Source organism: Micromonospora sp. NPDC047620 (assembly GCF_043205005.1).
Classification (GTDB): Bacteria; Actinomycetota; Actinomycetes; order Mycobacteriales; family Micromonosporaceae; genus Micromonospora.
On the sequence record NZ_JBIDDG010000002.1, the window covers coordinates 167,857 to 224,519 of the forward strand.

Genomic DNA, 56,663 nt, shown 5'->3' on the forward strand with positions numbered 1-56,663 from the left:
GGAGGTCTGCGCCCGCGAGGAGCCGCACACGGTGCTCCGCGCTGCGGACCCGCACCCCTCGGCGTGCCACTTCGCCGAACTCCGCCCCACCCCCTAACCCACCCTCACACCCGCACCCGCACCCGCACCCGCACCCGCGATCTTGCACTTTGTGCCCGCGAAGCTTCGTCCCGTATGCCGGGGCACAAAGTGCAAGATCGCCGGGAAGCGAGGGGTAGAGGGGGCGAGGGGCGGGAGCTTGGGGTCAGTGGAAGAAGTGGCGGGTGGCGGTGAAGTACATGGTGACGCCGGCCTGCTTGGCGGCGGCGATCACCTCCTCGTCGCGGATCGAGCCGCCCGGCTGGACGATCGCGCGGACGCCCGCGTCGATGAGGATCTTCGGACCGTCGGCGAACGGGAAGAACGCGTCGGAGGCGCAGACCGCGCCGCGGGCGCGTTCCGCCCCGGCCCGGCTGACCGCGAGCTGCGCCGAGTCGACCCGGTTGACCTGGCCCATCCCCACGCCGACGGTCGCCCCGTCCTTCGCCAGCAGAATCGCGTTGCTCTTCACCGCGCGCACCGCCCGCCAGGCGAAGGCCAGGTCACGCAGGGTCGCCTCGTCGGCCGCCTCGCCCGCGGCCAGTCGCCAGTTGGCCGGGTCGTCGCCGTCGGCGTCGATCCGGTCCGCCATCTGCACCAGCACGCCCCCGGTGACCTGCCGCCACTCGGCCGGCAGCGGGTCGAAGGCCGGCGCACGCAGCAGCCGGATGTTCTTCTTGCCCTGGAGCACCTCCACGGCGCCCTCGTCGAAACCGGGCGCCACCAGCACCTCGGTGAAGATCTCCGAGACCTGCCGGGCCAGCTCGACCGAGACCGGCCGGTTGACCGCGATCACCCCGCCGTACGCGGACACCGGGTCGCAGGCGTGCGCCTTGCGGTGCGCGTCGGCCACGTCGGCGCCGACGGCGATGCCGCACGGGTTGGCGTGCTTGATGATCGCCACCGCCGGCTGGTCGGCGAAGTCGTTGGCCGCCCGCCACGCGGCGTCCGCGTCGACGTAGTTGTTGTACGACATCTCCTTGCCGTGCAGCTGCTCCGCTTGGGCGAGCCCGGCGGGGCTGGACGGGTCGACGTAGAGGGCCGCCGCCTGGTGCGGGTTCTCGCCGTAGCGCAGCACCGCCGAGCGGCGCAGCGACAGCCCGGCGAAGCCCGGCCAGCCGTCCTGCTCGGGCGCCAGCACGGCGGCGCACCACTCGGCCACCGCCACGTCGTACTCGGCGATGACCGCGAACGCCTGGGCGGCCAGCACGCGGCGCTGGGCCAGCGTGAAGCCGCCCGCGTCGAGCGCGGCGAGCAGGGCCGGGTACGCGGCCGGATCGGTCACCACGGCGACCGAGGCGTGGTTCTTGGCGGCCGCCCGGACCATCGCCGGCCCGCCGATGTCGATCTGCTCGACGCACTCCTCGACGCCCGCGCCGGAGGCGACCGTGGCCTGGAACGGGTAGAGGTTGGAGACCAGCAGGTCGATCCCCGCGATGCCGTGCTCGTCGAGCTGGGCGGCGTGCGAGTCCTTGCGCAGGTCGGCGAGGAGACCGCCGTGCACCTTCGGGTGCAGCGTCTTGACCCGGCCGTCGAGGATCTCCGGGAAGCCGGTCACCGCCTCCACCGGGGTCACCGGCACTCCGGCTTCGGCGATGGTCGAGGCCGTGCTGCCGGTCGAGACGATCTCCACCCCGGCCGCGTGCAGCGCCCGGGCCAGCTCGACCAGTCCGGTCTTGTCGTAGACGCTGACCAGCGCCCGCCTGATCGGGCGGCGTTCGTCCTGAGTGGAACTCACGGGACCGTGACCTTTCTTCCGGTGATCGTCCAACCTTCGCGGACCAGGCGGCCCACCTGCTCGACGAGCTGGTGCCGCTCGGCGTCCTTGATGCGCTCGGTGAGCGTCTCCACGTCGTCGTCGTCGCGCACCGGCACGGCGACCTGCGCGACGATCGGGCCGGTGTCCATACCGGCGTCGACGAAGAACAACGTCGCCCCGGTGACCTTCACGCCGTAGGCGAGGGCGTCGCGCGGACCGTGGATGCCGGGGAACGCCGGCAGCAGCGTGTTGTGCGTGTTCAGGTAGCGGTCGCCGAAGGCGGCCAGGAAGCGCGGGCCGACCAGCTTGAGGAAACCGGCGGAGATGACCAGGTCGGGCCGGTGCTCGGCGACGCGGGCGGTCAACGTGGCGTCCCAGTCCTCACGGGTGGGGTGGTCGGTGACCCGCTCGACGAAGGTCGGCACACCGGCCGCCGCGGCCCGGTCCAGCCCGGCGATGCCGTCGCGGTCGGCCCCGACGGCGACCACCCGGGCCCCGTACGCCGGATCGGCGCAGGCGTCGAGCAGGGCTTGGAGGTTGCTCCCGGAGCCGGAGACGAGGACGACGATGCGGGCGGCGGACGCGGGCTCGGTCACCTGACCAGCCTATCGGGCAGGCCGGCGGTTCCATCCGCTGGGCAGCGCGACATTCACCGACGACGTGATTGGGCAGAACCGGGTACGCTGCCGGTCGCTCGGGACCGGCGCGCGCGTCCGGCCCGCACCCGTCAGTGATCCGGCACCCCAGAGGTGTCGAGTGGAATGAGGAGTACGCCGATATGCAGCCCGGATACCAGCCGCAGCAGCAACCGCCGGTCAACAACAACATGGCGATGTCGATCGTCGCCATCTTCCTCTTCTGGCCGCTGGCCATTCCGGCCATCATCAACGCCTCGAAGGTGAACACCCTGCTGCAGCAGGGCGACTACGCCGGGGCCCAGGCCGCGGCCGCCGAGTCGAAAAAGTGGTCCAAGTGGGCGCTCATCGTCGGCATCAGCTGGTACGTGATCGTTCTGGTGTGCTGCCTGCTCGGTGGCCTCGCCGGATTGGCTGGCGGCGGCAGCTCGGCCAGCACCTACTGACAGAACTGCGAGGAGTTCGCATGCAGCCCGGTTACCCCGGTCAGGATCCCTACGGTCAGCAGCCGCACCAGGATCCGACCGCGCCGCACCACGACCCGTACGCCCCGCCGGCGGCGGCGCCGTACGGTCAGCAGCCCATTTCCGGGCAGCCGAACGACCCGTACGCCGCACCACAGAACCCCTACGGCCAACCGCCGACCTCCGGCCAGCCCTACGGCCAACCGCCGACCTCCGGCCAGCCGTACGGCCAGCCGCCGACCTCCGGCCAGCCGTACGGCCAGCCGCCGACCTCCGGCCAGCCCTACGGCCAACCGCCGACCTCCGGCCAGCCCTACGGCCAGCAGCCGTACCAGGATCCGTACGCCCAGCAGGCGTATCCGCCGCCGCCCATGTACCCGAACGCCGGGTTCGCCGGCAAGGGGCCGGGGCAGCAGCAGAACACCCTCGGCCTGGTGTCGATGATCCTCGGTATCGCGTCGATCCCGCTGGTCTGCTGCTACCTCGGCATCCCGCTGGGCATTGCCGCCGTGGTCACCGGCTGGATGGGCAAGCAGAAGGCCGCCCAGGGGCTGGCCGACAACCAGGGTCAGGCCCTCGCCGGCCTGATCTGCGGCGCCATCGGCGCCGTGCTGGGCCTGCTCCAGATCGTCCTGCTGTTCGTCGGATTCAGCATGGACGCCTACCAGCCCTGACCGGCACGGCACGAAAGGGGCGTCGCGGCTCGTCCGGGGCGCCCCTTCGGCGTACCGGAGGGTCGAGCCGGCCCGTGGGCGTGCGGCGGGTGTCAGCGGGGCGCGGAGCGGGAGAGAACACGGGTCGCGGCGGCGCCCAGCAGCGCGCCCACCGCGATGACCGCGGTCGCCACGCCGGCCACCTGCCAGGCGACGGGGCCCACCTCGGCCAGCCGGCCGCCGCCCAGCGACCCGGCGGATGCCGCCGCGGCGGCGCCCAGCAGCACGCCGGCCACCGGACCGGCGAGCGCCGCCGGCCCGAGCAGCGGGCCCCAGCGCAGCGGCGCCCGGTCGTCGGCGGCGATCCGGAGCAGCCGGCGGGCCAGCAGCCAGCCCGCCGCCATCCCGGCGAGGACCGGCACCGCGAGCAGGGCCGCCCCGATGCCGTCGACCGGACCGCGCGGCAGCCCCGCCAGCAGCGGGACGGCCGGCAGCGCGCCGACGGACACCTCGCTGGTGCGGACCGCCGTGTCCGTGCCGACGGCGAAACCCGGCCCGAGCAGGTAGCTGACCGACCAGATGGTGGCGTTGGGCGCGTAGGCGAGGCTGACCAGGGTGATCCCTGCCTGCCCGGCGACCCCGGTGCGATAGGCCCCGATGAGGTCGGCGGCGTCACCGCCCCCGGTGGCCACGGCGAGCCCCGCCGCCCCGCCGCCCGCGGCGAGCAGCAGCAGGCCGGCGACCAGCCCGGTGCGGATCCCGTCCCGCAGCGGCTCCGGGAACCGCGCGGCCAGCAGGCCGGCGACGCGGGTCGTCCGGGCCGAGCCGACCAGGGCGGCGAGCGTGCCCAGCACCGCGAGGGTGACCCCGGCGCGGACCGGTGACACCCCGGGGCCGCCCGCGCCGGCCAGCACCGCCGCGAGCACGCCGATCAGCGCGTACGCGATGCCGACCGCGCCGGCCGCGACGACCGCCTGCCGGGGCGACCCCCCACCGCGCGCGCCGATCGCCCGGCTGGTGTGCACGCCCGCCCGGGTCAGTCGCCAGACCACCAACGCGGTCAGCGCCAGCGGGGCAAGCCCGAGCGGGCCGGCACCGGTGTCGAGCGGGACGCCGTGCCCGAGCAGCCAACCGGCCAGCCCGGCGCGGAGCGCGCCCGGCACGGAGGCGGCGTCCTCGCTGAGCTGGAACAGCCAGAGCACGACCACCACCGGCAGCCACGAGGTGAGCGCCGCCCAGCCGGCGGCGACCGCCGCGGCGACGGCCAGCGGGGCGCGGCTGCGAGGAGGCTCGCCGCTGCGCGGCGCGGGCACCCGCCGGCCCCGCCCGGCGGGCGCGGCCGGCCGGGCGTCGGTGCCGGTCTCGACGCCGGGGCGGCTCGGCTGATCAGGGGTGACGGAGGACATCGGGTCTACTCTGGCATGCCGCGCGCGCGGTGGCAGTCCGATACCGCTCCCGAGCGGCGGCGAGTTCCGTGATCCACCGTCTCCCGCCCCCGATCCGGTCTAGCCTCGGCCCAGGGACGCGACCGAAGTCGCGGCACCGACGTCCGGAGGGAAGCCGTGAACGCTCCGTACCCGCCGCCACCGCCGCCACCGCCCGCGGCAGGCCAGGACCGCACCACGCTCTGGGGTGTGCTCGGCATCATCCTCGGCCTGCTCTGCTGCGGCATCCTGGGGATCGTCTTCGGCTACCTGTCGATCCGGGACGCCAAGCGCTTCGGCCAGTCGCCGGTGCTCGGCTGGCTGGCGATCGCGTTCGGCGTGCTCAACATCATCGGCAGCGGCATCCTCTGGGCCGGCGGCAACTACCCGCTCTACAACGACTGAGGGCCGACCGCGAACGGTCGGCCCCCTGGTCGTATACCAGCCTGGGTCAGCCGGCGGACATGATCTCCCGCATCAGCTTGGCGGTCTCGGTCGGCGTCTTGCCGACCTTGACGCCGACAGCCTCCAGCGCGCTCTTCTTGGCCTCGGCCGTGCCGGCGGAGCCGGAGATGATCGCGCCGGCGTGCCCCATGGTCTTGCCGGGGGGCGCGGTGAAGCCGGCGATGTAGCCGACCACCGGCTTGGTCACGTTCGCCTTGATGAACTCGGCGGCCCGCTCCTCGGCGTCGCCGCCGATCTCACCGATCATGACGATCGCGTCGGTCTCCGGGTCGGCCTCGAACGCGGCCAGCGCGTCGATGTGTGTGGTGCCGATGATCGGGTCGCCGCCGATGCCGACGCAGGTCGAGAAGCCGATGTCGCGCAGCTCGTACATCATCTGGTAGGTCAGCGTGCCGCTCTTGCTGACCAGGCCGATGCGGCCGGTGCCGGTGATGTCGGCCGGGATGATCCCGGCGTTGGAGGCGCCCGGCGAGGCGATGCCCGGGCAGTTCGGCCCGATGATCCGGGTCCGCTCGCCCTTGGCCACGTTGTACGCCCAGAACGCGGCGGTGTCGTGCACCGGCACGCCCTCGGTGATCACCACGGCCAGGTCGATCCCGGCGTCGATCGCCTCGACGACCGCGCCCTTGGTGAACTGCGGCGGCACGAAGATCACGGTCACGTCGGCACCGGTCTGCGCCATCGCGTCCGCGACGCTGGCGAAGACCGGCAGCTCGGTGCCGTCGAAGTCGACGGTCTGGCCCGCCTTGCGCGGGTTGACGCCGCCGACGACGTTGGTGCCCGCGGCGAGCATCCGCCGGGTGTGCTTGGAACCCTCGGAACCGGTCATCCCCTGGACGATGACCTTCGAGTCCTTGGTCAGCCAGATAGCCATTGTCAGACCCCCGCAGCCGCCAGCTCGGCGGCCCGCTCGGCCGCGCCATCCATCGTGTCCACCCGCTGGACCAGCGGGTTGTTCGCGCCGTCGAGGATCGCCCGGCCGGCCTCGGCGTTGTTGCCGTCGAGGCGGACGACCAGCGGCTTGGTGACCTTCTCGCCGCGCTGTTCGAGCAGGGCCAGCGCCTGCACGATGCCGTTGGCGACCTCGTCGCAGGCGGTGATGCCGCCGAAGACGTTGACGAAGACGCTCTTCACCGACGGGTCGGACAGGACGATCTCCAGCCCGTTCGCCATCACCGCGGCGCTCGCGCCGCCGCCGATGTCGAGGAAGTTGGCCGGCTTGACGCCGCCGTGCCGCTCGCCGGCGTACGCGACCACGTCGAGGGTCGACATGACCAGGCCCGCGCCGTTGCCGATGATGCCGACCTCGCCGTCGAGCTTGACGTAGTTGAGGTCCTTTTCCTTGGCGGCCTGCTCCAGCGGGTCCACCGCGGCCTGGTCGACGAGCGCCTCGTGGTCCGGGTGCCGGAAGCCGGCGTTCTCGTCCAGGGTGACCTTGGCGTCGAGCAGCAGCATCTTGCCCTCGCCGGTCTTGGCCAGCGGGTTCACCTCGACCAGCGTGGCGTCCTCGGCGACGAAGGCCTTCCACAGGCCCACGGCGACCTCGACGACCTGGTCGGCGACCTCGGCCGGGAAGCCGGCGGCGGCGACGATCTCACGCGCCTTCGCCTCGTCGACGCCGGTGTTGGCGTCGATCGGGGCCTTGACGACCTTCTCCGGGGTGTCGGCGGCGACCTGCTCGATGTCCATGCCGCCCGCGACGCTGGCGATGCAGAGGAAGGTGCGGTTCGCCCGGTCGAGCAGGTAGGAGAAGTAGTACTCCTCGGCCACGTCCGCGGTCACGGTGATCATGACCTTGTGGACCGTGTGACCCTTGATGTCCATGCCGAGGATGTCGGTGGCCCGGGCCACCGTCTCATCCGCGCCCTCGGCCAGCTTCACGCCGCCGGCCTTGCCCCGGCCGCCGACCTTCACCTGCGCCTTGACGACCACCCGACCGCCGAGGCGTTCGGCGATCGCGCGGGCCTCCTCCGGGGTCGTGGCGACGCCGCCGGCGAGCACGGGCAAGCCGTGCCGCTCGAACAGGTCCCGCCCCTGGTACTCGTACAGGTCCACGTTTGCGCGTCCCGTCCCGTCTCCGCGGCGCGCCGTCGCGCCGCCACCAGCGTTATGGAAAACAGTTTGACGCCTGTCATCAGTTGAAACAGGCCATTGGGCGCAGCCTAGCGAGGTGGACACCGGCCGCAACCGAGCGGGTGCGCGGTGTGCGGTAATGCACAGCCAGCGGCGTCGCGCCCGCCTTTCCGCGACTTCGGGCCCCGACGTCAGCCGTCCGGACGATGTTGTCCGGGCTGCGTAACCCCTCTGCGGGGGCGTCGTTGAGTCAGGTGTCGGAGCGCTGATGCAGCGCGGCGACGGGAGACGGCCGATGCCCTGTCGGTCGAGGGGTGGCGGCGGGGCATCGTGCATAGAGGGGCCGGACGTGTGAGGGGTGCGTCCGGCCCCTCCCCCTGTCCGGCGTCAGCCGTCGATCGGCCCGAGTCGTCTGTGCCCCGTCAACCACCCCGGGTCTGTGCACAGCACATCCTCGCCCTCCGGCGGGATGCTGACCGACGGTCAGGCGACCGGCTGCGCGACGTTCTCCCGGACCCACTCCACGATCGAGGCGGTGGTGGCGCCCGGCGTGAAGATCTTGGCGACGCCCAGCTTCTGCAACTCGGGGATGTCCGCGTCGGGGATGATGCCGCCGCCGAAGACGACGATGTCGCGGGCGTCCCGCTCGCCGAGCAGCTCCACCACCCGCCGGAAGAGCGTCATGTGCGCCCCGGACAGCACGGAGAGACCGACCGCGTCGGCGTCCTCCTGGATCGCGGTCTCCACGATCTGCTCCGGGGTCTGGTGCAGGCCGGTGTAGATGACCTCCATACCGGCGTCCCGGAGGGCACGCGCGACAACCTTGGCGCCACGGTCGTGGCCGTCCAGGCCCGGCTTGGCGACGACGACCCGAACACGAGAGCTCATCTGCGCATCCCTTTCACCGGCTCCGCGGCTTCACCTGAACGAACGGTAACCCGCCCCGCCCGGCCCGGGAAATCCGGGCGGCGAAGCGCACGGCACACCGGCCGGCGACACTCGGGGGAGGCTGCCGCCGCAGACGGTACGCCTGCCGTAGATGATCACCGCCGTCAAGCCGGACGACTCCGCCGTTCGGTCACGCTGCGCGACGAACGGGCAGTTACAGGGGCGCCGTTCGACGGGAACGAGGCATGACAATCACGGACGCAAAGGGACAGAACGCAGTAGCAATTCGGCGCTTCGGCTTGTGACAGGCCTGGTGGTTGGCTAACGTGTCCACGGTTGTCATCAGGTCCACGGACGGGTGACGACGCGGCCAGCCGACGTTCATCGGAGCTTCACGAGCGTCGAGGAAGCCGCATCGGATCCCCGACAACGGAGGGTGTGCGTGCGCCAGCGCCTGTCGTCTGAGCCCGATCGATATCGCGGCCGCCGCCGCGTACCCACCCCCCCGCGTAGCCGCTACGCCGCCGTCGTCACCACCGCGTTCGTCGGGGCCGGCATCGTCGCCCTCGGCGCGGGAGCCATGCCGGACGCCAAGAGCGTCAGCCCGTCGGTCCTCGACGAGCTCAAGGCCGCCTCGACCGTCAACCAGGACGCCGCGGCCCGCGCCGACTCCGCCGACCGCGCCTCTCGCGACAGCGACCGCGCCGGGGCCAAGGAGACCGCCGAGACCGAGGTCTGGCGGCTCCCCCTCCAGGACTACGAGTTCAACACCCCCTACGGCATGCGCTGGGGCAAGCTGCACACCGGCGTCGACCTGGTCGCCCCCGAGGGCACGCCCTACGTCGCCATCCACGCCGGCACGGTCACAAAGGCCGGCTGGTTCGGCGGCTACGGCTACGCCGTGATCGTCCAGCACGCCGACGGCAGCGAGGCGATCTACGGCCACTCCTCCGCACTGAGCGTGCAGCAGGGGCAGCAGGTCAAGGCGGGCGACCAGCTCGGCCTGGTCGGCAACACCGGCCACTCCTACGGCTCCCACCTGCACCTGGAGGTGCATGTCAAGGGCGAGCCGCTCGACCCGGTGCCGTGGCTCCAGGAGCGCAACGTGGACATCAAGCTACAAACCGAGGCATTCTAACGGCGAGGTTGGCCGCGTCCTGACGCTGCGTACCGACCGCTGACCGCCCGGATCTGTCGATCCGGGCGGTTTTTCGTGCGTCGGCGGCAGGCGAAAGTCTGCTGGATCACAGCCGCGAGTGTGACCGGCGCCACGGCCGACCATGATCACTTATCGCTACCAAAGCCCCAACTCGGGAGTTAACGGACAGCACCGGCCACCGTCGCTCCGTCCCGACCCGATCCCCCTACCCGCTGCCGACTCCACCGACACCAGTATTTCGAGGTCAAGTGCCCCTCGATCAGTGAAGGTCCGCCGTGCAGGAAGACACTCAGAACGAGAACACCCCCGATGCCCCCGCCCGGCACCGGAGGCGAGCCGGCGGCCGCACCCGAGTGATCGTCGCCGCGGCGGCCCTGGTCGGCCTCGGTCTCGGCGGCGCCGCCTTTGCGGCCACCGGCAACGACGAGCCCTCCGTCCCGGCCGCCGTCTCCCTCGACGCGCAGGCCCGCGCCGAGGCCGCCGACCGCGCCGACCGGTCCGCCCGCGAGTCGGCCGTCCCGGCCACCCCCTCGGCCAGCCCACCGCCGAGCCCCACGACGGCCAGCCCGTCGGCAAAGCCCAGCCCGAAGGCGACCACCGCCAAGCCGACGCCGAAGAAGACCAGCAAGCCGAAGCCGAGCTGGGTCGTCCCGATGAAGGGCGCCGCGATCACCTCCTGCTACGGCCCGCGCTGGGGCACCCTGCACGCCGGCATCGACTTCGCGCTGCCCGCCGGCACCCCGGTCCGCGCCGCCTTCGGCGGCACGGTCACCAAGGCCGGCGACGTCGGCGACGGGTACGGCATCTCCGTCGTCGTCGACCACGGCAACGGCTACCTGACCCACTACGCCCACCTCAGCACCGCCAAGGTGGGCGTGGGCGACAAGGTGGGCGCCGGCGAGACCATCGGCCTGGAGGGCTCCACCGGCGACTCCACCGGGCCGCACCTGCACTTCGAGGTCCACCAGGGCCAGATGTGGAACCAGATCGACCCGGCGCCGTTCCTGCGCGCCCGGGGCATCGACGTGGCCTGCTGACCCGTACCGACCGGGACGGCCCGGTCCGGCGCGCCGCCGGGCCGGGCCGTGGCCGTCTCAGAGCTTGTCGATCGGCGCGTGCCGCAGCACCAGCCACATCGTCTGGTCGCCGAAGTCGATCTGCGCCCGGGCGCCCGGGCCGTGCCCCTCCACCGCGAGCACCCGCCCCAGGCCGTAGCGCTGGTGGTTGACCCGGTCGCCGGCGGACACCTTCGGCCCCTGCGGCAGTTCGCTCGCCGTGGTCAGCCGGCTGGCGTCGACGCCGAGCCGCTTCGCCAACTGGGCGGCCTTGGGGGTGCCGCCGTTGAAGCCGCCGCGCCCGCCGGGCACCCGGTCCGCGCGGCCCCCGACGCCGCCGCCCCCGCCGGCCCACGAGGTGTACGACCCCTCGGTGCGCTCCCAGCGGACCAGCTCCGGCGGCAGCTCCTCAAGGAACCGGGACGGCGGGTTGTAGGACGGCTGCCCCCACGCCGAGCGGGTCACCGCCCGGGAGAGGTAGAGGCGCTGGCGGGCGCGGGTGATGCCCACGTACGCCAACCGGCGCTCCTCCTCCAGCTCCCGGGTGTCGCCGAGCGAGCGCAGGTGCGGGAAGACGCCGTCCTCCAGGCCGGTCAGGAAGACGACCGGGAACTCCAGCCCCTTGGCGGTGTGCAGCGTCATCAGGGTGACCACGCCCTGGTGGTCCGGGTCGTCGGTCGGCACCTGGTCGGCGTCGGCGACCAGCGCGACCTGCTCCAGGAAGCCGGCCACGGTGGCCCGCTCCCCCTCCTCGCCGGTCGCCTCGATCCGCTCCGTGTACTCCCGGGCGACGCTGACCAGCTCCTGGAGGTTGTCGACCCGACCGGCATCCTGCGGGTCGAGGCTCTCCTCCAGCTCGGTGAGGTAACCCGAGCGGGTCAGCAGCGCCTCCAGCACCTCCTCCGGGGTGCCGGTCTCGGCCAGCTCGCGGGCGCCGTCGAGCAGGTCGACGAAGTCCGCGATGCCGTTGGCCGCCCGGGTGGAGATGCCCGGCGCGTCCTTCGCCCGCCGCAGCGCCGCGCCGAACGAGATCCGGTCCCGGCTGGACAGGGCCTCCACGCACGCCTCGGCGCGGTCGCCGATGCCCCGTCGGGGGGTGTTGAGGATCCGGCGCAGGCTGACCGTGTCGTCGTCGTTGACCACCGCGCGCAGGTAGGCCAGCGCGTCGCGGACCTCCTTGCGCTCGTAGAAGCGCACCCCGCCGACCACCTTGTAGGGCAGGCCGACCCGGATGAACACCTCCTCGAAGACCCGGGACTGGGCGTTGGTGCGGTAGAAGACGGCCACGTCACCGGGGCGGGTCTCGTCGGCGTCGACCAGCCGGTCGATCTCCCGGGCCACCCAGTCGGCCTCGGCGTGCTCGGTGTCCGCCACGTAGCCGACGATCCGCTCGCCGGCGCCCGCCTCGCTCCACAGCCGCTTCGGCTTGCGGGAGGTGTTGCGGTCGATCACCGCGTTGGCGGCGTTAAGAATCGTCTGGGTCGAGCGGTAGTTCTGCTCCAGCAGGATCGTGCGGGCGTCGCTGAAGTCGCGCTCGAACTCAAGGATGTTGCGGATCGTCGCACCGCGGAACGCGTAGATGGACTGGTCGGCGTCGCCGACCACGCACAGCTCCGCCGGCTCGATCCCCTCCGTGCCCGAGACCAGCTCCTTGATCAGCACGTACTGGGCGTGGTTGGTGTCCTGGTATTCGTCGACCAGCACGTGCCGGAACCGCCGGCGGTAGCTCTCCGCGACGTGCGGGTGGGACTGGAGCAGGTGCACCGTCGTCATGATCAGGTCGTCGAAGTCGAGCGCGTGCGCCTCGCGCAGCCGCCGCTGGTAGAGCGTGTAGGCCTCCGCCAGCGCCCGCTCGTTGGGGCCCTTGGCGCGGCCCGCGAACTCCTCCGGGTCGACCAGCTCGTTCTTCAGGTTGGAGACCTGTGCGGCGAGCCCGCGCGCCGGGTAGCGCTTCGGGTCGAGGTCGAGCTCGCGGGCGACCATCTGCATCAGCCGGCGGGAGTCGTCCGCGTCGTAGATCGAGAAGGTCGACTTCAGCCCGGCGTGCTCGTGCTCGGCGCGCAGGATGCGCACGCACGCGGAGTGGAACGTCGACACCCACATCAGCCGGGCACGCGGGCCGACGAGGTGCGCGACGCGCTCCTTCATCTCGCCGGCGGCCTTGTTGGTGAAGGTGATCGCGATGATCTCGCCGGGGTGCACGTCCCGGGCGGCCAGCAGGTAGGCGATCCGGTGGGTGAGCACCCGGGTCTTGCCCGAACCGGCGCCGGCCACGATCAGCAGCGGCGAGCCGGCGTGGGTGACGGCGTCGCGCTGCGGCCCGTTGAGGCCCTCGACCAGGGCCTGCGGGTCGAGGCGGGCAGCGGCGGACCCCGGCCGGTGCGGCGGGGTCGGGGCAGGCGCCGGCGCGGGCGGGGACACGGGGATGTCGAAGAGAGGATGCATCGCACGGCGAGTCTATGCCGCCGGCCGGACACTTCCCCGCCGTGTGGACCCCGGCGCGACCGAGCCGTCATCGGCGGACCGGCCGCGCCGAGGGCCCCGACCCGCCCGAGCGCCCGCCCGAGCGACCGGACGGGCCCCCGGGCGGGCTGATCCGGCGGGGCGGGCCGGGTTGAGACGAAGATGTCACCCTGTCCCGTCTGGTGCCGCCGGCCCGAGTACAGAACGATGACGGTGAAAATCCGACTCCTTCCCCCGTACACGACTGGGAGAACGACCATGACTCAGCCGCGTTCGCGCGGTCGGGCGGCGCTGCGTCACCTCGCCGCGCCCGCCCTCGCGTTGGCCGTCGTCGCCACGCTGCCCACCGCTTCCCGGCCCGCCCCGGCCCCCGCCGACGACCCGTGGGCCGCCCTCGCCCCCGTCTCGGTCTCCTACGCCACCCCCACGGGCGGGGAGGTCAAGGGCAACTTCCTCAGCTACAACGACTTCCACGGCGCCATCGACCCGCCCGGCGGCAGCGGCGCGGTGGTCAACGGCACCCCGGCCGGCGGGGTGGAGTACCTCGCCACCTGGCTGAAGCGGCTGCGCGCCGAGGCCGCCGCCGAGGGGCGCGTCACCACCACCGTCGGGGCCGGCGACCTGATCGGCGCCACCCCGCTGGTCAGCGCCGCCTTCCACGACGAGCCGACCATCGAGCTGATGGACGAGATCGGGCTGGAGGTCAGCTCAGTCGGCAACCACGAGTTCGACGAGGGCGTCGACGAGCTGATCCGGATCAACAAGGGCGGCTGCCACCCGGTCGACGGCTGCCAGGACGGGGACGGCTTCGCCGGCGCGAAGTTCACGTACCTCGCCGCCAACACCGTCAGCAGGAAGACCGGGCTGCCGATCCTGCCCCCGGTCGACGTGAAGTTCGTCGGCGGCGTGCCGGTCGGCTTCGTCGGCGTGACCCTGGAGGGCACCCCGGACATCGTCAACCCGGCCGGCATCGCCTCGGTGCGGTTCACCGACGAGGTGGCGACCGCCAACAAGTGGGGCGGGCTGCTCAAGCTCTTCGGCGTCAAGGCGATGGTGCTGCTGGTGCACGAGGGCGGCGCGCAGTCGCCGCCGCCGGCCACCCCGGGCGTCTCGGACTGCGCGAACTTCTCGGGCCCGATCGTGGACATCGTCCGCGGCCTGCGGCCGGAGTTCGGGCTGGTCGTCTCCGGCCACACGCACCGCTTCTACTCCTGCTCCCTGCCGAACTCCTCCGGCGCGCGGAGCGTCGTCACCAGCGCCGGCAACAACGGCCAGCTGATCACCGACGTGGACTATTCGCTGGACCGGCGCACCGGCCGGTTCACCGGCATCTCCGCCCGCAACGTGGTCGTCGAGAACGGCGTCCGCAACCCGGACGGCACCTGGCAGCAGAGCGCGCCGGGCACGTACGTGCGCAACCCCGACCTGGTGGACCCGGCCGCCAAGACGCTGGCCGACAAGTACCGGGCGGCCGTGGCGCCCATCGCCAACCGGGTGGTGGGCCGGGTGTCGGCCGACATCGTCCGCGACGCCCGCCCCAACGGCGAGAGCCCGCTCGGTGACGTGATCGCCGACGCGCAGCTCGCGTACACCCGGTCGGCCGGGGCGCAGATCGCGCTGATGAACCCGGGTGGCATCCGGGCGTCGCTGCCGTACGCCACCTCCGCCGGCGGCGAGGCGCCGGGTGAGATCACGTACGGCGAGGCGTTCACCGTCCAGCCGTTCAACAACCTGGTGGTCACCCAGACCCTCACCGGCGCCCAGCTACGCAACGTGCTGGAGCAGCAGTTCGTCGGCTTCAACGGGCAGACCACCCAGCGCATCCTCCAGGTCTCCGCCGGGCTGACCTACTCCTACGACACCACCGCCCCGGCGGGCTCGCGGGTGAGCGCCCTGGCGCTCGACGGCGTGCCGGTCGACCCGGCGGCCAGCTACCGGGTCACCACGAACGACTTCCTGGCCAACGGCGGGGACGGCTTCACCGAGCTGCGCGCCGGCACCGGCCGCACCACGGCCCCCGGCTTCGACGTCGACGCGCTGATCGCGTACCTGGGCGCCGGCGAGCCGGTCGCCCCCGGGCCGGCCGACCGCATCACCCGCCTCGGCTGACCGGGCACGGTCCCGGCGTCGCCGCCGACGCCGGGACCGTGCCGCCGGCCACGTGTCCGGCCGAATCCTTGCGCGCGCCGGCCCTGGGTCGGCATACTCGACGGCGTGTTCGGCCAGCGCTTCTACTTTTACTACGGCACCGGGAGTCCGGCAGCCGTGGGTCGCGCCTGATCAACAGACCTACGAAAAGCCCCGGGCTCCTGGAGCCCGGGGCTTTCTCCGTCCCGGGATCCGGGCACCGGGCACCTGACGGCGAGGGGTACCCGATGATGACAGACGTGGTGGAGTCCAACGGCAGCCTGACGCGGCCCGGGGCGGGCCGGCCCGACCCGGGGGCATCCGGCCAGGTCGACGCGCCGGGCGGCGCCGACGACGCGAAGCCGGAGGCGCGCACCGGCACCGCGGAGCCGGGCGCGGCCGCCCGGATCGTGGAGATCCGGGAACGGATCGACGAGATCGACCGGGCGCTCATCGAGCTGTGGCAGGAGCGGGCCCGCCTCTCCCAGGAGGTCGGGGCGACCCGGATGGCCTCCGGCGGCACCCGGCTCGTGCTCTCCCGGGAACGGGAGATCCTGGAGCGTTTCCGGGTCGCCCTCGGCGCCGACGGCACGCAGCTCGCGCTGCTGCTGCTCCGCGCCGGCCGCGGCCCCCTGTGAGGCGTACGGGCCGGCGCGGCGGGCGGGCGGACCGTGCGGCGCGGTGGGGGCCGCGGCCTGGCCGCCGGCCGCCGCGCCCGCCCGGAAACGACGGAACCGCCTGCCGTCGTCGCGGTGACGTCGGCAGGCGGTTCCGTGGGTGTCACACCTCGTGCGTCTGCACGATCTCCCGCTTCTCGGCGAAGTGGCAGGCGCTCAGGTGGTCCGAGCCCGGCCGGATCTCCAGCAGCGGGACCTGCTCGGCGCAGACGTCCTGCGCCTTCCAGCAGCGGGTCCGGAACCGGCAGCCCGAGGGCGGGCTGATTGGCGACGGCACGTCACCGGTGAGGCGGATGATCGCCTTGTTCTCGCGGACGGTCGGGTCCGGCACCGGCACCGCCGACAGCAGCGCCTGGGTGTACGGGTGGGTCGGCCGCTCGTAGATCTCGTCCTCGGTGCCGATCTCCGCGATCTTGCCGAGGTACATCACCGCCACCCGGTCCGACAGGTGCCGGACCACCGACAGGTCGTGCGCGATGAACACGTACGACAGGCCGAACTCGCCCTGGAGCTGCTCCAGCAGGTTCATCACCTGGGCCTGGATCGACACGTCCAGCGCCGACACCGGCTCGTCGCAGACGATGATCTCGGGCCGCAGGGCGAGCGCCCGGGCGATGCCGATGCGCTGCCGCTGACCGCCGGAGAACTGGTGCGGGTACCGGTTGATGTGCTCCGGGTTCAGACCCACCAGGTCGAGCAGTTCCTTCACCTTGCCCCGGCGGCTGCCCTTCGGCGCCACCTCCGGGTGGATCTCGAACGGCTCGCCGATGAGGTCGCCGACCGTCATCCGCGGGTTCAGCGAGGTGTACGGGTCCTGCATCACCAGCTGGATCTGCCGGCGCAGCCGCCGCAGCGCCCCACCGGAGAACTTGGAGATGTCCTGGCCCTTGTAGAGCACGCTGCCGGAGGTCGGCCGCTCCAGGTTCATCAGCACCCGGGCCAGGGTCGACTTGCCGCAGCCGGACTCGCCGACCACACCCAGGGTCTCGCCGGCCTTGAGGTCGAAGGAGACCCCGTCCACCGCCTTGACCTGGCCGATGGTCTTCTTGAAGACCACACCCCGGGTCACCGGGTAGTGCTTGACCAGGTCACGGACCTCGAGGATGTTCTCAGTCACGGTTCACCAGCTCCTCGGCGAAGTGGCAGGCGCTGGCCCGGCCGGCACCCACCTGCAGCAGCGGCGGGACCTTCTCCCGGCAGACCGGCTGCGCCATGGGGCAGCGCGGGTTGAACGGGCAGCCCGGCGGGATGTTCATCAGGTTCGGCGGGAGGCCCTTGATGGTCCGGAGCTGCTGCCCCTTCTCGTCCAACCGGGGAATCGAGTTGATCAGGCCGATGGTGTACGGGTGCGCCGGCTTGGCGTACAGGTCGTAGACGTTGGCTTCCTCGACGATGCGACCCGCGTACATGACCGCGATCCGGTCCGCGACGTCGGCGACCACGCCGAGGTCGTGGGTGATCAGGATCATGCCCATCTGCCGCTCCCGCTGGAGCTCGGCGAGCAGGTCCATGATCTGGGCCTGCACCGTCACGTCCAGCGCGGTGGTCGGCTCGTCCGCGATCAGCACCTCCGGGTCCAGTGCCAGCGACATCGCGATCATGGCGCGCTGCCGCATACCACCGGAGAACTGGTGCGGGTAGTTGTTGAACCGGCCCTTGGCGTTCGGGATCTTGACCTGGTCGAGCATCTCGATCGCGCGCTTCTTGGCGTCGGCGCGGCTCATGCCGCGCCGCACCCGGAACTGCTCGGCGATCTGGAAGCCGACGGTGAAAACCGGGTTGAGCGCGGAGAGCGCGTCCTGGAAGATCATGGCGATGCCCTCACCGCGGATGCGGCGCCGCTCCTCGAAGGACATCTTCAGCATGTCCTTGCCGTGGAAGCGGACCTGACCGCCGGTGACGAAACCGGGCGGCGTGTCCAGGATGCCCATGATGGTCTGCGCGGTGACGCTCTTACCGGAGCCGGACTCGCCGAGCACGGCGAGGGTCTCCCCCGCGTCGACGTGGTACGTGACCCCGTTGATGACCTTCGCGACGCCGTCCCGGGTGCGGAACTCCACGCGGAGGTCGTCGACCTCGAGCAGACGGCCGGAGGGGCGACCGGAGGTACCCGCTGCGGACTGCTCGGACACGAGAATGTCGGACAACTGAATCGCCCCTAGCGGAGTTTCGGATCGAGGGCCTCGCGGACCGTCTCGCCGAGCACCACGAAGCTCAGCACGGCGGTGACGAGGAAGGCGGCCGGGAAGAAGAGCAGGTACGGCGCGACGCGGATCAGGGACTGGGCCTCGTTGATCATGATGCCCCAGGAGACCACCGGGCTCTTCAGGCCGACGCCCAGGAAGGACAGCGTCGCCTCGGCGCCGATGAACGAGCCGACCAGGATCGTCCCGTAGACCAGCAGCGGCGCGAGGCTGTTCGGCAGCAGGTGCTTGAGGATGATCCGGCCGGTGCCGGCGCCCAACGCCCGGGCCGCGACGATGTAGTCGGCCTCCTTGGTCGCCAGCACCGAGGAGCGCATCAGCCGCATCACGACCGGCCAGCCCAGCACGACCAGGGACATGCTCACCAGGGCCATGATCTCGGCCTTGCTGTTGCTCGTGCCCGACCCGTTGAAGGTGGTCAGGATGACGATGGCACCCAGCACGAAGGGCAGGCCGAAGAAGACGTCGGCGATCCGGGAGAGCAAAGCGTCCACCCAGCCGCCCCGGTAGCCGGAGATGATGCCTATCGCGCCACCGATCAGCAGCACGCCGACCACGGAGAGCACGGAGACAACGATGGAAGCACGAGCGCCGTAGATCACCCGGGCGTAGACGTCGCGCCCCTGGAAGTCGTAGCCGAACGGGGCTTCCGACGACGGGCCGACGAGGCTGTTCTGCAGGTTGCCGTTCGCCGGGTCGCCGGAGGTGAACAGTGACGGAAAGGCGGTCATCACGAGGAAGATGACGATGAACGACGCGGAGATCCAGAACAGCGGCTTGCGACGCAGGATGAGCCAGGCGTCGCCGAGGAGGCCGCGCGGCTTCTCCTTGCGGGCGTTCTCCGGCTGGCCCGCGTTGGTGGGCGCGCCCAGCTCGGTCGGCGCGGTGGCCGGGGGCGTACTGACGATCGACGCGGCACTGGGGTCGCTCATGCCGGCACCTCGCTCCGCTCGACCCGGGCGTGGGTGCCCGGGAACGCTGCTATGACCAGGTTTCGTTCGCTGCGCTCACTCATAGCGGATCCTCGGGTCCAGGGCGGCGTAGAGCAGGTCCACCACGAGGTTCATGAACAGGTAGACCAGCACCAGGACCACCACGATGGAGACGACCGTAGCGCTCTCCTTGGTGGTGATCGCGCGGAAGACCTGGCGGCCGATTCCGTTAATCTGGAAGATGCCCTCGGTCACGATCGCGCCGCCCATCAGGGCGCCGAGGTCGGTGCCGAGCAGCGTGACCACCGGGATGAGGGAGTTGCGCAGCAGGTGCACCCCGACCACCCGGCGCATCGGCAGGCCCTTGGCGATCGCGGTGCGGACGTAGTCGGCGCGCCGGTTCTCCGCGATGCTCGTCCGGGCGACCCGGGCGATGTACGCCATCGAGGCGCTACCCAGCACGAAGCCGGGCACGATCAACTCCGTGAGGCGCATCTCGCTGGAGACGGTGGGCTTGATGATGCCCCACTGCACGCCGAGCACCCACTGGAGCACGAAGCCGATGACGAAGATCGGCAGCGCGATCAAAAAGAGGGTGGAGACCAGGACCAGGTTGTCCAGGAAGCCGTTACGGCGCAGGCCGGTCAGCACACCCGCGGTGAGGCCGATGACCGCCTCGATAACGAGGGCCACCAGTGCCAGCTTCAGGGTGTTCGGGTACGACGTGGCGATGATGTCGCTGATTTCCCGGCCGGCGAAGTTCGTCCCGAAGTCGCCCTGGAACAGGTTCTGCATGTAGTTGCCGTACTGCACCCAGATGGACTGATCCAGCTTGAACTTCTCGGTCATCAGGTTGACGTAGCTGTCCGGACAGGCGCGGTCGCCGCACTTGCCGGCGAACGGGTCGCCGGGCACCGACCAGACCAGCCAGTAGATCAGGAACGTCGTTCCGATGAAGACCGGGATGAGTTGGAGCAGCCGTCTCAACAGATAACGGCCCATGGGGTGGTCCTCCAGACAGGGGGCGCGTCGGACGGCCGACACGGGGATGACGGGCGTGGCGAGGGACTGTTGTAACACTCCCTCACGGAACGGCCCGGGTCGGGCCCACCGGTAGGTGAGCCCGACCCGGGGTCAGGACCGTTCGGATCAGAGCTCGACCGAGGTGAGGTCCAGCTCGCCGACGTTGGTCAGCTCGAGCTTCTTGACCTTCTCCGAGTGGCCGGACTGCTGGCCCTGGAAGTAGACCGGGATCGTGGGAACGTCCTGGTCGATCAGGGCGACCGCCTGAGCGAACTTGTCGTGCGCGGCCTCCAGGCTCGGCGCGGAGCTGGCCTCCTTGGCCAGGGCGTCGACCTGCGGGTTGCTGTACAGACCGTCGTTCGAGGAGCCACCCTTCACGTAGAGCGGGTTGACCCAGTTCTCCACGTCCGGGTAGTCCTGCTGCCAGCCGGCGCGGTACATGCCCTTCATCTTGTGGGCGTTGATGTTCTGACGGAACACCGCGAAGGTCGGCATGCCCTCGGCGCGGGCGTTGAGGCCCAGGTTGGTCTTGACCTGCTGCGCGACGGCCTCCATCCACTCCTTGTGGCTGGCGTCGGCGTTGTAGTACATGACCAGCTCGCCGGTGAAGCCGCCGGCCTCGGCCAGGAGCTTCTTGGCCTCGTCGACGTTGAACTGGCAGGCGGTGCAGTTACCCGGCTTGGCGCCCGGGGTCAGCGGGTTGGCCCAGCTGTCGGCCGGCTTCCGGTTGCCGAAGAAGATCTTGTCGCTGATCTCCTGGCGGTTGATCGACATCGAGATCGCCCTGCGCAGCTTGGCGTTCTGGAAGCGCTTGTCGTAGATCGGGAAGGCGATGATGCCGGTCGACGGCGTGGTGGAGGAGACGGCCCGGTCGCCCAGGTCCTGCTTCCACTTGTCGCCCGCGAGCGAGGAGACCGGAACCTGCTGCATGAAGTCGATGTTGCCGGCGAGCAGGTCGTTGTAGGCCGCCGTGTCGTCCTGGTAGATCTTGAGGGTGACGTCCTTGATCTTCATCTTGTCACGCAGCGTGTAGTCGTCGAAGCGCGTCAGCTTGATCTGGACGTCGTCTTCCCACGACACGAACTTGACCGGGCCGTTACCGATCGGCTTCTTGCCGAACGCCTCGGCGCCCTGGGTGAAGAACGCGTCCGGCAGCGGCATGAAGGTGCTGTAGCCGAGCTTGGTCGGGAACACGGCGGTCGGCGCGGCGAGGGTGACCTCGAAGGTCCAGTCGTCGACGACCTTCAGGCCGGACATCTCCTTGGCCTTGGGCTCGGGGGCCTTCTGCGGGCCCTCGGCGCCGTCCGGGTCCTCGGTGTTGACGTCCCCGAAGCCCTGGATGTCGGCGAAGAAGCTGCCGTTCTGCGCGCCGTTCGGCGAGTAGGCGCCCCAGTTCCAGGCGTCCACGAAGTTCTTGGCCTTGACGGGGGTGCCGTCGTGGAACTTCGTGTCCTTCTTGATCTTGATGGTGTAGACCTTGGAGTCGGTCGTCTCGATCGACTCGGCGAGAGCGTTGCGCGGAGCGCTGCCGTCGTTCGGGTACTCGACCAGACCGGTCCACATCCAGTCGATGATCTTGCCGCCACCGGTCTCGGTGGTGTTCGACGGGACCAGGCCGTTCTCCGGCTGGGTGCCCTCGATGGTGATCGCGCCGTCGGCGCTGGCGCCGGCGTCGCCGCCGTCGCTGTCGCTGCTCGAGCAACCGGACGCGACGAGCGCGAACGCCGCGCCCAGCGCGACCGCGCTGCTTGCCCGCTTCGAGACTCTCATTCCGAGGGGCCTCCTCTTTCTAACCTGGTTCCGTCGTGGGTTTCACGCACGCAAGGGGGTGACACGTCCGCCGGCCCGCAGCGCGGGACGCCGGTTTCACCGCAGTGAGATCGGGACAAGGGGTGTGCCGATTCGCCGGGCCACCCCGCCCGCCGGGCTCGGCACCGCGCAGGCGAGACCACCACGGAGCACCGTTCACAGACGGCGGCCGTGGTCGTCAGGCCGTACGGAGTGCCTCGCTCGAGGGGTGAGGTGCTGCCACTGTGACACTTACCGGCCTGTTCCGTGAAGGTGCCGTTATCAAGCCGTTAGTTGGTCGCCACGTTGCCGATACTTGAAAAAAGATCATGATCGGTGCCGGTCGTACTGCTCTGAGCAGGAAAGACACGGTTCTGCGGGATCAACACCCCGGGCGTACGCTCAACGCTTGTGAGCTTCCCCGCGTCCGCTCCCGCACTTTCGGACGTCGTCCGGGCGCTGGCAGTTTTTGCCCATCCGGACGATATCGACTTCGGCTGTGCGGGCACAATGGCCAACTGGGTGGAGGAGGGTATCGACGTCGCCTACCTGATCGTCACCCGGGGCGAGGCGGGCGGCTGCGACGGCACCCCGCGCGGGTCGGTGACCCGGCTGCGGGAGGAGGAGCAGCGGGCGGCGGCCGCCGCGGTCGGCGTACGGCAGGTGGAATTCCTCGACGGGTACGTCGACGGCGCCCTCGCCCCGACGCTCGACCTGCGCCGGGACGTCACCGCGGCGATCCGCCGGCACCGGTCCGACCGGGTGCTGACCAGCTCGCCGCTGCGCCGATGGGAACACCTCGCCGGGCCAGGGCACCCCGACCACCTCGCCGTGGGCGAGGCCACGACCTGCGCGGTCTACCCGGACGCGCGCAATCCGTGTGCCCACCCCGAACTGCTGGCCGAGGGGCTCCAGCCGTGGGTGGTCCGGGAGATCTGGTACGCCGGCGGCCCGGCACCGGACCACACCGTCGACGTCACCGGGCAGTACGCGCGCAAGGTCGCCGCGATGCGCGCGCACCGCTCGCAGACCGCGCGGATGGACGTGGAGAACTGGGTTCGGGACCAGCTCACCACGGCGGCCGACGAGGCCGGGCTGCCGGCCGGCCGGCTGGCCGAGGCGTTCACCGTGCTGCGTACCGGGTGACCTGACCGCCGGAGATTCGCGCACCTCCTCCCCAGGGGGACCCGCCGAACGGCGGGTGAGCGAAACCGCCGTTCCCGCGGGTTCGCTCACCCGCGCGCGAGAACGCGACGAGGCATTATGGGACGGGAATTGATCGTTTGTCAGCCCCTGCAGGCCAGATTCATCGCTTCCGCCCGAAATGGTGGGGAAAGATGTGGATCACACGAGCCGGCGGTCGGCCGCCCAGCGGGACAATTCATACCTGTTGGACATCTGGAGCTTGCGCAGCACGTTCGACACGTGCGTCTCGACCGTCTTGATCGAAATGTAGAGCTCCTTGGCGATCTCCTTGTAGGCGTACCCCCGGGCGAGCAGCCGCAGCACCTCGCGCTCGCGGTTGGTGAGCTGGTCCAGCTCCGGATCGGCCACCGGCGCGTCCGGACGGGCCGCGAACGCGTCCAGCACGAACCCCGCCAGCCGGGGGCTGAACACGGCGTCGCCGTCGGCCACCCGGCGGATCGCGGCGGCCAGTTCCTCCGGGGAGATCGTCTTGGTGACGTAGCCCCGCGCGCCGGCCCGGATCAGCCCGATCACGTCCTCCGCCGCGTCCGAGACGCTCAACGCCAGGAACTTGACCTGCGGATGGGTACGCCGCATCGCCTCCAGCACCGCGCGGCCACCGCCGTCCGGCATGTGCACGTCGAGCAGCACCACGTCGGGCAGCGTGGCGGCGATCCGGGTGACCGCCTCGCCGACCGTGCTCGCCTCCCCCACCACCTCGACGTGCGCACCCAGCTCGGCGCGTACCCCCGCGCGGAACATGGCGTGGTCGTCGACGAGGAAGACCCGCAGCCGCTCCGCGCCGGCACCCGCTCCCTCGACCGGTTCCTTCGACTGCTCGGTCATCACTTGTCCCTTTCCGCCGTGGACGAGTCCCGGGAGATCGGCAGGATCAACCGGACCTCGGTCCCCTCCCCCGGCCCGGACCGGATCTCCGCCCGGCCGCCGTGCCGCTTCATCCGCCCGATGATCGAGCCCCGGACGCCGTGCCGGTGATCCTCCACCGTATCCGGGTCGAAGCCCTTCCCCCGGTCCCGGACGAAGACACTGACCTGGTCCGGCTCGACCTCGGCGTACAGCGAGACCGTCTGCACCCCGGCGTGCCGGGCGGCGTTCACCAACGCCTCACGCCCGGCCGCGACCAGCGCGCCGACCCGCTCGTCGGTCTCCCGGTCGCCGACCACCACCGCCTCGACGGTGATCGCGAAGGTGTCCTCGACCTCGGCGGCGGCCTGCTCCAGCGCGGCGGCGAAGCGCTCGGTCGGCGATCCGGTGGGCTTGTAGAGCCAGTTGCGCAGCGAGCGTTCCTGCCCCCGGGCGAGCCGCTGGACCGTCTTCACGTCGGCCGCGTTGCGCTGGATCAGGGCCAGGGTGTGCAGCACCTGGTCGTGCACCATCGCGGCCAACTCGGCCCGCTCCTGTTCGCGGATGCGCCCCTCGCGCTCCAAGCGGAGCTGGTTGAACGTCCGCCACAGCACCGGCGCGGCCACCACCCCGACCCCGGCGAGCCCGACCAGGGCGAAGATCACGCCGTTGAGCACCGCGTCGAAGTTCTGCGCCGGGGAGTAGACCGCGGCGACGCCGATGATGCCGACCGCGACCAGCACCCCACCGCCGATGAACCGCAGCACGAAGGCCCGCCGGTCGCTCTCCTCCACCACCGCGCCGAGCCAGGGCACCGGCATGGAGTCGCCCCACTGCCGCCGCCGCTCCGGGGCCGACTGGTGCCAGATCACCCCGGCGCCGACCGCGATGATCGCGACGAGCCAGCCGGCGGTGCCGGCCGCGCCGACCGAGTCGAAGACGATCATCTGCACCAGCAGCACGCCGAGGCCGATCGCCACGAACGGCAGCAGCTGGGCGACGTCCCGACGGGGCGGTACGGCGGTGTCGCCGGGCCGCAGCGGCACGACCGCCCAGAAGGCCGCGTAGAGCAGCAGGCCGAGACCACTCAGCCCGAGCAGCACCATGAAGGCGACCCGCACCCGGCGCACCGAGATACCGAGGTGGTCGGCGATGCCGGCGGCCACCCCGGCGGCCATCCGGTGCTCGGGGGCGCGGTAGAGGCGAGGTGGCTGTTTCACGGCGTCGATCGGAGGCTCCCTGGTCACGACGGGCACGGGGCGGGCGACCGTCCGCTGCCGGCGCCGGTTCGATCGTCACACGCTGCGCCGCCACCCGACCACGGGGACGCCCCCGACATTCCGGCCGCCGGGATCTCAGGGTGGGGTCAGGGTCGGGTCCTGAGGTCGTCCGGGCGGTCGGGGCAGCAGGATCGAGGGCATGACCGAGGAAGCTGCCCAGTCCCCCCGTCCCGGGGCGGCACAGCCCGGTGGACCGCCGCCCGCCGCGACGCCCGCCGACGGGACCGCGTCCACCGCCTCCGGGGCGCCGCCGCCGGTGGCCGCGCCAGGCGCGGCCGGGTGGACACCGCCGCCCGGCGCCGGGCCGGGCGTGGATCCGGGCGCCGGGCCACAGCCGCCGTCCGGCGGCGCCGGCTTCACCTCCCGGTACGGGCTGGTCCGCCCCCGCGACGGCCGCTACCTGGCCGGCGTCTGCGCGGCGATCGGCCGGGCCACCAACACCGACCCGGTGCTCTGGCGGGTGCTCCTCGCCGTGCTCGGCTTCTTCGGCGGCATCGGCATTCTGGTCTACGTCACCGCCTGGCTGATCATCCCCGGCGAGGGGGACAGCGCCTCCCCCGTCGAGTCGATGCTCGGTCGGGGCCGGTCCAGCATGTCCCCGATCACCGTGATCGTGCTCAGCATCCTGGTCGCGATCAGCTTCGGCTACATCGTCACCGACGCGTTCCGGGCGGTGCTGCTCGGCGCCACGATCCTGATCGGCGGGGCACTGATGCTCAACCGGGACAACCGGGGCACCGGGGCCACGCCGGCCGGTACGGTCCCGCCCGCACCGGCCGCCCCGCCCGGCCCGGTGCCGCCGGTCAGCTATCCCGCTCCGGCCGCGTACCAGGCCCCGTCGAGCGTCGCAGTGCCCCCCGGCGGGACCCCGGCCCCGGCCGCGCACGCGGGTGGCGTCCCGGTCACCGGCCAGCCGGCCGAGCCGACCGCCGAGCTGCCCGCCTGGCCGCCGGCCGCCCCGCCCGCGCCGACCGCCCCGCCCGCGCCGGCCCCCTTCCCCGGGGGTACGCCGACCGCCGGCTGGCCGGCCGCACCCATGTCCGGCTGGCCCGCCGCGACCTCGGGGGGCGCACCGCCCCGCCCCGCGCCCCTGCCGCCGGGCTACCGGCCCCCGTTCGCCCCGCACGGCCCGTACGCCGGCCAGGCGGGCATCCCGCCGCTGCCGCCACCGCCGCCGCGGCCGGCGAAGCCCCCGAAGCGCCCGCGTGAGCGCTCCCCGCTCGGCGCGGTGACCTTCTCGCTGATCTTCCTCGCCCTCGGCGTGGTCGCCGTCGTCGACCTGCTGGACGTCTTCGACGTCGGGGCGTCGGCGTACTTCGCCGCCACCCTGGCCACCATCGGGCTCGGCCTGCTGGTCGGCACCTGGTTCGGGCGGGCCCGGTGGCTGATCGCGCTCGGCGTGGTGGCTGCCGCCGCCCTCGGGGTGGCCACCGTGGCCGAGTCCTACGACCGGGTCCGGGGCGTCGACGGCAACGTGACCTGGGCCCCCACCGACCACCGCGACCTCGCCGTCCGCTACGAGAACAGCTTCGGCGACGCGACCCTCGACCTGCGGGCGGTCGACTTCGACAAGAAGAACACCGAGATCACGGTCTCCGTCAACTTCGGCGAGTGCACCGTGGTGGTGCCGCCGAACGTCGACGTCACCACGGTGACCGACGTCAACGCCGGTGACGCGGTCGTCTTCGGCAAGCGCTCCGGCGGGCTGGACGGCCCGCTCCGGGAGACGACCGACCTGGGCGCCGACGGCGCCGGCGGCGGCACACTGCGCCTCTACGTCCACGTGAACGCCGGCAACCTGGAGGTGACCCGGTGAAGGCCCACCGCACCGACATCGTGTCGTTCGCCTTCGGGCTGATCTTCGTCGGGCTCGCCGCGTGGTGGCTGCTCGCCAAGTTGCTCGGGCTCGCCCTGCCACCCGTCGGCTGGTTCCTGGCCGGCGCGCTGATCGTGATCGGGCTCCTGGGCCTGGTGGGCGCGCTGCGCTCCGGGCGCTCCGCCGCGACCGGCAAGGAGGCAGCCCCCACCCCGGACGGCGTCGAGCCCACCACCGCCCAGCCGGTCGCCGGACCCGCCGGTGACGAGCCGGACCGGCACGCCGCCGACGTCGACCCGACCCGGTGGGACCTCGACCGGCCGGCCCCGGCCGACGAGCCGGCGGCATGGGGCACCGGGCGGTCCGACTGGGGCCAGCGGTCCGAATGGGGCGGGCCGTCCGAGTGGGAGGTGTCCGTGCCGATGTCGGGCGCACCGACGGCCGTCCAACGGACCGGCGACGACGCCGAGGAGTCGCCCACCGAGGCGGTCACCGACGTCCGCGCCGACGCGGTCGAGGACCGGCCCGCCGACGAGGACGACCGGCCGGGCCCGATCGGCGGCGCCTCGTCCGGCGAGGAGCAACCGCGCGGCTGACCACAGCGGTGCGGCCCGCCTCCGCAGCCGCCTATGCTGGCCGGTGGAGATCTCGCCTCCGCCGGCCGGCCCGCGCCGACCTGGCCGCCGAGCCGGCCGGACCGCGCCGCCGTGGCGGTCCCGCCGCGATTCCCGTCTCTACCCCGTCAGGAGCCCGTCCGACATGACGCAGTCCCCCGCCGTGCGCCCCGCCGGCCGCTCCGGTCCGGTCCGCATCGGCGAGCGAGCCGCCCGTACCCTCGTCGCCGAGCTGGCCCGGATGAACGACCCGAAGGCCGCCCTGCTGGTCGGCGCGACGCCGGAGTCCGCGGTGCTGGCCGCGGCGATCGACGCGCTGCTGCCCGGCGACACCCTCACGCTGGTGCCCGCCGGGTCGACCAGCCCCGGGGCGCTGCGGCAGCACGTCACCGCCCAGGGTCGCTGGGTCGCCGACCGGGTCCGCGTGGTCGACACGCTCACCGAGGCCGAGCCCGCCGCGGTGGTCATCGCCGGGGAGCCGTTCACCGGCACGGCCGACGAGACCCGCGGCGCCGTCGAGGGCCTGACGAAGTACCTCACCGACGGCGCGGTGCTGAGCGTGGCGACGACCGCCACGCCGGGGCGCACGGCGGGCGCGGCGGCGGAGCTGGACCGGCAGGGCGCGCTGTACGGCGTCGGCACCGACCTGGTGCTGCGCAACAACCCGCCGCTGCGGGTGTACCGGCTCCGCTTCACCCCGGCCGATGCCGCCTCGGCGGCGTCGCTCGCCCCGGCGCACCGCCCGTCGAGCGTGCCGCTGACCCGCGGCATGCACATCGACTCCAACGGGGTGGCCGCCGCCGGCATCACGCTCGGCCTGGCCGCGCTGACCCGGCTCGCCCGGCCGAAGTCGAAGCTCTGGCTGCTCCCCGCCCTGGCCGCCGCGCCGGTGGCCGCCTTCTTCCGGGACCCGGAGCGCGACGTGCCGGAGGACCCGTCGGCGGTGGTCGCCGCGGCCGACGGCCAGGTGCTGTCGGTGCAGCGGCTGCACGACGAGCGCTTCGGCGAGGGCGAGTGGCTGCGGGTCGCGGTCTTCCTCTCGGTGCTGGACGTGCACGTCAACCGCGCCCCGGTCGCCGGCAAGGTGGTCGACTACTTCGTCGCCGACGGCGGCTTCGCCAACGCGATGAAGCCGGCGGCGGAGCACAACGTCGCCGCGTACACGGTGCTGGACACCGCGCACGGCACGGTGGTCGTGGCGCAGCGCACCGGCCTTATCGCCCGGCGGATCGTGCAGCGGGCGCCGATCGGCGCGCTGCTGGCCAGGGGCGAGCGGTTCGGGCTGATCCGGTTCGGCTCGCGCACCGACGTCTACCTGCCGGCCGACGCCGCCGAGCCGCTCGTCGGGCCCGGCGACAAGGTGGTCGGCGGCTCCACCGTCATCGCCCGCTGGCGCTGACCCCGGCGGGCACGGGCAGACACGAAAGGGGCGCCGCGGGATCGCGGCGCCCCTTTCGGCGTACGTGGGGTCAGGCGGTGCGACGCTGGCGGAGCCAGAGCACCGGGCCGCTGACCAGGTAACCGACCACGATCAGGGCGAAGGTGAGCCGGATGTCGACCAGCGCGCCGATCACCGGGGCCAGCCACACCCACGGCGGCAGCTTGACCAGGCGGGCCAGCTTCGCGTACGGGAAGCTGGAGACCATGGCGAAGGCGAGCAGCGCCACGCCGGCGACCTGGACCGTGCCCGGCACCGGCAGCCCGATGGCGACGGTGAGGGCGAGGACGGCGGCCGCCATCGTGGTGGGCACGCCGCAGAAGAACCGGCCGTCCTTCGGCGAGACGTTGAACCGGGCGAGCCGGATGGCCGCGCACGCCGCGACGAGGGCGCACGCCACCGCCGCCGCCGCGGTGGACACCGACCCGGCCAGCGAGGCGTAGACCACCACGGGGGCGGCCAGGCCGAACGAGCACATGTCGGCCAGCGAGTCCATCTGCGCGCCGAACGGGCTGGCCACGCCGAACTTGCGGGCGAGCGCGCCGTCGAGGCCGTCGAACACCACGCAGGCGATCAGGCACAGCGCGGCGACCCGCACCTCGCCCTGCATGGCGAGGAAGATCGCCAGCATGCCGAGCATCAGGCTGCTGAGCGTGCAGGCGTTGACCACCGCGAACTTCATCCGGCGGGCGACCGTCCGCTCGCCGGGGAGCAGCGGGATCGCCATCGCCGGCTCGTCGACCGGGGCCGCCGGCGGGAGGGCGGGGCTGACCGGGGCGATCGACGCGACGTCGCCGCGCTCGAACCGGTTCAGACCGTAGCGGCGGCGCGGCCGGTCGGCGTACCGGTGCTCGGGCAGCGACAGGTCGGTGGCGCCGCGCAGGTCGCCGTCGCGGCGGCCCACCCGGACCAGCAGCACCTGCCGGGCGAACGTGCTGCTGCGGCGCAAGGAGCCCGCCCAGCGACGCCCTGCGGGGCGCGGACTGTCAGTGGTACGACGCCGGCGCCATGGGGCTCTCGGCACGTTTCCTCCATCACCGGATCGGCTGACCGCCACGGGGGCGGGTGTCCGGCTGTCTCGTGCCGGACCTTTCTGGCCCGGCAGCCATTTTGCGGAGTACACCATCGCATAGGGGAACGGGGATTGGCGATAGCTGGCGGCGGCACTTATATCTCCCTTAAACCGCGCGAACCGCCTCTTATTCCCAACCCGGGCTCCATCGCCCGTTTCCTCCACCAACCCCACATCGAATGTACCGGACGCCCTCGCCACCGGCTCGGCGAGATCCGCCGCCTGCCCCGACGTCCGATTATGGACCGTAATCGATGTCACAGCCGGCCGGGCGCACCAGGCGCGAGCCGGCGATCGTCGTCAGCGGGACCGGCCCAGCGCCAGGGCGGCGATCTCGGTGAGCCGCAGCCCGGCGAGCTGCTCCGGGGTGAACCAGGCGGCCCGGGCGGTCGAGCCCCCGGCCAGCTCCGTCACCCGCGGCTCGGTCGGCGCGTCGACCGCCACCCGGTAGACCACCCGGACGCCGTGCCAGTCCAGCGGGCGCCCCTCCGGGCCCAGCGCGGCCGGGTTGTGCAGGTTGTCGACGCCGACCAGCTCGACCACCCGGCCGAGCTGACCGGACTCCTCGACCAGCTCGCGCAGCAGGGCGGCGACCGGCTGCTCCCCGTGGTCGGTGCCGCCGCCGGGCAGGTGCCACCGGCCGGCCCCCGGATAGCCGTCGGCGATCATGGCGAGCAGCACCCGCCCGGCCGGGTCGGTCACCAGCCCGTACGCCCCGAAGCGCTGCCGCCGGTCGGCCGACGGCGCGCCCTCGCGGGGCAGCGCCCGGGGCAGGCCCGCCGGCAGGGGCGTGACGGGGAGGCCGAGCACCTCGGCGGTGAACGGCATCAGCGGCACCGCCGCCGCCTCGTCGGGGGCGAACCAGGCCAGCTCGTCGCTGCCGCCGGCCGGCTCCGGCCGCGGTTCGCCGTCACGCACCGTGACGTCGAAGACGAGGCGGTCGGTGTGCACCGCGACGCCGGAGTCACGGAACCTGGCCACGTCGGCGAGCACGGCCCGCAGCCCGGCCACCTCCACGGTGAGGCCGGTCTCCTCGGCGAACTCACGGACCACGGCGTGCGCGGGATCCTCCGCGTGCTCAAGCCCGCCGCCCGGCAGCTGCCAGACGCCGGGATACGGGCACGAGGCCGAGCCCCGGGCCAGCAGCACCCGACCGCCGGCGCCCCGACACACCCCGTACGCCCCGACCCGCCGCCGTTCCTCCACCCGCCCGCACTCCCCCGCCCGCGCCGACCCGCTCCGTCGATCATGAGGTTAGCGGCAGCGGAGTCGACGTGCCGCCCGGTCAACCTCATGATCGGCGGACGGGTGGGAGAAGGGGGCGCGCGACGCGGGTCAGGCCAGGCGGGCGGCCTGGACGGCCTCGGCGGTGACCTCGGTCAGGCGGTCGGTGGGGAGGGCGCCCAGCTCCTCCCGGGCGAACCAGCGGGCCTCGCAGGTGGAGCCACCCACGTCGGCGACGGTGGGCGGGGCCGGCTTGTCGACCACGACCCGGTAGAACGCGCGGACGCCGTGCCAGTCGATCGGGTAACCCTCCGGGCCCAGGGACGCGGCGTCCCGGTGGCTGGCCACGCCGAGCAGCTCGACGAGGCGGCCGGTCTGCCCGGTCTCCTCGACCAGTTCCCGGATCAGGGCCGCGCCGGGCTGCTCGCCGTAGTCCGTGCCGCCGCCGGGCAGGTGCCAGCAGCCCGCGCCCGGGTAGCCGTCGGAGACCCGGGTGAGCAGCACCCGCCCGTCCGGGTCGGTCACCACGGCGTACGCGGCGAAGCGCTGGGCCCGGTGCAGCCCGTCCGGACCGGGCACGGCGTAGAACGAGGGGAATTCCGGCGGCTCGTCCGGGACGATGTCGGCGGACGAGGCGGGCACCCCGAGGGCGCGCGCCGTGAACGACCGCAGCGGCAGCTCGCGGGCCTCCTCCGGGGTGAACCAGCGGGCCAGGTCGGTCGGCCGGTCGACCCGGTCGGTGAGGGTCCCGCCCCGGACGGAGACGTGGTAGATCAGGCGGTCGGTGTGGATGGTGATGCCCCGGTCCGGCAGCGCCCGCATGTCGGCCAGCACGTCGTGCAGGCCGTCGACGGTGACGGAGAGGCCGGTCTCGGCGGCGGTCTCGCGGACGACGGTGTGGTTCGGGTCCTCACCGTGATCGACCGCCCCGCCGGGCAGCGACCACGTGCCGGGAGTGCCGGAGCGCTCCGATGCGCGGACCAGCAACACTCGGCCGACTGAATCAGCACAAACTGCGTATGCCGCGATCCTGCGGAGCGGCTCCAGCATGGTGGTCACGGGGCCAAATTCTCCCCCGCCCGGGTTGCCTGCATCGAAAAGAGTCAGATTCTTGACTCAATGCTCGCGCCTCAGGGGCAGGTCAGGGTAAGGCTCCGGGCGGTCACCGAGGTCGGCCGGGTCGGCGGCGCGGATGGTGGAGGCATGACTTCCACCGCCTCTTCCCAGCCCCCGTACAAGCAGCTCCGCCGCCCCGTCACGGACCGCATCGTCGCCGGGGTGGCCAGCGGCCTCGGCCGCTACTTCGCCGTCGACCCCACGCTCGTCCGGGTGGTCTTCGCGGTCACCGGCCTGCTCACCGGCGGGCTCGCGCTGCTCGCGTACCCGATCATGTGGTTCCTGATGCCCGAGGAGCCGGCCGACGCCCCCGCCTGGCCGCACCCGGCGCAGGCCGCGCCGCCCACGGTGGCGCAGCCGACCGCCGCGCAGCCGACCGTGGCGCAGCCCACGCCGCCGACCTACCCGCCGGCGGCGTGAGGCCGGGTCACTCCCACTCGATGGTGCCCGGCGGCTTGCTGGTGACGTCGAGCACCACCCGGTTGACCTCGGCGACCTCGTTGGTGATCCGGGTGGAGATCCGGGCGATCACCTCGTACGGCAGCCGGGACCAGTCGGCGGTCATCGCGTCCTCGCTGGAGACCGGCCGCAGCACCACGGGATGCCCGTAGCTGCGGCCGTCGCCCTGCACCCCGACGCTGCGCACGTCGGCCAGGAGCACCACCGGGAACTGCCAGACGCCCCGGTCCAGCCCGGCGGCGGTCAACTCCTCGCGGGCGATCAGGTCGGCCTGGCGGAGCAGGTCGAGACGCTCCCGGTCGACCGCGCCGATGATCCGGATCGCCAGGCCGGGACCCGGGAACGGGTGCCGCCAGACCATCGCCTCCGGCAGGCCGAGCTGGAGACCGAGCGCCCGGACCTCGTCCTTGAACAGCGTGCGCAGCGGCTCGACCAGGCTGAACTTCAGGTCCTCCGGCAGGCCGCCGACGTTGTGGTGGCTCTTGATGTTGGCGGTGCCGGTGCCGCCGCCGGACTCGACCACGTCCGGGTAGAGGGTGCCCTGGACGAGGAACTCGACGTCGCCGTGGGCGGCGATCTCCCGCGCGGCGGCCTCGAACACCCGGATGAACTCCCGGCCGATGATCTTGCGCTTCTGCTCCGGGTCGGTCACCCCGGCCAGCGCGCCCAGGAACCGGTCGGCAGCGTCGACCACCTTCAGCTTGATGCCGGTGGCGGCGACGTAGTCCTTCTCCACCTGCTCGGCCTCGCCCGCGCGCAGCAGGCCGTGGTCGACGAAGACGCAGGTGAGCTGGTCGCCGACGGCCCGGTGCACCAGCGCGGCGGCGACGGCCGAGTCGACCCCGCCGCTCAGTGCGCAGATGACCTCCTTGTCGCCCACCTGCTCGCGGATCCGGGCGACCTGCTCGTCGATGATGTTCTCGGGCGTCCAGGTCGGCGCGATGCCGGCGATGTCGTAGAGGAAGCGGCGCAGCATCTCCTGGCCGTGCGCGGTGTGCCCGACCTCTGGGTGGAACTGCACGCCGGCCCGGCGGCCGGCCAGGTCCTCGAACGCGGCGACCGGCGCGCCCGCCGACTCGGCGGTCACCGCGAAGCCCGCCGGGGCCTCCGTGACGCAGTCACCGTGGCTCATCCACACCGGCAGGTCGTCCGGCAGCTCGCGGAGCAGCACGCCGGCCTCCGGGCGGGCGCGCAGCGGGGTGCCGCCGTACTCGCGGTTGCCGGTGCGGGCCACCGTGCCGCCGAGGGCCTGGGCCATCGCCTGGAAGCCGTAGCAGATGCCGAAGACCGGCACCCCGGAGTCGAACATGCCGGCGTCGATCTGCGGGGCGTCCGGCGCGTAGACGCTGGACGGGCCGCCGGAGAGGATGATCGCGGCCGGGTCCTTCGCCAGCATCTCGGCGACCGGCATTGAGTGCGGGACGATCTCGGAGTAGACGTTGGCCTCGCGCACCCGGCGCGCGATGAGCTGGGCGTACTGGGCTCCGAAGTCCACCACGAGGACGGGGCGAGGCGTGCTCATGTGCAGAAAGCCTACCCACCGTCACGCCCGCGCCCACGACGGCCCGCCACACGTCACCCCCGCCGCGCGCGATCTTGCATTCTCCGCCCGGACATGCGGCCCGAAAACCGCACAGCGGGGGCCGAAAGTGCAGGATCGCGGGAGATCAGGGGCGGAGGGCGCCGGGGGCGTGCGGGGGCACCGCCGGGTGGCGCGGGGGGACCGGGTCCACGCGGACGTACGGGGAGTTCAGGGGCGGGCGGGGGTCCTCCTCGCCCTTGTTGGGCCAGAAGGACATGGCGCGTTCCGCCTGGGCGGTGATGGTCAGCGACGGGTTCACCCCGAGGTTCGCCGAGACCGCCGCGCCGTCGACCACGTGCAGCCCCGGGTGGCCGAAGACCCGGTGCCACGGGTCGACCACGCCGTCGGCCGGGGTGGCACCGATCACCGCCCCGCCGAGGATGTGCGCGGTCATCGGGATGTCGAACGGCTCGGTCAGCGTCCCGCCGGGCGTACCGCCGATCTCCTCGGCGAGCAGCCGGGCCGCCCGGTTGCCCGCGGGGATCCACGTCGGGTTGGGCACGCCGTGCCCCGGCCCGGAGACCAGGCGCCGCCCCAGCGGGCCGCGCCGCAACCGGGTGGTCAGCGAGTTGTCCGCCGACTGCATGACCAGGGCGATCACCGTCCGCTCCGACCAGTCGCGCACCGACAGCAGCCGGGCCGCCGGGCCGGGCTGGCGCAGCAGCGTGCCCAGCCAGCGGCGCACCCGGTGCGGGCCGCCGTCGACCAGCAGCGACTGGAGCAGCCCCATCGCGTTCGAGCCCCGCCCGTAGCGGACCGGCTCGATGTGGGTCTGCGGGTCGGGGTGGAACGAACTGCTGATCGCCACCCCCTCGGTGAAGTCGAGCCCGTCGGCGCGGGCCCGCCAGCGGGGCACGGAGGCGCCGAGGATCGCCTCCGAGTTGGTCCGGGTCAGCTCGCCGAGGCGGGGCGAGAGCGCGGGCAGCGCCCCCTCGGCCCGCATCGCGTGCAGCAGCCGCTGCGTGCCGAGGGCGCCGGCCGCGAAGACGACCTGGTCGGCGTGGACCACCTGCCGCCGTGCGCGCGGCCAGGCCCCGGTGCGCACGGTGTGCACCGCGTACCCGCCGCCCTCCGCCGGGCGCACGGCGGTCACCGTGGTCAGCGGGTGCACCCGGGCGCCGAGCCGCTCGGCCAGCCACAGGTAGTTCTTGACCAGGGTGTTCTTCGCGCCGTACCGGCAGCCCGTCATGCACGCGCCGCAGTGCGTGCAGCCGGTGCGCTCCGGGCCGGCGCCGCCGAAGTAGGGGTCGGCGACCCGCTGACCGGGCCGACCGATGTGCACGCCGACCGGGGTGGCGCGGAACGTGTGCCCGACCCCCATCCGCTCGGCCACCGCCCGCATCGCCCGGTCCGCGGGAGTGACGACGGGGTACGCGGTGACACCGAGCATCCGCTTCGCCTGGTCGTAGTGGCGGGCCAACTCGTCGCGCCAGTCGGTGATGCCCCGCCACTGCGGGTCGGCGTAGAAGGCGTCCAGCGGCTCGTAGAGGGTGTTCGCGTAGACCAGCGAGCCGCCGCCCACCCCGGCCCCGGAGAGCACCAGCACCCCGCCGCCGGCCTTCCGGTCGGCCGCCCGCAGCAGCGTGATCCGCTGGAGGCCGTAGCAGCCGAGGCGGGGCGCCCAGAGGAAGCGGCGCAGCCGCCAGGAGGTCTGCGGGAACTCGTCGTCGGCGAAGCGACGCCCGGCCTCCAGCACACCGACCGCATAGCCCTTCTCGGCCAGCCGGAGCGCGGTGACGCTGCCGCCGAAGCCGGACCCGATGACGACCACGTCGTACCGCATGCACGCATCATTACCGCTGAGTAGCCATCGCGCCAGCACGGGTTTCCGCGCGATCATGCTCCGGTCCGTCGATCCGGGGACGCCCACCCGAACCCGGGCCCGAAGTCCGAACGTTGATTCACACGGGGGTGTCGCATGGCTCAGGGGACAGGGGCACAGCGCCCGAGGTGGGTGCTGGGGCTCGCCGCCCTCGCGGCGGTGGTGCTGGTGGCCGCCGGCGTGCTGGTGGTCACCCGCCTCGTCGGCGACGACGGGTCACGGCGGACCGGACCGACCGCCGCCACCGCCACGCCGGCCGCGAGCGCCACGCCGCGCGCAGATCCCACCCCGAGCCCCACGGCACCGCCGGGCGCCGGCATCACCGGCCCGCTCAACCTCCTGCTGGTCGGGGTGGACACCCGGGTCAGCGTGCCCGGCTGGGAGCCGCACGGCGACGCCGTGCTGGTGGTCCACGTGCCGAAGGGGCTCGACCGGGCGTACCTCTTCTCCCTCCCCCGCGACCTGCTGGTCGACATCCCGGCCTTCCCGAAGGCCGACTACGGCGGCGGGAAGACCAAGCTCACCCACGCGATGAGCTACGGCAGCCGGGTGCCGGGCAAACCCGAGCAGCCGAGCACCGCCCAGGGGTTCGAGCTGCTGCGCAGCACGGTCAGCGGCTACACCGGGCTGCGCTTCGACGCTGGCGCGGTGCTCACCTTCAACGGCTTCGACAAGCTGGTGGACGCCCTGGGCGGGGTGGACCTCTACGTCGACCAGCGGGTGGTCTCGCTGCACCGCCGCCCGGACGGCCGGCACCGGGAGCCCGCCCCGGGCGGCGGCGGCTACGTCGGGCCGCAGATGGTCTACGAGAAGGGTGAGCGGCACCTCACCGGCTGGCAGGCGCTGGACTACGCCCGGCAGCGCTACATCACCGGCGGCGACTACGCCCGGCAGCGCCACCAGCAGCAGCTGGTCAAGGCGCTGGTGACCAAGATCCTCGACGAGGACCTGGCCCGGCAGCCGGAGCGCGTCCAGCAGGTGGTGGACGCGCTCGGCGACACGCTGGTCTACGCGGGCGGGCCGCGGATCGTGGACGTCGCGTACGCCCTCGGCGGGCTGTCGCCGGACCGGTTCGTGCTGGTCGGCCTGCCCGGCGAGGGGGTGGGCCAGGGCAGCGCCTACCGGGGCGAGCAGCTCGAGCCGGCCGGCCGGAAGTTCCTCACCGAGCTGCGCGCCGGCCGGGCGGACGCGTACCTCGCCGCCCACCCGGAGCTGCGCGTCAAGGGCTGACCGCCGTCACAGCGGCTCGGGCCGGGCGGGGCGCTCGGTGCCGCGCAGCCAGTCGTCGAAGAGGTCGTCGAGCTTCTTGCCCGAGACCCGCTCGGCCAGCGCGACGAACTCGGCCGTGGTGGCGTTGCCGTCCCGCTTCTGCGCCGCCCACGTCCTCAGGATCTCGAAGAACGCCTTGTCGCCGACAGCCACCCGCAGCGCGTGCACGGTCATCCCGCCGCGCTGGTAGACCGACTCGCCGAACAGGTTCGCCACCCCCGGCTCGCCGGGCGGCGTCCGCCAGACCTGGCCGGACGAGCCGGCGTACCGGTCGTCGAACGCCTGCTGGGCGGTGCGCCCGCCGTCGTGCTCGGCCCAGAGCCACTCGGCGTACGTGGCGAGCCCCTCGTTGAGCCAGATGTCCTGCCACCTCGCCAGCGACACGCTGTTGCCGAACCACTGGTGGGCCAGCTCGTGCGCGACCACCCCGGTGTTCTCGCCGCCGCGGAAGAAGCCCGCCGAGTAGACCGGGCGGCTCTGCGTCTCCAGGGCGTACCGGATCCGGGCGTCGGAGATCACCACGCCGCCGTACGCCCCGAACGGGTACGGCCCGAAGACGCTCTCCAGATAGTCGGCCACCTCGACCGTGTCGGCGATCGACCGGTCCGCCGCGCCCTCCGGCAGGTCGGTGGTGACCGCGTGGAACACCGGCCGTCCCTTGTGCTCGCCCTCCGTGATCCGGAACTTTCCGATCACGACGGTGCTGAGATAGCTCGCCATCGGGCTGCGCTCGGCCCACTTCCAGGTGGTCCAGTCACCGGCCGTGCTCCTTCCCGCCGGCACGCCGTTGCTGACCGCCGTCAGTCCCTTCGGGACGGTGATCTCGAAGTCGTAGGTGGCCTTGTCCGAGGGGTGGTCGTTGACCGGGAACCAGGTGCTCGCCGACTCGGGCTGGCCGAGCGCGATGGCGCCGTCGGCGGTGTGCAGGAAGCCCCCGACGCCGAGGAGGTCGCTGCGCAGCGGCTCCGGCTCGCCCTCGTACGCGATCTCGGCGACGAAGCCGTTGCCCGCGACCAGGCCGCTGGCCGGCGTGACCACCAGCTCGTCGTCCTTGCGGCTGTGCTTCGCCGGGGCGCCGTCCACCGTCACCGACCGCACGGTCAGCCCGGCCAGGTCCAGGTTGAACGCCGACAGGTCCTTCGTCGCCGCCGCCTGGAGGGTGGTGGTGCCGGTGAGCCGGTCCCGCTCCGGCTCGTAGCGGACCTTCACCGTGTAGCGGCTGACGTCGTACCCGCCGTTGCCGTAGGTCGGGAAGTACTCGTCGCCGACGCCGGCCGCCCCGGGCTTGAACTGGCGGGCCGCGCTCGGCGAGGCGGTGGTCGTGGCCGGGGCCGGTTCGTCGGCCGACCCGCACCCGGTCAACCCGAGCGCCCCGATCAGCAGCAGGCCGGTGCCCGCGCGCAGAACCCGCCGCGACAGCGTCATCGCCTCGTCCCTTCCCCTGTGCCGCCGGCTGCCCCACCGGCGACCCCGTGCCGGACCCGCGCCAGGCCGGTCCGGCGGCAGCCTACCGAGCGGCCCTGGAAGCCGCGTCAGGGCAGGGCGGGGGCGGACCGGCCGACGAGCCAGGCGTCGAAGAGCTGGCGCAGGGGCTTCCCGGAGACCCGTTCGGCCAGGGCGACCAGGTCCTCGGTGGTGGCGTTGCCGCCCCGCCGCTCGGCCGTCCAGGTGCGCAGGATGCGGAAGAACGCGTCGTCGCCGACCGTGCGGCGCAGCGCGTGCACGGTGAGCGCCCCGCGCTTGTAGACGGTCGTGCCGAACAGCCCCGACCGTCCGGGGTCGACGACCCGGCGGGACCAGTCGGTGGCGGCGTACTCCAGTTCGAAGGTGCGCTGCGCGCTGCGACCGCCGTCGTGCTCCTCCCACAGCCACTCCGCGTAGCTGGCGAAGCCCTCGTTGAGCCAGATGTCGCTCCACCGGGTCAGCGTCACGCTGTTGCCGAACCACTGGTGGGCCAGCTCGTGCGCGACCACCGCGAGGTTGGGGCGACCGCTGCGGAAGAAGCCGGGCCCGTAGACCGGTCGGGACTGGGTCTCGAGCGCGTAGCCGACCCGGGCGTCGGTGACCACGACCCCGCCGTAGGCGTCGAACGGGTACGGCCCGAACCGGCTGGCCAGGAAGTCGGCGATCTCGCCGGTACGGGCGAGCGAGGCGGCCTCGGGGCCGGTGGCCGGCAGGTGCGCCGGCACGGCGGTGACCATCGGCTTGCCGGCGTGCGTGCCGGTCTGCACCCGGTAGTCGCCGATCACCAGCGTGGTGAGGTAGCTGGCCATCAGCGCCGGCTCGGCCCACCGCCAGGTGGTCCAGCCGTCAGCGCTCGTCCTCTCCCCCGGCACCCCGTTGCTCAGCGCGGCCAGCCCGTCCGGGACGGTCACCTCGATGTCGTACGTGGCCTTGTCCGACGGGTGGTCGTTGACCGGGAACCAGGTGGCCGCCGACCAGGGCTGCCCGAGCGCGATCGCGCCGTCGGCGGTGTGCAGGAACCCGCCGGTGCCGAGCTGCCCGTCGGCCTTCGCGGTCGGCACTCCCGAGTAGTCCACCTCGACCGCGAACTGCCGGCCCTGCGGGAGCTCGTGGCGCGGGGTCACCACCAGCTCGTCGCCGTCGCGCCGGTGCTCGGCGCGGGTGCCGCCCATCGTGACCGCGGCGACGTCGAGGCCGGCGAGGTCGAGAGTGAACCGGGACAGCCCGTGCACCGCCGTCGCCACGACCTTCGCCCGCCCGGTCAACCGGTCGGCCGCCGGGTCGTACCGGACCGCCAGGCGGTAGTGCGAGACGTCGTACCCGCCGTTGCCGGCGCCCGGCACGTACGGGTCGGCGAGGTCGACGCTGCCCGGGCGCAGACCGTCGCGCCCGCCCCGCCGGTCGGCGGCATCGGTGGTGCAGGCGACCAGCAGCGCGAGCGCCGCCGCCACGGCGACGAGCGTCGGGCGGATCCGGTCGGGAGTACGACGCACCGGCCGAGCCTATCGGCGCGACCGGTGCGTGCGGTGCTTCTTCGTGCGGTCAGCGGTCGAGGACCAGGCCGACCTTCTGGAACTCCTTGAGGTCGCGGTAGCCGCACTTGGCCATCGCCCGGCGCAGCCCGCCGAAGAGGTTGAGCTGGCCGTCCGGCTCGTCCGCCGGGCCGAAGAGCAGCTGCTCCATCGGCCCCAGCGGCTCGCCGGCCACCTCGAACGCGCCCCGGGGCAGGGACGGGTGGCTGGCAGCGGAGTGCCACCAGGCGCCGCCGGCCGGCGCCTCCGCGCAGAGCGACAGCGGCTCGCCGAGCATCACCGCGTCCGCGCCGCAGCCGAGGGCCTTCGCGATGTCGCCCGAGGTCTGGATGTCGCCGTCGGCGATCAGGTGCACGTACCGGCCGCCGGTCTCGTCGAGGTAGTCCCGGCGGGCCGCGGCGGCGTCGGCGATCGCGGTCGCCATCGGCACCCGGATGCCGAGCACGGAGTCCGTGGTCGACCAGTCGTCGCCGCCGATGCCGACGATCACACCGGCCGCGCCGGTGCGCATCAGGTGCAGCGCCGTCTTGTAGTCCGTGCAGCCGCCGACGATGACCGGGAGGTCCAGGTCGGCGATGAACTCCTTGAGGTTCAGCGGCTCCTCGGTGGTGGAGACGTGCTCGGCCGAGACGATGGTGCCCTGGATGACCAGGATGTCCACGCCGGCGTCGAGGATCACCGGGGCCAGCGCCAGGGTGTGCTGCGGGCTGACCCGGACGGCCACCGTCCCGCCGCCGGCGCGCAGCTCACGGACCCGCTCGGCGATCAGGTCGGGGCGGATCGGCTCCGCGTACACCTCCTGGAGCCGCTTGGTGGCACGGGCGTCCTCGCCCAGCGCGGACAGCTCCTCCAGGACCTTCGTCGGGTTCTCGTAGCGGGTCCACAGGCCCTCGACGTTGAGCACGCCGAGGCCGCCGAGCTGGCCGAGCCGGACGGCGGACGCCGGGCTCATCGTCGCGTCGGAGGGGTGCCCGACGCAGGGGATGCCGAACTGGTACGCGTCGAGCTGCCAGGCGGTGGAGACGTCGTCGACGTCCCGCGTCCGGCGGCTCGGCACGACGGCGATGTCGTCCAGGTGGTAGCCGCGCTGCGCGGTCTTGCCCAGCCCGATCTCGACCACGTCACGCATGGGGGACTCCAGTTGTCACAGGGGGGATGGTCAGCGGGAGTGGTAGTTGGGCGCCTCGACCGTCATCTGGATGTCGTGCGGGTGGCTCTCCTTGAGCCCGGCCGCCGTGATCCGGATGAGCTGACCGCGGCGGTGCAGCTCGGGGATGCTCTCCGCGCCGACGTATCCCATCGCGGCGCGCAGCCCGCCGATGAGCTGGTGGGCGACGGCGGACAGCGGGCCGCGGTAGGGCACCTGGCCCTCGACGCCCTCGGGGACCAGCTTGTCCTCGGCGAGCACGTCCTGCTGGAAGTAGCGGTCCTTCGAGTAGGACTTGGCCTGGCCGCGGGACTGCATCGCGCCGAGCGAGCCCATGCCCCGGTACGCCTTGTACTGCTTGCCGTTGATGAAGATCAGCTCGCCGGGGCTCTCCTCGCAGCCGGCCAGCAGGCTGCCGAGCATCACCGTGTCGGCGCCCGCGACCAGCGCCTTGGCGATGTCGCCCGAGTACTGGATGCCGCCGTCGCCGATCACGGGGACGCCGGCCGGCCGCGCGGCGCGGGCGGCCTCCATGATCGCGGTGATCTGCGGTACGCCGACCCCGGCGACGATCCGGGTGGTGCAGATGGCACCCGGGCCGACCCCGACCTTCACGCCGTCGGCGCCCGCGTCGACCAGCGCCTTCGCGCCGGCGTACGTGGCCACGTTGCCGCCCACGATGTCGATCGTGACGTCCTTCTTGAGCTGGCGGACCATGTCCAGCACCGCCCGCTGGTGGCCGTGCGCGGTGTCCACGATCAGCACGTCGACGCCCGCGTCGACCAGCGCCCGTGCCCGCTTGTACGCGTCGTCGCCCACCCCGACGGCGGCGGCGACCCGCAGCCGGCCGGCGTCGTCCTTGGTGGCGTTCGGGTACTGCTCGCTCTTGGTGAAGTCCTTGACCGTGATCAGCCCGCGCAGCCGGCCCGACTCGTCGACGATCGGCAGCTTCTCGACCTTGTGCTGGCGCAGCAGGCCCAGGGCGTCGTCCTTGCTCACCCCGACCGGGGCGGTGACCAGCGGGGTGCGGGTCATGATCTCGCGGACCGGGGTGGCCGGGTCGGAGACGAAGCGCATGTCGCGGTTGGTGACGATGCCGACCAGCTGGCCCTCGCCGTCCACCACCGGCACGCCGGAGATGCGGTAGCGCCCGCAGAGCGCGTCGACGTCCCGCAGGGTGTCGTTGGGGCTGGCGGTCACCGGGTTGGTGATCATGCCGGACTCGGAGCGCTTGACCAGGTCGACCTGGAGGGCCTGGTCCTCCAGGGAGAGGTTGCGGTGCAGCACGCCGATGCCGCCCTGGCGGGCCATCGCGATCGCCATCCGCGCCTCGGTCACCGTGTCCATCGCGCTGGAGAGCAGCGGGACGCTCAGGTTGATGTTGCGGGTCAGCTTCGTCACCGTGTTGACCCGGCTGGGCACCACGTCCGACTCGCCCGGCTGGAGCAGCACGTCGTCGAAGGTCAGGCCGAGCGGGACCACCCGGGCCGAGCCGGCGGGCAACTCCGGCAGGTGGCCGCCCAGCTCGCCGCTGTCGGCGGCGGTCGGCAGATCGGTGCTGGGCGAAATTTCCACGATTGCTCCCCTGAGCTGCTCGGACGGGCTTCAGCGAGGTGGCGCGGGCGGGCGCCGGCGCACGCCGGGTGACTGCGCGTCGTCCCATCGTACCCACTGACCTGGGCCGCCCCCGCCGGTGGCGGCGCAGGTCACCGACGGCCCGGGGGCGGACGCGGCCCCGGCGTTGGGTCTACGGTGAGGGGGTGCACGACGAGCCCATCGACCCCTTCAACGGCGACCCGGCCGACCCGGCCGCCGGTCTGCACGATCCGGGCGACGACGCCCCGCTCGACCCGCTGACCGACGTCGAGCGGCAGGACGTGCTGGAGGACCTCGCCGACCTGGAGATCTACCAGGCGCTGCTGGCGCCGATCGGGGTGCGCGGGCTGGTCATCGAGTGCGAGGACTGCCGGGAGCCGCACTACTTCGACTGGGACCTGCTCCGGGGCAACCTGCGTCACCTGCTCAGCTCCGGGCGGCCCCGGGTGCACGAGCCGGCCTACGACCCCGACCCGGACCACTACGTCACCTGGGACTACGCCCGGGGCTACGCGGACGGCGTGCACGACACCCTGACCGAGGGCTCGGACGAGGAGCCCGGCACGGAGAGCTGAGGCACGGCCGCCGCGGGGGCACCGGCCGCCGGCCACACCCGGCAGCTCGCCGGCCCGGCGCCGCGCGCTCGGCACCGAGCGGCAGCCGGCGGCCGCGCTCGCCAGCCCACCGGCCAGGCGCGCCGGGCTCAGCCCACCGGCCCGGCATTCCGGGCTCAGCCCACGGCCCGGCATTCCGGGCACAGGCCTCCGGCCCGGCATTCCGGGCTCAGGCCTCCGGCCCGGCATTCCGGGCTCAGGCCACCAGCCCGGCCCGGAAGCCGGCGGCCACGGCGTGCGCGCGGTCCCGGGCGCCGAGCTTGCGGAACAGCCGGCGGGCGTGGGTCTTCACCGTGTCCTCCGAGACGAACAGTTCGCGGCCGATCTCGGCGTTGCTCTTGCCCTCCGCCATGCCGAGCAGCACCTGGAGCTCACGCTCGGTCAGCCCGATCTGGGACCGGCCGCCGCGCGCGCCGGACGCGCCGCGCTGCCCCGCGGGCACCGGCTCCGCCGGCTCACCGGCCGGGTCGGCCGGGTCGGCGGGGTCGTCGCCGCGTTGCGCCGGCACCACGGTCGGCGCGCCGCCCGCGCCGTCTGCGGACGGGGTCGACCAGGCGGGGCCCGGGTCGGCCGGCGGCCGGCCGGCCGGGGTGGCGCGGGCGGGCCCGCCGACCGCCGCGGTGTCCCGCGCCGGGTCGGTGATCCGGCTCCGGGTCGCCCGGCCGGGGGCGACGAGCAGCAGCAGGGCCTTGGCCACCGCGCTGGTCAGGTCGTGGTCCGCGCCCTGGATCAGGCCCCGGGCGCCGGCGCTGATGGTGGCGGCGGCCGCCTCCGACTCCTCGGTGCCGAGCAGCAGCACGGAGGCCTGCGGCGCGCGGGCGAGCACCCGGCGCACGAAGCCCGCGCTGTCCGGCCGGGTGAGGGCCGTGTCCGCCAGCACCACGTCGGCCGGACGCTCGGCCAGACGCAACATCACCTCGGGATCGGAGACGGCGGTCCGCACGACGGCGGACAGCCCGAGCCGGGCCGCCGCGGACGTCAGATGCTGCGCCGCAAGCGGTGTCCGAACGCACACGAGAACCGTACGCACAGTGGTCTCCTCTCCGCCCACGAGCAGACCATGACCGAGTCCGGTCGCGGGGAGGTTCCCGGCAATCATCCGAACTTTTCCGACAAGTAGGGCATATGCCGCTAGTTGTCCAAGGTTTTCGATCACAGAAGTGTGAGCCGGGGAAAGCTCGGGTAGGGAGCATCCAGGCCGGAAACGGCGCGCCTGCGCGGACCGCCGCCCGGACGCCGGTTCACATGGATCTCCGCGGTGCCGCGCGGGAGGAGGGGTGCTGATGTCGAACGTACGTAGACTGCCCGGACCCATCGTCGATCTCTGGGACTGGCAGCGGCTCGGTGCCTGCCGGGGCCGGGACAGCGCACAGTTCTTCCACCCCGACGGCGAGCGCGGCTCGTCGCGCCTGCGCCGCGAGTCCGGCGCCAAGGCCGTCTGCCGCACCTGCCCCGTCCGGGCCGAGTGCGCCGCGCACGCCCTCACCGTCCGGGAGCCGTACGGCGTGTGGGGCGGCTTCAGCGAGTCCGAGCGGCTGCGGCTGCTCGCCGTCGGCTGGGAGGACCTGGCCGACCGTCGGCAGACCCGGGTCGACATCGCCCGCCTGGAGGCTCGCCTGGGCCGGCCGCACAAGTCGACCGTCCCGGCCCAGCGCAGGATCGCCTGAGCCCGGCCACCCGAGGACCACACCGACGCCGCGCCCCCGCCCGGGGCGCGGCGTCGCGCCGTCCCAGGCCCACGGGCGGCGCGCCGCCGGCGGAAAGGCGTCGGGGCGCACCGTCACGCGGACGGTGCGCCCCGACGAGGCGTACGGCGAGGGTCAGAAGCCCGGGCCGTGCTGGTGGCCGTGACCGTGGCCGTGGCCGTGACCACCGGCGGCGGCCGGCTCGGCCTTCTCCGGCTTCTCCACCACGAGGCTCTCCGTGGTGAGCAGCAGGCCGGCGATCGACGCGGCGTTGCTGACCGCGTTGCGGGTCACCTTCACCGGGTCGAGGATGCCGGACTTCGCCAGGTCGACGTACTCGCCGCTGGCGGCGTCGAGGCCGTGGCCCCACTCCTTGCCGACGACCTTCTGCACCACGACGTAGCCGTCGTGGCCGGCGTTCTGGGCGATCCAGCGCAGCGGCTCGACCAGCGCCTTGCGCACGATCGAGACGCCGACCTTCTCGTCACCGGTGAAGCCGAGGTCGTCGTCCAGCGCCGGCAGGATCTGCGCCAGGGCGGCGCCGCCGCCCGGGACGGTGCCCTCCTCGACCGCGGCCTTGGTCGCGGCGATCGCGTCCTCGATGCGGTGCTTGCGCTCCTTCATCTCGACCTCGGTCGCGGCGCCGACCTTGATGACCGCGATGCCGCCGGACAGCTTGGCCAGCCGCTCGGCGAGCTTCTCCCGGTCCCAGTCGGAGTCGGAGGCCTCGATCTCCTTGCGGATCTGGGCCACCCGGTCCGCGACCTCGCTCGCCTGGCCGCCGCCGTCGACGATCGTGGTGTTCTCCTTGTCGACCACCACGCGGCGGGCGCTGCCGAGCACCTCCAGGCCCACCTGGTCGAGCTTGTAGCCCAGCTCCGGGGCGACCAGCTCGGCGCCGGTGAGGATCGCCATGTCCTGGAGCATCGCCTTGCGGCGGTCGCCGAAGCCGGGGGCCTTGACCGCGCAGACCTTGAGGGTCTTGCGGATCGAGTTGACCACCAGGGTGGACAGCGCCTGGCCCTCGACGTCCTCGGCGATGATCAGCAGCGGCTTGCTGTCCTGGAGGACCTTCTCCAGCAGCGGCAGCAGCTCCTCGATCGCCGAGATCTTCTGGGTGGTGATCAGGATGTACGGGTCCTCCAGGACCGACTCCTGCCCCTCCACGTCGGTGACGAAGTTCGGCGAGATGAAGCCCTTGTCGAACTGGAGGCCCTCGGTGACGTCCAGCTCGGTGGTGAGCGCGGAGCCCTCCTCGACGGTGATGACACCGTCGCGGCCGACCCTCTCCATCGCCTCGGCGATCAGCTCGCCGATGGTGGCGTCCTGCGCGGAGATGGTCGCGACGTGCGCGATCGACTTCTTGTCGGCGACCTCGACCGCGCGGCCGAGCAGCGCCTCGGAGACCTTGGCGGCCGCCGCGTCGATGCCCCGCTTGAGGCCGGTCGGGTTGGCGCCGGCGGCCACGTTGCGCAGGCCCTCGCGGACCATCGCCTGGGCCAGCACGGTGGCGGTGGTGGTCCCGTCGCCGGCGACGTCGTTGGTCTTGGTCGCCACCTCCTTGACCAGCTGCGCGCCGAGGTTCTCGTACGGGTTGGTGAGCTCGATCTCCTTGGCGATGGTCACGCCGTCGTTGGTGATCGTGGGCGCACCGAATTTCTTGTCCAGGACGACGTTGCGCCCGCGCGGGCCGAGGGTCACCTTGACCGCGTCCGCGAGGGCGTTGACACCGTGCTCGAGCAGGTGCCGGGCGTCGTCCGAGAAGCTCAGGATCTTCGCCATGAATGTCCCTTCGAAGCGACGCTGCCCCGGCCCGGCGAGCCGGACCGGGGCAACGACACTGATCGGTTGCTTACTTCTCGATGACCGCGAGGACGTCGCGGGCGGAGAGCACCAGGTACTCCTCGCCGGCGTACTTGACCTCGGTGCCGCCGTACTTCGAGTAGATGACGGTGTCGCCGACCTTGACGTCAACCGGGATCCGGTTGCCCTTGTCGTCGACGCGGCCCGGGCCGACAGCGAGGACGGTGCCCTCCTGCGGCTTCTCCTTGGCGGTGTCGGGGATCACGATGCCCGACGCCGTGGTGGTCTCAGCCTCGTTCGCCTGGACCAGGATCCGGTCCTCGAGCGGCTTGATCGCAACCTTGGTCGCGGTAGTCACGGGCATACCCTCCTGGGGTACTGGTTTCGTTACCGGCCGGCGAGCCGACCAGCGTCAATCTGCCACATGCCACCGGGCGGGGCCGTCGTCGCGGGTGCCGGTCCGCCTGGCGTTCAGCGCCCAGGCCTGACGGCCCGGAAGCTGGCACCCTCGGGGTGAGAGTGCTAATCGCAGGTTATTCCTCGGCTAGCACTCCGTCAAGGAGAGTGCCAACCCGCCGGGCGGCGCGTCGGGCCGGGCGGCCAGAATGACCGCGTGGACCTCGACCAGTTCGCCGCCCTGCGTACGCCCGAGGGGTCGGTCGCGCTCGACGCGGCCGCGCGGGTGGCCGGCGGCGACCCGCTGGCCGCGGCGGCGGCGCTCCGCTCGGCCGGGATGCCGCCCGCGCTGGCGGCGGCCGCACTCACCCAGGCCGAGCTGCGCCGCCGGGCGGTCGGCAAGTTCGGGCCGGCGGCGGCGGGGATGTTCCTGACCCGGGCCGGACTGGAGCAGGCCACCCGCGGCGCCGTCGCGGCGCGGCGCGCGCGCCGGCTGCGCGCCGCCGGCGTGCGCACCCTGGCCGACCTCGGGTGCGGCCTCGGCGCGGACGCGCTCGCCGCCGCCCGGGCCGGTATCCGGGTGTACGGGGTGGAGGCCGACCCGTTGACCGCCGCGATGGCCGCCGCCAACGCGGAGGCGGCCGGGCTGGCCGAGCTGTTCACGGTGGAGTGCGGCGACGCCACGGCGTTCGACGTCAGCCGGGTCGACGGGGTGTTCTGCGACCCGGCGCGGCGGAAGGCGGGCACCGGGCGGCGGGTCTTCGACCCGAACGCCTACTCCCCGCCCTGGGACTTCGTCGTCGGCCTGGCCGCGCGGGTGCCGTACACGGTGGTGAAGGTGGCGCCCGGGATCGACCACGCGCTGATCCCCGCGGGCGCCGAGGCGGAGTGGGTGAGCGCGGACGGCGACCTGGTCGAGGCGGCGCTGTGGTGCGGCCGGCTCGCCGAGGTCCCCCGCCGGGCCACCCTGCTGCGCGGTGCCGCCGCGCACGCGCTGACCGGCTCCGGCGACGCCGAGGCGCCGGTCGGGCCGATCCGTCGCTTCCTGTACGACCCGGACCCGGCGGTGGTCCGCGCGCACCTGGTCGCGGAGCTGGCCGGTGCCCTCGGCGCGACGCTGGCCGACCCGAGCATCGCCTACCTCTACGCGGACGCCCCGGCGGCGACCCCGTTCGCCCGCCGCCTGGAGGTCACCGACGTGCTGCCGTTCTCGCTGAAGCGGCTGCGGGCGCTGCTGCGGGAGCGTCGGGTCGGGCGGGTGGAGATCCTCAAGCGCGGCTCCGCGCTGGAGCCGGAGAAGCTGCGGCGGGACCTGCGGCTGGCCGGCGACGAGGCGGCCAGCCTGGTGCTGACCCGGGTGGCCGGCGCGCCGACGGTGCTGGTCTGCCGCCCGGCCGGGTAGCCGGCCTTATCGGCTCGCGGGTCACCCGGACCCGGGTTAGCTTGACGGTCATGGCGGGACAGGGCACTCCGGCGACCGCGCTGCTGACGAAGCGGAAGATCGCCCACAGCACGCATCCGTACGACGTCTCCCCCGACGCGCCGAACTACGGCGCGCTGGTCGCGACGGCGCTGGGGGTGCCGCCGGAGCGGGTGTTCAAGTCGCTGGTCGCCGAGGTCGACGGCGCGCTGACCGTGGCGGTCGTGCCGGTCACCGGCGAGCTGGACCTCAAGGCGCTCGCCGCGGCGGTCGGCGGCAAGCGGGCCGCCATGGCCGACCGGGCGGTGGCCGAACGGGCCACCGGCTACGTGCGCGGCGGGATCAGCCCGCTCGGCCAGCGCCGGCGGCTGCCCACGGTGCTCGACTCGTCGGCGCTCGACCATGCCACCGTCTACGTCTCGGCGGGCCGGCGCGGCCTCCAGCTCCAGCTCGCCCCGCAGGATCTGGTCGCCCTCACCGGGGCGGCCACGGCCCCGCTGTCCGCCCGCTGAGCTGCGCCGCCCCCGGAGTCGACGAGAGAGCTCCCGTGCGGGGCGACGGCCGGGTGACAGGGACGTTGCTGAATTGTTACTGCCGACAACAAACTCGCCACCTCGGCACTCTTGTGCCCGCGGTGTGACGCAGAATACGTTGCCGGACACAACAAACCAGCATCATCCCCCACCCCCGAAAGGACCCTGCACATGCGCAAGGGCTTCCTCACCCTCGCCGCCGTGGGCCTGCTCGCCACCGGCGGCATGACCGCCTGCGGCGACGACTCCGGCAGCGGTGACCAGGCCGGCGGCAGCGACAAGGCCCCGAAGATCGGCGTGATCCTGCCGGACAGCAAGTCCTCCGCCCGCTGGGAGGGCGCGGACCGCAAGTTCCTGGAGGAGGCGTTCAAGGCGGCCGGTGTCCAGTACGACATCCAGAACGCCCAGGGCGACAAGAACGCGTTCCAGACCATCGCCGACCAGATGATCACCAACGGCGTGACCGCCCTGATGATCGTCAACCTGGACTCCGGCACCGGCAAGGCCGTGCTCGACAAGGCCAAGTCCCAGGGCGTGGCGACGATCGACTACGACCGGCTCACCCTGGGCGGCTCGGCCACCTACTACGTCAGCTTCGACAACGAGGCCGTCGGCAAGCTCCAGGGCGAGGGCCTCAGCAAGTGCCTCACCGACAAGGGCGCCAAGAACCCGGTCGTGGCCTACCTCAACGGCGCCCCGACCGACAACAACGCGACCCTGTTCAAGAACGGGTACGACTCGGTGCTCAAGCCGAAGTTCGACTCGAAGGAATACACCAAGGGCCCGGACCAGAACGTCCCGGAGTGGGACAACGCCCAGGCCGCCACCATCTTCGAGCAGATGCTCACCCAGACCCGCGGCAAGATCGACGGCGTGCTCGCGGCCAACGACGGCCTCGGCAACGCGGCCATCTCGGTGCTGAAGAAGAACAAGCTCAACGGCAAGATCCCGGTGACCGGCCAGGACGCCACCCCGCAGGGACTGCAACACATCCTCGCCGGCGACCAGTGCATGACCGTGTACAAGGCGGTCAAGCAGGAGGCCGACGCCGCCGCGGAGCTGGCCATCGCGGTGGCCAAGGGTGTGAAGAAGGACACCGGCCAGACGGTCAAGGACCCGGAGGGTGGCCGGGACGTCCCGGCCGTGCTGTTGACCCCGAAGGCGATCTACAAGGAGAACGTCAAGGACGTCATCGCCGACGGCTACGTCACCAAGGACGAGGTCTGCGCCGGGACGTACGCCAAGCTCTGCGCCGACGCCGGCATCAGCTGACCCGTACCCGATCCACGCGTACGCCGCCCGGCACGGCCGCCCTGTGCCGGGCGGCGGCTCGCGCCGGCGGGACCCGAGACCTCCCCTCCGTCTGAAGGAGACCCCCGTGTCCGCAACCCCCCTGCTGGAACTACGCGGGATCGACAAGAGCTTCGGTCCCGTCCAGGTCCTGCGCGACGTCGCCTTCGCCGCCCACCCGGGCGAGGTGACCGCGCTGGTCGGCGACAACGGCGCCGGCAAGTCGACCCTGGTCAAGTGCATCAGCGGCATCCATCCCACCGACGCCGGCCAGTTCCTCTTCGACGGCCGGCCGGTGACCATCAACAGCCCCCGCGACGCCGCCGCGCTCGGCATCGAGGTCGTCTACCAGGACCTCGCGCTCTGCGACAACCTCGACATCGTGCAGAACATGTTCCTCGGCCGGGAGAAGCGCAGCGGCATCGTGCTCGACGAGCCGACCATGGAGCAGATGGCCGCCGACACCCTCGCCGGGCTGAGCGTACGGACCGTCAAGTCGCTGCGGCAGCACGTCTCCAGCCTCTCGGGGGGCCAGCGCCAGACCGTCGCGATCGCCAAGGCCGTGCTCTGGAACAGCAGGCTCGTCATCCTCGACGAGCCGACCGCCGCGCTCGGCGTCGCGCAGACCGCCCAGGTGCTCGAACTGGTCCGCCGGCTCGCCGACAACGGGCTGGCCGTGGTGCTCATCTCGCACAACATGAACGACGTCTTCGCCGTCTCCGACCGGATCGCCGCGCTCTACCTCGGCCAGATGGTCGCCCAGGTGAAGACCACCGACATCACCCACGCGCAGGTGGTCGAGCTGATCACCGCCGGCCGCACCGGCGGGCTCGGGCTCGCCGACCTTGCCAACGGCGGCAACGGCCACGGCGCGGGGCCGGCCGACAGCAACGCAGGAGGCGTCCGATGATCACGACCGTCGTGCGGAAGGGCGGCCCGGCGCCCGGCACCCGACCGCCCACCCTCGGCAGCCACGTCCGCAGCTACGTGAGCCGGGTCCGCGGCGGCGACATCGGCGCGCTACCCGCCGTGCTCGGCCTGGTCGTGCTCTGCACGGTCTTCTCGATCATGCAGCCGTCGTTCCTCACCGCCGGCAACTTCGCCAACCTGTTCACCCAGGGCGCCGCGGTCACGCTGATCGCGATGGGCCTGGTCTTCGTCCTGCTGCTCGGCGAGATCGACCTCTCCGCCGGCTTCGCCAGCGGGGTCTGCGCCGCCATCCTCGCCAACGTCGTCACCGTGCTCGGCCACCCGTGGTACGTGGCCGTGCTCGCCGCGATCGTCACCGGCGTGGTGATCGGCACCGTCCTCGGCTTCCTCGTCGCGAAGATCGGCATCCCGTCCTTCGTGGTGACCCTCGCCGGGTTCCTCGCCTTCCAGGGCATCGTGCTGATGCTGATGGAGGAGGGCACCAACATCTCCGTCCGCGACGAGGTGCTGGTGGCCATCGCCAACCGCAACCTCTCCCCCGTCCTCGGCTGGCTGCTGGCCGCCGTGGCAGTCGCCGGCTACGCGGCCGTGCAGCTGCTCCGGCACCGTACGCGGGCCTTCCGGGGGCTGGTCACCGACCCGATCGCGGTGGTGTTCGCCCGGATCGGCGGGCTGGCGCTCGTCCTCGGGGCGGCGGTCTTCATCCTCAACCTGGAGCGCAGCCGCAACGTCGTGATCAGCTCGCTCAAGGGCGTGCCGATCGTGGTGCCGATCATCGCGGTGCTGCTGGTCTTCTGGACGTTCGTGCTCCAGCGCACCAGCTACGGCCGGCACGTCTACGCGGTGGGCGGCAACAAGGAGGCGGCGCGCCGGGCGGGCATCGACGTCGACCGGATCCGCATCTCGGTCTTCGTGATCTGCTCCTCGATGGCGGCCGTCGGCGGCATCGTCGCCGCCAGCCGGGCCAACTCGGTGGACCCGAACACGGGTGGCAGTAACGTACTGCTCTACGCGGTCGGCGCGGCGGTCATCGGAGGCACCAGCCTCTTCGGCGGCAAGGGCCGGGTGCTCGACGCCGTCCTCGGTGGCGCGGTCGTCGCCGTCATCGACAACGGGATGGGCCTGATGGAATACAGCTCGGGGGTGAAGTACGTGGTCACCGGCGTGGTGCTGCTGCTCGCCGCGAGCGTGGACGCGTTCTCCCGCCGGCGCTCCGCCGCCACCGGCAACCGCTGACCGCGCGGCACAGGAAGTGACGACAGCGATGCGCGCAGGCCCCACCCAGGACGAGATCCGCCGGCAGAACCTGGGCGCGTTGCTGCGGTACGTACACGTCCACGGGGCGACCACCCGTGCGGAACTGACCAGCGCGCTGGGGCTCAACCGCAGCACCATCGGCGCGCTGACCGCCGACCTGGCCGGCGCCGGGCTGGTCAGCGAGGGGACGCCGAAGGAGACCGGCCGGGCCGGGCGACCGTCGCTGGTCGTCCGGCCCGAGTCGGAGCGGGTGCACGCGTACGCGTGCAGCATCGAGGTGGACCGGCTGCGGGCCGCGCGGGTCGGCCTCGGCGGGGCGGTGCTCGACCGCCGGGAGCTGGCCCGGCCCCGGGGTCTGACCGCCGCGGAGGCCGCCCCGCTGCTGGCTGGGGCGGTCAAGGAGATGCAGCAGACCGTGCCGGCCGACGCGGTCTGCGTCGGCGCGGGCGTCGCGGTCTGCGGCATGGTCCGCCGCGACGACGGGCTGGTCCGGCTGGGACCGACCACCGGCTGGGTGGACGAGCCGATCGGCGCGGCGCTCGCCGCCGAACTGGGCTGCGAGGTCCCGATCACGGTCGGCAACGTGGCCGACGTGGCGGCGTTCGCCGAGCACGCGCGCGGCACGGCGGCCGGCTGCGACAACGTCATCTACCTGTACGGGGACGTGGGCGTGGGCGCCGGCATCATCGCCGGCGGTCGCCGGCTCACGGGGCACGGCGGCTACGGCGGCGAGGTCGGGCACATGGTGGTCGTCCCCGACGGCGCACCCTGCGAGTGCGGCTCCCGGGGCTGCTGGGAGACCCAGATCGGCGAGCACGCGCTGCTGCGCGCCGCCGGCCGCACCGACGCGCGGGGCCGGGACGCGCTGCTGGCCGTCTTCGACGCCGCCGACCGCGGCGACGCCCGGGCGCAGACTGCGGTCCGCCAGGCCGGCGACTGGCTCGGCTTCGGGGTGGCCAACCTGGTGAACATCTTCAACCCGGAGATGGTCATCTTCGGCGGCACCATGCGGGACCTCTACCTCGCCGCCGCCGCCCAGGTGCGCAGCCGGCTCAACTCGATCGCCCTGCCGGCCTGCCTGGAGCGCGTCCGGCTGCGCACCCCGAAGCTGGGCGACGACGCGGCGCTGATCGGCGCCGCCGAGCTGGCCTTCGAACGGCTGCTCGCCGACCCGCTCGACGCCGGCTGACCGGTCGGCCCGCCGCCGGCGCCTGCCCGGTGTCACGCCGGGCCGCCGCGGCTCCGGAGCGGCCGGCAGGGTGAGGTCCTCGGCCGGAGAGACGCAGCGTCACCAGGAAGGTCGTACCGGCCCGTACCACTGCCCGTTTACTCGTTCGGCTCGTGTCCCAGCAGCCGGACGCAGCACCACCTCGGGCTCCAGCACCACGTGCGACAGCGGCGGCAGGAACGCCAACAGCGCGCCCATCGTGATGAGCAGGACCGGGGGCGCCACGCCGTACCGCCCGCCGAGGGCGGTGCCGACCAGCACCGTGACGCCCAGCACCACGATGAGTTCGAGACCGCCCACGTCGCTCCCCCGTCACCCGCCGGCCACGCCGCAGTGGCGGGTGCGCGATCGCCTGCCACTGGCAACATCGTGGTACGCCACGCGAACGCGGCACCGCCGAACCGTCGAACGGGTGACGGACGGCGCGACGTCAGGAGCGCGTGACGGACGGCGACGTCAGGGCCGGTGGCGGGCGGTCGGTGTCAGGAGCGGGTGCCGTGCCAGGAGCGCCAGAGGGCCGCGTAGGAACCGCCTGCGGCGACCAGCTCGTCGTGCGGGCCGATCTCGATGATCCGGCCGTCCTCGACCACCGCGACCCGGTCGGCGTCGTGCGCCGAGAAGAGGCGGTGCGCGATGGCGATCACCGTCCGGCCCTGGAGCACGGCCGCGAGGGAGCGCTCCAGATGCCGGGCGGCCCGGGGGTCGATCAGCGAGGTGGCCTCGTCCAGCACCAGCGTGTGCGGGTCGGCCAGCACCAGCCGGGCCAGCGCCAACTGCTGCGCCTGCGCGGGCGACAGCGGGTGCCCACCGGCGCCGACCACCGTGTCGAGCCCGTCCGGCAGCGCGTCGGCCCAGTCCAGCGCGTCGACGGCGGCCAGCGCCGACCGGACGGCCGCCTCGTCGGCGCCCGGCCGGACCATCGCCACGTTGTCCCGCAGCGTGCCGATGAAGACGTGGTGCTCCTGGGTGACCAGCGCGACGTGCGTCCGCAGTTCGGCCAGGGGCAGCTCGTCGAGCCGCTGCCCCGCCACGGTGACCGAGCCGGAACGGGGCGCGTGCACCCCGGCGAGCAGCCGGCCGAGGGTGGACTTTCCGGCGCCCGAGGGGCCGACCATCGCCAGCTTCTCCCCCGGCTCCGGCACCAGGGTCACCCCGTGCAGCACGTCCCGCCCCGTCCGGTACGCGTACCGGACGTCCCGGGCGGCGAGCCGCCGATCGCCCGTCGGCACGTCGGTGCCCGCCCGCGTCGGCGACCCGGCCGTGGTCGGGGCGTCGGCGTCGGCCACCCCGAGCAGGCGCGCCAGCGAGGCGCCGCCGACCTGCAACTCGTCCAGCCAGGAGAGCAGCCGGTCGACCGGGTCGATCAGTTGCTGAACGTAGAGCGTGGCGGCGGTGACCTCGCCGAGGCTCACCCAACCCTTCAGGTGGAACCAGCCGCCGATGATCAGCGTGGCGACCACCGGCACCACGTAGCCGATCTCGGTGACCGGGAAGAACACCGTGCGCAGCCGGAGGGTGTAGCGCTCGGCCGCGTACGACCGGTGGATGTCGGCGTCGGTGCGGGCCCGGCGGCGCGCCTCCTGCCGCAACGCCTCGGTGGTGCGCGAGCCCTCGACGGTCTCGCTGATCCCGTCGGTGATGTCGGAGTAGGCGGCGTTCTCCCGCAGGTAGCCGTCCGGGGCGCGGCGCAGGTACCACCGGGTGCCGGCCCACAGCAGCGGCACCGCGACCAGGCAGGGCACCGCGAGCAGCGGGTTGACCAGGAGCAGCGCGCCGACGATGAAGCAGCCGGTGACGACCGCGATCAGCGTCTCGGGCACCGCGAACCGGACCGTCCGGGACAGCGCGGAGACGTCCCGGGACGTCCGGGTGAGCAGGTCGCCCGTCCCGGCCCGCTCCACGGTGGCCAGCGGCAGCGCCAGGATCCGGTCGACGAACTCCTCGCGCAGCTCGGCCAGCACCCGCTCGCCGAGCCGCGCCGACGCCAGGTGGGCGAACCGCACCAGCACCGACTGCGCCAGCACGAAGCCGGCGATCAGCAACGCGATCCGGTCGACGGTGACGCCCGTCGTGCCCCGGGAGATCCCCTCGACCAGGTCGCCGAGCAGCCACGGCGCGACCAGGCCGGCCGCCGCGGCCAGGGCGTGCAGGCCGAGCGCC

Annotated in this window: 49 protein-coding genes and 1 pseudogene (2 of these 50 only partly in view); 22 read left to right on the forward strand and 28 right to left on the reverse strand. The window is 72.9% G+C overall.

From position 1 onward, the window contains the following. On the forward strand, positions 1-97 hold the end of the coding sequence (locus tag ACGF5C_RS03070) for an ABC transporter ATP-binding protein (RefSeq protein ID WP_393296203.1). It extends 932 nt beyond the left edge of the window; only the last 97 of its 1,029 coding nucleotides appear in the window; its start codon lies beyond the left edge, outside the window; it ends in the stop codon at positions 95-97. A 147-nt stretch (positions 98-244) separates the two neighbouring features. On the opposite strand, the gene purH is transcribed toward ACGF5C_RS03070, so the two are convergent. Both purH and purN read right to left on the reverse strand, forming a co-directional pair. After that, positions 245-1,816, reverse strand: coding sequence for a bifunctional phosphoribosylaminoimidazolecarboxamide formyltransferase/IMP cyclohydrolase (gene purH, locus ACGF5C_RS03075; RefSeq protein ID WP_363701137.1), 1,572 nt, complete (start codon positions 1,814-1,816; stop codon positions 245-247). Next, positions 1,813-2,433: a phosphoribosylglycinamide formyltransferase gene (purN, locus tag ACGF5C_RS03080; RefSeq protein WP_393296205.1), complete on the reverse strand. Its 621-nt coding sequence runs from the start codon at positions 2,431-2,433 to the stop codon at positions 1,813-1,815. Before purN ends, purH begins: the two co-directional genes overlap by 4 nt. A gap of 182 nt (positions 2,434-2,615) precedes the next feature. Between purN and ACGF5C_RS03085 the strand changes: the two genes are divergently transcribed. Next, the gene (locus tag ACGF5C_RS03085) at positions 2,616-2,918 is read left to right on the forward strand and encodes a CD225/dispanin family protein (protein WP_393261458.1); all 303 of its coding nucleotides are present in this window, start codon (positions 2,616-2,618) and stop codon (positions 2,916-2,918) included. A gap of 20 nt (positions 2,919-2,938) precedes the next feature. After that, positions 2,939-3,610 (forward strand): DUF4190 domain-containing protein, encoded by a 672-nt coding sequence (locus ACGF5C_RS03090; protein ID WP_393296207.1) that lies wholly within the window; start codon positions 2,939-2,941, stop codon positions 3,608-3,610. 92 nt (positions 3,611-3,702) lie between these two features. On the opposite strand, the gene ACGF5C_RS03095 is transcribed toward ACGF5C_RS03090, so the two are convergent. Next, a complete protein-coding gene (locus tag ACGF5C_RS03095) occupies positions 3,703-4,995 on the reverse strand; it encodes a DUF6350 family protein (protein ID WP_393296209.1) in 1,293 nt (430 codons plus the stop codon). A gap of 156 nt (positions 4,996-5,151) precedes the next feature. On the opposite strand from ACGF5C_RS03095, the gene ACGF5C_RS03100 reads away from it, so the two are divergent. Beyond that, the gene (locus ACGF5C_RS03100; RefSeq protein ID WP_357694308.1) at positions 5,152-5,418 is read left to right on the forward strand and encodes a hypothetical protein; all 267 of its coding nucleotides are present in this window, start codon (positions 5,152-5,154) and stop codon (positions 5,416-5,418) included. 46 nt (positions 5,419-5,464) lie between these two features. Here the strand turns inward: ACGF5C_RS03100 and sucD are convergent, their stop codons facing one another. From sucD to ACGF5C_RS03115, 3 genes are all read right to left on the reverse strand, one after another. Further along, entirely contained in the window at positions 5,465-6,352 is an 888-nt protein-coding gene (gene sucD, locus ACGF5C_RS03105; RefSeq protein WP_393296210.1) for a succinate--CoA ligase subunit alpha, read from the reverse strand. Positions 6,353-6,354: 2 nt separating this feature from the next. Then, on the reverse strand, positions 6,355-7,533 hold the full coding sequence (sucC, locus tag ACGF5C_RS03110; RefSeq protein WP_393296212.1) for an ADP-forming succinate--CoA ligase subunit beta: 1,179 nt from the start codon (positions 7,531-7,533) through the stop codon (positions 6,355-6,357). 501 nt (positions 7,534-8,034) lie between these two features. Beyond that, on the reverse strand, positions 8,035-8,439 hold the full coding sequence (locus ACGF5C_RS03115) for a cobalamin B12-binding domain-containing protein (RefSeq protein WP_350684229.1): 405 nt from the start codon (positions 8,437-8,439) through the stop codon (positions 8,035-8,037). Positions 8,440-8,881: 442 nt separating this feature from the next. On the opposite strand from ACGF5C_RS03115, the gene ACGF5C_RS03120 reads away from it, so the two are divergent. After that, a complete protein-coding gene (locus tag ACGF5C_RS03120) occupies positions 8,882-9,577 on the forward strand; it encodes a M23 family metallopeptidase (protein ID WP_393296214.1) in 696 nt (231 codons plus the stop codon). A 296-nt stretch (positions 9,578-9,873) separates the two neighbouring features. After that, the gene (locus tag ACGF5C_RS03125) at positions 9,874-10,635 is read left to right on the forward strand and encodes a M23 family metallopeptidase (protein WP_393296216.1); all 762 of its coding nucleotides are present in this window, start codon (positions 9,874-9,876) and stop codon (positions 10,633-10,635) included. 57 nt (positions 10,636-10,692) lie between these two features. Here ACGF5C_RS03125 and pcrA read toward each other — a convergent pair whose 3' ends face one another. Further along, on the reverse strand, positions 10,693-13,098 hold the full coding sequence (gene pcrA / locus ACGF5C_RS03130; RefSeq protein ID WP_393296218.1) for a DNA helicase PcrA: 2,406 nt from the start codon (positions 13,096-13,098) through the stop codon (positions 10,693-10,695). A gap of 276 nt (positions 13,099-13,374) precedes the next feature. On the opposite strand from pcrA, the gene ACGF5C_RS03135 reads away from it, so the two are divergent. Both ACGF5C_RS03135 and ACGF5C_RS03140 read left to right on the forward strand, forming a co-directional pair. Then, positions 13,375-15,225, forward strand: coding sequence for a bifunctional metallophosphatase/5'-nucleotidase (locus ACGF5C_RS03135; protein WP_393296220.1), 1,851 nt, complete (start codon positions 13,375-13,377; stop codon positions 15,223-15,225). 266 nt (positions 15,226-15,491) lie between these two features. After that, complete coding sequence (locus tag ACGF5C_RS03140) at positions 15,492-15,881, forward strand: chorismate mutase (protein WP_350704000.1); 390 nt, start codon at positions 15,492-15,494, stop codon at positions 15,879-15,881. A 142-nt stretch (positions 15,882-16,023) separates the two neighbouring features. Here ACGF5C_RS03140 and ACGF5C_RS03145 read toward each other — a convergent pair whose 3' ends face one another. The 5 genes from ACGF5C_RS03145 to ACGF5C_RS03165 all read right to left on the reverse strand — a co-directional run bounded on the left by ACGF5C_RS03145 (position 16,024) and on the right by ACGF5C_RS03165 (position 21,849). Continuing rightward, the gene (locus tag ACGF5C_RS03145; RefSeq protein WP_393296222.1) at positions 16,024-17,037 is read right to left on the reverse strand and encodes an ABC transporter ATP-binding protein; all 1,014 of its coding nucleotides are present in this window, start codon (positions 17,035-17,037) and stop codon (positions 16,024-16,026) included. Next, positions 17,030-18,052, reverse strand: coding sequence for an ABC transporter ATP-binding protein (locus ACGF5C_RS03150; RefSeq protein WP_393296487.1), 1,023 nt, complete (start codon positions 18,050-18,052; stop codon positions 17,030-17,032). Before ACGF5C_RS03150 ends, ACGF5C_RS03145 begins: the two co-directional genes overlap by 8 nt. Positions 18,053-18,078: 26 nt before the next feature. Next, complete coding sequence (locus ACGF5C_RS03155; protein WP_393296224.1) at positions 18,079-19,056, reverse strand: ABC transporter permease; 978 nt, start codon at positions 19,054-19,056, stop codon at positions 18,079-18,081. A 75-nt stretch (positions 19,057-19,131) separates the two neighbouring features. Beyond that, positions 19,132-20,058: an ABC transporter permease gene (locus ACGF5C_RS03160; RefSeq protein WP_393296226.1), complete on the reverse strand. Its 927-nt coding sequence runs from the start codon at positions 20,056-20,058 to the stop codon at positions 19,132-19,134. 147 nt (positions 20,059-20,205) lie between these two features. Then, positions 20,206-21,849: an ABC transporter substrate-binding protein gene (locus tag ACGF5C_RS03165; RefSeq protein ID WP_393296228.1), complete on the reverse strand. Its 1,644-nt coding sequence runs from the start codon at positions 21,847-21,849 to the stop codon at positions 20,206-20,208. Positions 21,850-22,278: 429 nt separating this feature from the next. Here ACGF5C_RS03165 and ACGF5C_RS03170 point away from each other — a divergent pair, with 429 nt between their 5' ends. Continuing rightward, positions 22,279-23,013, forward strand: coding sequence for a PIG-L deacetylase family protein (locus ACGF5C_RS03170; protein ID WP_393296230.1), 735 nt, complete (start codon positions 22,279-22,281; stop codon positions 23,011-23,013). Between the two features lie 198 nt (positions 23,014-23,211). On the opposite strand, the gene ACGF5C_RS03175 is transcribed toward ACGF5C_RS03170, so the two are convergent. Next, positions 23,212-23,898 (reverse strand): response regulator, encoded by a 687-nt coding sequence (locus ACGF5C_RS03175; protein ID WP_393296232.1) that lies wholly within the window; start codon positions 23,896-23,898, stop codon positions 23,212-23,214. After that, the gene (locus ACGF5C_RS03180) at positions 23,898-25,163 is read right to left on the reverse strand and encodes a PspC domain-containing protein (protein WP_393296234.1); all 1,266 of its coding nucleotides are present in this window, start codon (positions 25,161-25,163) and stop codon (positions 23,898-23,900) included. The genes ACGF5C_RS03175 and ACGF5C_RS03180 overlap by 1 nt, the downstream gene beginning before the upstream one ends. Before the next feature lie 172 nt (positions 25,164-25,335). Between ACGF5C_RS03180 and ACGF5C_RS03185 the strand changes: the two genes are divergently transcribed. The 3 genes and pseudogenes from ACGF5C_RS03185 (at position 25,336) to ACGF5C_RS03195 (ending at position 29,025) form a co-directional block, all read left to right on the forward strand. Beyond that, positions 25,336-27,012, forward strand: coding sequence for a PspC domain-containing protein (locus ACGF5C_RS03185; RefSeq protein ID WP_393296236.1), 1,677 nt, complete (start codon positions 25,336-25,338; stop codon positions 27,010-27,012). After that, positions 27,009-27,281, forward strand: a pseudogene (locus tag ACGF5C_RS03190) (hypothetical protein); the annotation flags it as partial. The gene ACGF5C_RS03185 and the pseudogene ACGF5C_RS03190, both read left to right, overlap by 4 nt. A gap of 490 nt (positions 27,282-27,771) precedes the next feature. After that, the gene (locus tag ACGF5C_RS03195) at positions 27,772-29,025 is read left to right on the forward strand and encodes a phosphatidylserine decarboxylase (protein ID WP_393296238.1); all 1,254 of its coding nucleotides are present in this window, start codon (positions 27,772-27,774) and stop codon (positions 29,023-29,025) included. A gap of 70 nt (positions 29,026-29,095) precedes the next feature. Here the strand turns inward: ACGF5C_RS03195 and ACGF5C_RS03200 are convergent, their stop codons facing one another. From ACGF5C_RS03200 to ACGF5C_RS03210, 3 genes are all read right to left on the reverse strand, one after another. Next, complete coding sequence (locus tag ACGF5C_RS03200) at positions 29,096-30,013, reverse strand: CDP-alcohol phosphatidyltransferase family protein (protein ID WP_393261504.1); 918 nt, start codon at positions 30,011-30,013, stop codon at positions 29,096-29,098. 423 nt (positions 30,014-30,436) lie between these two features. After that, positions 30,437-31,342 carry an NUDIX hydrolase gene (locus ACGF5C_RS03205; protein WP_393296240.1) on the reverse strand — a complete coding sequence of 302 codons (906 nt, stop codon included), beginning with the start codon at positions 31,340-31,342 and terminating at the stop codon, positions 30,437-30,439. A gap of 129 nt (positions 31,343-31,471) precedes the next feature. Continuing rightward, complete coding sequence (locus tag ACGF5C_RS03210; RefSeq protein WP_350704025.1) at positions 31,472-32,419, reverse strand: NUDIX domain-containing protein; 948 nt, start codon at positions 32,417-32,419, stop codon at positions 31,472-31,474. A 144-nt stretch (positions 32,420-32,563) separates the two neighbouring features. Between ACGF5C_RS03210 and ACGF5C_RS03215 the strand changes: the two genes are divergently transcribed. Next, entirely contained in the window at positions 32,564-32,896 is a 333-nt protein-coding gene (locus ACGF5C_RS03215; protein ID WP_393296242.1) for a PspC domain-containing protein, read from the forward strand. Between the two features lie 7 nt (positions 32,897-32,903). Here ACGF5C_RS03215 and guaA read toward each other — a convergent pair whose 3' ends face one another. Together guaA and ACGF5C_RS03225 are read right to left on the reverse strand one after the other, a co-directional pair. Beyond that, positions 32,904-34,457, reverse strand: a complete 1,554-nt coding sequence (guaA, locus tag ACGF5C_RS03220; protein ID WP_393296244.1) for a glutamine-hydrolyzing GMP synthase — start codon at positions 34,455-34,457, stop codon at positions 32,904-32,906. A gap of 145 nt (positions 34,458-34,602) precedes the next feature. Further along, positions 34,603-36,300 carry an FAD-dependent oxidoreductase gene (locus ACGF5C_RS03225; protein WP_393296246.1) on the reverse strand — a complete coding sequence of 566 codons (1,698 nt, stop codon included), beginning with the start codon at positions 36,298-36,300 and terminating at the stop codon, positions 34,603-34,605. Between the two features lie 135 nt (positions 36,301-36,435). Between ACGF5C_RS03225 and ACGF5C_RS03230 the strand changes: the two genes are divergently transcribed. Further along, positions 36,436-37,569, forward strand: coding sequence for an LCP family protein (locus tag ACGF5C_RS03230; protein WP_393296248.1), 1,134 nt, complete (start codon positions 36,436-36,438; stop codon positions 37,567-37,569). Positions 37,570-37,575: 6 nt separating this feature from the next. Here the strand turns inward: ACGF5C_RS03230 and ACGF5C_RS03235 are convergent, their stop codons facing one another. The 4 genes from ACGF5C_RS03235 to guaB all read right to left on the reverse strand — a co-directional run bounded on the left by ACGF5C_RS03235 (position 37,576) and on the right by guaB (position 43,326). Continuing rightward, on the reverse strand, positions 37,576-39,033 hold the full coding sequence (locus ACGF5C_RS03235) for a M1 family metallopeptidase (RefSeq protein ID WP_393296250.1): 1,458 nt from the start codon (positions 39,031-39,033) through the stop codon (positions 37,576-37,578). Between the two features lie 107 nt (positions 39,034-39,140). Then, entirely contained in the window at positions 39,141-40,565 is a 1,425-nt protein-coding gene (locus ACGF5C_RS03240; RefSeq protein WP_393296252.1) for a M1 family metallopeptidase, read from the reverse strand. Between the two features lie 49 nt (positions 40,566-40,614). Continuing rightward, positions 40,615-41,733, reverse strand: a complete 1,119-nt coding sequence (locus ACGF5C_RS03245) for a GuaB3 family IMP dehydrogenase-related protein (protein WP_393296254.1) — start codon at positions 41,731-41,733, stop codon at positions 40,615-40,617. A 30-nt stretch (positions 41,734-41,763) separates the two neighbouring features. After that, entirely contained in the window at positions 41,764-43,326 is a 1,563-nt protein-coding gene (gene guaB / locus ACGF5C_RS03250) for an IMP dehydrogenase (protein ID WP_350704041.1), read from the reverse strand. Positions 43,327-43,511: 185 nt separating this feature from the next. On the opposite strand from guaB, the gene ACGF5C_RS03255 reads away from it, so the two are divergent. Next, on the forward strand, positions 43,512-43,922 hold the full coding sequence (locus tag ACGF5C_RS03255; protein ID WP_357455387.1) for a DUF5319 domain-containing protein: 411 nt from the start codon (positions 43,512-43,514) through the stop codon (positions 43,920-43,922). 235 nt (positions 43,923-44,157) lie between these two features. Here ACGF5C_RS03255 and ACGF5C_RS03260 read toward each other — a convergent pair whose 3' ends face one another. Beyond that, on the reverse strand, positions 44,158-44,991 hold the full coding sequence (locus ACGF5C_RS03260; protein WP_393296256.1) for a response regulator transcription factor: 834 nt from the start codon (positions 44,989-44,991) through the stop codon (positions 44,158-44,160). 253 nt (positions 44,992-45,244) lie between these two features. Between ACGF5C_RS03260 and ACGF5C_RS03265 the strand changes: the two genes are divergently transcribed. After that, positions 45,245-45,628: a WhiB family transcriptional regulator gene (locus tag ACGF5C_RS03265; RefSeq protein WP_393296258.1), complete on the forward strand. Its 384-nt coding sequence runs from the start codon at positions 45,245-45,247 to the stop codon at positions 45,626-45,628. Positions 45,629-45,781: 153 nt separating this feature from the next. On the opposite strand, the gene groL is transcribed toward ACGF5C_RS03265, so the two are convergent. Together groL and groES are read right to left on the reverse strand one after the other, a co-directional pair. Beyond that, complete coding sequence (gene groL / locus ACGF5C_RS03270; RefSeq protein WP_393296260.1) at positions 45,782-47,428, reverse strand: chaperonin GroEL; 1,647 nt, start codon at positions 47,426-47,428, stop codon at positions 45,782-45,784. Between the two features lie 70 nt (positions 47,429-47,498). Beyond that, complete coding sequence (gene groES, locus ACGF5C_RS03275; protein WP_089012574.1) at positions 47,499-47,813, reverse strand: co-chaperone GroES; 315 nt, start codon at positions 47,811-47,813, stop codon at positions 47,499-47,501. Between the two features lie 249 nt (positions 47,814-48,062). On the opposite strand from groES, the gene ACGF5C_RS03280 reads away from it, so the two are divergent. The 6 genes from ACGF5C_RS03280 (at position 48,063) to ACGF5C_RS03305 (ending at position 54,464) form a co-directional block, all read left to right on the forward strand. After that, positions 48,063-49,247 carry a methyltransferase domain-containing protein gene (locus ACGF5C_RS03280; protein ID WP_393296262.1) on the forward strand — a complete coding sequence of 395 codons (1,185 nt, stop codon included), beginning with the start codon at positions 48,063-48,065 and terminating at the stop codon, positions 49,245-49,247. 50 nt (positions 49,248-49,297) lie between these two features. After that, complete coding sequence (gene ybaK / locus ACGF5C_RS03285; RefSeq protein ID WP_393296264.1) at positions 49,298-49,777, forward strand: Cys-tRNA(Pro) deacylase; 480 nt, start codon at positions 49,298-49,300, stop codon at positions 49,775-49,777. Between the two features lie 192 nt (positions 49,778-49,969). Next, positions 49,970-51,070, forward strand: a complete 1,101-nt coding sequence (locus ACGF5C_RS03290; protein ID WP_393296266.1) for a sugar ABC transporter substrate-binding protein — start codon at positions 49,970-49,972, stop codon at positions 51,068-51,070. A 106-nt stretch (positions 51,071-51,176) separates the two neighbouring features. Further along, a complete protein-coding gene (locus ACGF5C_RS03295; RefSeq protein ID WP_357703594.1) occupies positions 51,177-51,998 on the forward strand; it encodes an ATP-binding cassette domain-containing protein in 822 nt (273 codons plus the stop codon). Then, complete coding sequence (locus ACGF5C_RS03300; RefSeq protein ID WP_393296268.1) at positions 51,995-53,254, forward strand: sugar ABC transporter permease; 1,260 nt, start codon at positions 51,995-51,997, stop codon at positions 53,252-53,254. Before ACGF5C_RS03295 ends, ACGF5C_RS03300 begins: the two co-directional genes overlap by 4 nt. 28 nt (positions 53,255-53,282) lie before the next feature. Next, complete coding sequence (locus tag ACGF5C_RS03305; protein WP_393296270.1) at positions 53,283-54,464, forward strand: ROK family protein; 1,182 nt, start codon at positions 53,283-53,285, stop codon at positions 54,462-54,464. A gap of 99 nt (positions 54,465-54,563) precedes the next feature. Here the strand turns inward: ACGF5C_RS03305 and ACGF5C_RS03310 are convergent, their stop codons facing one another. Continuing rightward, positions 54,564-54,803 carry a hypothetical protein gene (locus ACGF5C_RS03310; protein ID WP_393296272.1) on the reverse strand — a complete coding sequence of 80 codons (240 nt, stop codon included), beginning with the start codon at positions 54,801-54,803 and terminating at the stop codon, positions 54,564-54,566. Between the two features lie 182 nt (positions 54,804-54,985). Beyond that, positions 54,986-56,663: the 3' portion of an ABC transporter ATP-binding protein gene (locus tag ACGF5C_RS03315; protein ID WP_393296274.1), read on the reverse strand. Its footprint extends 89 nt past the window's final position; the window shows 1,678 of its 1,767 coding nt (coding positions 90-1,767); its start codon lies off the right edge, out of view; its stop codon occupies positions 54,986-54,988.

Bases quoted from the DNA above. Each gene is read 5' to 3' on its own strand.
- ACGF5C_RS03085 (WP_393261458.1), top strand. From the start codon at position 2,616: ATGCAGCCCGGATACCAGCCGCAGCAGCAACCGCCGGTCAACAACAAC.
- ACGF5C_RS03090 (WP_393296207.1), top strand. From the start codon at position 2,939: ATGCAGCCCGGTTACCCCGGTCAGGATCCCTACGGTCAGCAGCCGCAC.
- ACGF5C_RS03095 (WP_393296209.1), bottom strand. From the start codon at position 4,995: ATGTCCTCCGTCACCCCTGATCAGCCGAGCCGCCCCGGCGTCGAGACC.
- sucD (WP_393296210.1), bottom strand. From the start codon at position 6,352: ATGGCTATCTGGCTGACCAAGGACTCGAAGGTCATCGTCCAGGGGATG.
- ACGF5C_RS03115 (WP_350684229.1), bottom strand. From the start codon at position 8,439: ATGAGCTCTCGTGTTCGGGTCGTCGTCGCCAAGCCGGGCCTGGACGGC.
- pcrA (WP_393296218.1), bottom strand. From the start codon at position 13,098: ATGCATCCTCTCTTCGACATCCCCGTGTCCCCGCCCGCGCCGGCGCCT.
- ACGF5C_RS03135 (WP_393296220.1), top strand. From the start codon at position 13,375: ATGACTCAGCCGCGTTCGCGCGGTCGGGCGGCGCTGCGTCACCTCGCC.
- ACGF5C_RS03140 (WP_350704000.1), top strand. From the start codon at position 15,492: ATGATGACAGACGTGGTGGAGTCCAACGGCAGCCTGACGCGGCCCGGG.
- ACGF5C_RS03155 (WP_393296224.1), bottom strand. From the start codon at position 19,056: ATGAGCGACCCCAGTGCCGCGTCGATCGTCAGTACGCCCCCGGCCACC.
- ACGF5C_RS03160 (WP_393296226.1), bottom strand. From the start codon at position 20,058: ATGGGCCGTTATCTGTTGAGACGGCTGCTCCAACTCATCCCGGTCTTC.
- ACGF5C_RS03165 (WP_393296228.1), bottom strand. From the start codon at position 21,849: ATGAGAGTCTCGAAGCGGGCAAGCAGCGCGGTCGCGCTGGGCGCGGCG.
- ACGF5C_RS03175 (WP_393296232.1), bottom strand. From the start codon at position 23,898: ATGACCGAGCAGTCGAAGGAACCGGTCGAGGGAGCGGGTGCCGGCGCG.
- ACGF5C_RS03185 (WP_393296236.1), top strand. From the start codon at position 25,336: ATGACCGAGGAAGCTGCCCAGTCCCCCCGTCCCGGGGCGGCACAGCCC.
- ACGF5C_RS03195 (WP_393296238.1), top strand. From the start codon at position 27,772: ATGACGCAGTCCCCCGCCGTGCGCCCCGCCGGCCGCTCCGGTCCGGTC.
- ACGF5C_RS03215 (WP_393296242.1), top strand. From the start codon at position 32,564: ATGACTTCCACCGCCTCTTCCCAGCCCCCGTACAAGCAGCTCCGCCGC.
- guaA (WP_393296244.1), bottom strand. From the start codon at position 34,457: ATGAGCACGCCTCGCCCCGTCCTCGTGGTGGACTTCGGAGCCCAGTAC.
- ACGF5C_RS03225 (WP_393296246.1), bottom strand. From the start codon at position 36,300: ATGCGGTACGACGTGGTCGTCATCGGGTCCGGCTTCGGCGGCAGCGTC.
- ACGF5C_RS03230 (WP_393296248.1), top strand. From the start codon at position 36,436: ATGGCTCAGGGGACAGGGGCACAGCGCCCGAGGTGGGTGCTGGGGCTC.
- ACGF5C_RS03235 (WP_393296250.1), bottom strand. From the start codon at position 39,033: ATGACGCTGTCGCGGCGGGTTCTGCGCGCGGGCACCGGCCTGCTGCTG.
- ACGF5C_RS03245 (WP_393296254.1), bottom strand. From the start codon at position 41,733: ATGCGTGACGTGGTCGAGATCGGGCTGGGCAAGACCGCGCAGCGCGGC.
- ACGF5C_RS03265 (WP_393296258.1), top strand. From the start codon at position 45,245: ATGTCGAACGTACGTAGACTGCCCGGACCCATCGTCGATCTCTGGGAC.
- groL (WP_393296260.1), bottom strand. From the start codon at position 47,428: ATGGCGAAGATCCTGAGCTTCTCGGACGACGCCCGGCACCTGCTCGAG.
- groES (WP_089012574.1), bottom strand. From the start codon at position 47,813: ATGCCCGTGACTACCGCGACCAAGGTTGCGATCAAGCCGCTCGAGGAC.
- ybaK (WP_393296264.1), top strand. From the start codon at position 49,298: ATGGCGGGACAGGGCACTCCGGCGACCGCGCTGCTGACGAAGCGGAAG.
- ACGF5C_RS03290 (WP_393296266.1), top strand. From the start codon at position 49,970: ATGCGCAAGGGCTTCCTCACCCTCGCCGCCGTGGGCCTGCTCGCCACC.
- ACGF5C_RS03300 (WP_393296268.1), top strand. From the start codon at position 51,995: ATGATCACGACCGTCGTGCGGAAGGGCGGCCCGGCGCCCGGCACCCGA.
- ACGF5C_RS03305 (WP_393296270.1), top strand. From the start codon at position 53,283: ATGCGCGCAGGCCCCACCCAGGACGAGATCCGCCGGCAGAACCTGGGC.